The organism is Actinosynnema sp. NPDC002837 (genome assembly GCF_040295345.1).
In the GTDB taxonomy this organism is placed as follows: domain Bacteria; phylum Actinomycetota; class Actinomycetes; order Mycobacteriales; family Pseudonocardiaceae; genus Actinosynnema.
Map to the genome: position 1 here is coordinate 56,757 of NZ_JBEOVG010000008.1, position 57,671 is coordinate 114,427.

The following is a 57,671-nucleotide window of genomic DNA, read 5'->3' on the forward strand; positions in this document are numbered from 1 at the left end:
CGTCGCCGAGCCCGGCGGGACGGGCGGGCAGGGGGGCGCGGCCCGGCTGATCAGGCTCGAGGACGCCGCGTACGCGACGACCAGGGCGGCGTGGTGCGGCGTGAACGACGTGGCGAACTGGTCGCTGAAGGGACGCTCCTCCGCCTCCTCCGCCACCTCGGTGACGTCGCCGGCGACCTTGAGGATGGCCGACAGCAGGGCGCGCTGCGGGTCGCTCAGCTCCAGCGATTCGAGCTTCGCGAAGAGCTCTTCGACTTCTTCTGCGGTGATGAAGGGTTCGGTCATCGTGCTGTGCCTCTCAACTGTCCGATGTGGACTTGGCGAGCTTGGCGCGCGTGTCGTGCCCGGCGGGGTGGCCGAGCTGGTCGACGATGTCGGCGGATCGCTGCCACGCGTCGTGGGCGGCGTCGACGTCGCCCGCGTCGTGGTGCGCGTCGCCCAGCGACGACAGCACGTGCGCTTCGTTGATCCGGTAGCCGGACGCCCGGAACAGCTCCACCGCGGCCTGGTAGCAGGCCACCGCCTGGGCGTGGTCCTCTAGTTGGTGGTAGGTGTAGCCGAGGCTGTGCCAGGTCTGGCCGGCGCCGAGCTGGTCGCCGAGCTCCGTTTGCAGGTCGAGTGCCTTGCGGCAGTGCTCGATGGCCGTCGCGTGGTCACCGAGCAGCGCGTGGAACCACCCGACGGCGTTGAGCACCTTGGCCTGCCCCGCCTGGTGCCCCGCCGCCCGGAACAGCGCCAGCGCCTGCTCCGCGTTCGCCAGCGCCTCGGCGTTGCGCTCCTGCCGTTCGAGCGACCACGAGAGGTAGAACCGGACGTAGGCCTCGCCGACGCGGTCGCCCGCCCCGCGGTAGAGGCGCAGCGCGAGGTCCAGTTCGGCGCACGCGTCCTCGTACTCGCCGAACCACACGTAGGTGCAGCCGAGGTAGCAGTGCGCGAAGGCCTGCTTCAGCGGGTCGCCGAGCCGTCGTGCGGCGGCCAGCGCCACGGTCAGCGCGTCGATCTCGTCCTGCCAGTGGCCCTGGTGCGCGAGGAACCGCCGGGTCGACCGGACCAGCTCCCACACCTCGGCGTCGAACTCGGGCTCCTGGTGGATCGCGGCCAGGAGCACGCGGTGCTCGGCGTCGAACCAGGCCAGCGCCTCGGTGCGGTCGGCGACCGGCTCGGGCGTGACGCCCGGCGGGAGCGCGGTCAGCGGGGCCGGTTCCTCCCGGCGCGGGTCGAGCAGCAGGTCCGCCTGGTCCGCGGTGTGCAGGTAGTGGCCGAGCGTTCGGCGGACGGCGGCCCGCCGGTCGTCCTCCGCGTCGAGGGCCTGCGCCTGCTCGGAGGCGTAGGCGCGCAGCAGGTCGTGGCAGGTGTAGCGGCCCGGGCTGTGCTCGGTGACGAGGTGGGCGTGGGAGAGCTCGGCCAGCAGTCGGCGCACCGTGCGCGGCGGCAGTCCGGCCAGGCTCGACGCGGCACGGGTGCCGAGGTCGGGTCCGGGGTGCAGGCCCGTCAACCGGAAGAGCCGGGCCGCGTCGGGGCTGAGCTGGAGGTACGACCAGGAGAACACGGCCCGGGGGTCGGTCGCCGGGTCGGCGCCGGAGAACTCGTCGAGACGACCCCGCGCCGCGCGCAGCTCACGAGCGAGCGCCGCCAGCCCGAACTTCGGGTGCGTCGTCGCGCGGGCCGCCACCACCGCGAGCGCCAACGGCAGCCGGGCGCACAGCGCGACGATCTCGTCCACCGCCCGGGGTTCGGCCGCGACCCGTCCGGCGCCGAGCCGCCCGGCCAGCAGCCGCCGCGCCTCGTCCGCGCCGAGCAGGTCGACGGTCAGGTACCGGGCCCCGTCGGCCACCAGCCCGGTCAGCTGGTCCCGGCTGGTCACCAGCACGAGGCAGGCCGGTGACCCGGGCAGCAGCGGGCGCACGTGCTCGGCGTCGCGCGCGTTGTCCAGCACCACCAGCACCCGGCGGTTCGCGAGCAGGCTGCGGCACAGGCCGACCTGCGCCTCGAACCCGACCGGGATCCGCTGCGGCGGCACCTCGAACGCGTCCAGGAACCGCCGCACCGCCTCGGCGGGCGTCACCGGGGCCCCGGTCGGGTCGAACCCGCGCAGGTTCACGTACAGCTGCCCGCCGGGGAACCGCTCGCGCACCCGGTGCGCCCAGTGCACCACCAGCGCGGTCTTGCCCACGCCCGCCGTGCCAGACACGGCGACGATCCGGACCGCCGTCGCACTCCCGCCCGCCAGGTCGTCCAGCAGCCGCAGCTCCTCCTCGCGGCCCGCGAAGCCGGGCAGGTCGGGCGGTAGTTGAGCGGGCGTCGCCGGCGAACCGCCCCGGTCGGACGGCGGCAGCTCGCCGCGGAGGATGGCGGCGTGCAGGGCGCGGAGCTCGGCGCCGGGATCGGCGCCCAGCTCGTCGGCGAGCCTGGCCCGGATGAGGGCGAAGCGCTCGATCGCCTCCGCGTCCCGCCCGACGGCGTGCAGCGCCCGCATGAACACCGCTTCCAGGGGCTCGGAGAGGGGGTGCTCCGCCAGGACGTCGGGCAGCGCGGCGATCACCGCGTCAGGACGCCCGAGCCGGAGCTGCACCTCGGCCCACCGGGTCACCGCGTCGAGCCTGCGCCGCCGCCAGCTGTCGCGGACCCGGTCGACCCAGTCGCCGGAGATCCCGGCCAGCGGCGGGCCGCGCCACAGGCCCAGCGCCTCCCCCAACGCCGCCGCGCGGGCCGCGTCCTCGACCTGGCCGCCCGCCGTGAGCCGGCTGAACCGGTGCAGGTCCACGAGGTCGGGCTCGACGTCGAGCACGTACCCGGCGCTGCGGCGCTCCAGCCGGGCCCGGACGCCGGTGCGCTCGGTCGCGGTGGCCAGCAGCCGCCGGATGCGGCTGAGGTGGGAGTACAGGACGTTGCGCGCCTCCACGGGCGGCTGGTCGTCCCAGACCCGGTCGATGAGGGTCTCGATGCCGACCGGACGGCCGGCGTCCACCAGGAGCGCGGCCAGCACGGCCTGCTGCCGCGGGGTTCCGACGTCCAGCGGCCGGTCGCCCGCGAGCAACCTCACCTCACCGAACAACCGGAATTCCACATCGATCGATGGTTGTCCGTCCGCAAGGTCGCCGCAAGGTCTCCGAGCAGGACGACCCGAAATCGTGAACCGACGAACCCGGCACACGAAAAAGGGGGCCTGACATGGGGCACAACACATCGGACTCGCTGCTGCTGGACCACGCCGCGCGCGGTTGGGACTCGGCCTGGCGGGAGATCGTGCGCGGTTACACACCGCTGGTCCGGAGCGTGTGCCTGCGCAGCGGGATCAGGGGCGTGGACGCCGACGACGTCGCGGCCACCGTGTGGCTGCGCCTCGTGCTGAACCTGAGAAGCATTCGCGAGCCCGCGGCGCTGCCCGGCTGGCTCGCCACCACGACCAGGAGGGAGTGCTACCGGTTGATGCGGACCAGGGACCGCCACACGCCGACCGCCGACGAGCCGGTGGACGAGGCCGAGCCCGCCGCGGACGTGTCCCTGCTCGACGCGGAGCGGCACGAAGCCCTGCGCGAGGCGCTCACCCTGCTGCCGGCGCGCGACCGCGAACTCCTCTCGCTGCTCTTCTCCGACCCGCCGACGCCCTACGACACCATCGTGGAGAGCCTCGGCATCCCGCGCGGGTCCATCGGCCCCACCCGCAGGCGGTGCCTGGCCAGGATCCGGCGCATCCCGTCGATCGCCGCGCTGCTGGAGGACTGAGGGCACTCACTGCTCCGGTCGAGATGTGATGGCGCCGGCGCCTGAACGGGACGCCGGCGCCATCGCGCGCGATCACCCGGTCACGATGGTCGCGCCGTACGCGTTGAGCGAGTTGACGACGTCGACGTAGAAGAACCGCCACGCGCACCGGCGGCTCGGGCCCTCCGGGACACCGCGGCACGGCGCCTGCGTGGACAGGTCGATCGCCGTGTTGGTGCCCTTGGCGATCGTCCGGAGGTGGTCCGACGTGAGGTCGAAGACCGGGCCGCCGCTGTCGCCGTTGCCCACCGGCGCGACGTGGTCGACCTGCTCCGCCCACACCGTCTGGTAGACGAGGTAGCCGATGTTGATGGTGACGTTGGTGTACTTCACCTGGATGCCGCACAGCGCGCCGGAGTAGGCGCCGGAGTCGCACACCCAGTTCCCGACGTAGCTGCGCGCCGCGCCGGCCGTGGGCTTGGAGAACTCGTTGACGCCCACGCCGCCGTCGTAGGTCCGGCCCGACGACCAGGTGTTGATCAGCAACCGGTCGTAGGCGTTGTCGTCGCCTTCGATCGGCCCCATGTAGTCGCCACCGCCGTCGTACGCGCCTTGGCCGTTGGCCCCGCAGTGACCGGCGGACAGCATCTTCGTGACGCCGGCGTGCCACACCGCGAACCCGGTGGAACAGCCGTTCCAACGCGCGCCACCCCAGTAGGGCGGCGAGTCGTTGCCGCGCGAGGCCATCGGCTCGGGCGCCGACGCGACCTGGTCGAGCGGGACCGAGGCGGACAGCGCCTGCGCGCCGGCCGGGTCCCGGACGCCGAGCACCAGACCGCTGCCGTCGACCTTCGGCGCGGCGGACGTGACGCCGGGCTGCCGGACGAGCCGGGCCGCCTCCGCCCGCAACGACCGGTGGCTGTGCGCGGCGGGCAGCACCTTGACCGGCACCGCCCGGTTCACGTCGGCCAGCAGGTCCGCGACGGCGGGCGAGGGCTTGCCCGCCCAGTACACCCGCAGTTCGCGGTTCTCCGGCGCGGCGACGACGCCTGCCAGCCCGTCGTCGTCCGCGGCCGTGATGCGGTCCGCGGCGTCGTTCAGCTTCTGCTGCATGGCGCGCAACTCGCCCCAGGACGTGAAGCCGCCCGGCACGGGCCCGCCCTCCGCCGAGGTGCCGGAGGGCGCGGTGCCCGTCGGCTTCGCGTCCAAGGTCTTCCCGTCCGGATCCGGCTCCGCGAGCGCGGTGCCCGCGGTCGCCAGCACCAGGACCACCGCCCCGCCCAGTGCGGCGGTCAAGCGCCGCCGTGTGGATCTGTGCATCAGCTTCTCCCCCTTCAACCGGTGTAACCGACACAGGGGAGATGCGGCCGGGGCGGGCGGGGATACCGCGAATTCGACAGGTGGTGCTCGCGCGCCCGGGGACTCGGGGTTCGGCAACGAACGCCGGACCTGCGGCTTCCGGGAAGAGGCGTGACCGGGGCTGGGACCGGAGTGGGTAGCGCTGTGTGATCGTGAGGCGCGTATTCACCCGAACGAGATGATGCCGATACTCCACCAGTGGTGCGACCATGAGGACGGGCGGTGAGGTGTTCGTCTCGGTGGGGAGCGACGACACCACGGCCGACGTGGGCGGAAGCCCGGGCACGACCGCAGATCCAGGCGCAGCGCCGACCGCCCCCGTCGAACTGGCAACAGGGGGAACGATGACGAAGACGACGAAGGTGGCGGCTGCCCTGACGACCGCCGCCATGACCGCGGCGCTGATCGCCGCCACCACCGCATCCGCATCTGCCGCCGGCGCCGCCGCTCCGTGGTGGAGCGACCCGGCGACGTGCGCGAACCCGCTCACGGCGGTGGAGCGCACGGTCGACAACCGGCTGGTCCAGGTGCGCTACGGCAACTGTGGCGGCGCGCAGTACGGCTGGGGGCGGATCCTCAACTACACCGGCCCGGAGTTCATCCGCTTCGAGGTCGACCTGAACGGGGACCGGGTCGCGGACGACTTCTCGACCTACACCGCGGGCAGCCGCAACTACACGCAGGCCTACCCCACGAGTTCGAGCCCGAACCGCGCCTTCCGGGCGTGCTACGTGGTCGACCCGCACGGCACCTGCACCGCGGGCAACTCCACCGCCTGGTGGTGACCCCGACACCGCGCCGGCGACCGCGATCGTCGGATCGCGTGCAACGCGATGCGCGCCAACGGTGACGCCGATCCCCGAAGGAGGACGACCTCGGCCCGCCCTCCTTCGGGGACGCCCGCCCGGACGTGACCCTCGGCCTCACGGCGTTCCAGGCGTGCAGCGCGGCGGTGGGGCCGAACGTGTGCACTTCACCGATTCCGCCGACACCGGACGGCGCCGGGTGATTCACTCGGCGCCGATCGAGGGCGGAGGTGTCGAACGAGCGTGCGCAAGGAGTTGCGCGCCTATCTCCGGCGCACCGAAGGCAAGCTGACCATGGTCGCCGCGCTGACGTCCGCGTCGGCGCTGCTGCTCGGGCTGATCGGCTGGTTGGTCCTGCAGGACCGGCAGGACATGCTGGACGACGCGGTGGAGAGGCGCGGCGTGCTCACGTCCGCGGCCCTCGACGTCTACCGCGCGTTCGCCGACGCCGACGCCACCTCGCTCGACGCGCTGCTGGTCGACCAGCAGCGCTCGCCGCAGTTGCAGCACAAGGTGCGCGAGAACGTCTTCGACGCACTCGACGCGTTGCGCGCGGCGGCAGAGCGCGATGGCGGTGGGAGCGCGGCCGAGCGCATCCAGCGCATCACCGACCTGGTGCCGCAGTACGTGCAGCTCGTGGAGAGCGGCTGGAGCGCGGGCCGCGAGGGCCACCCGGTCGCCACCTCCTACCTGAACCAGGCGAGCTTCCTGGCGCGCGGCAAGATCCTCGAAGACGCGGCGGCCCTGCACCGCGAGCAGATCGAGAACCTCACCGAGGCCCAGCAGGACGCCACCGGCCAGTCCTGGCTCGTCTGGCTGCTCGGGTTCTCCGTGCTGGGCGTCCTGCACTGGTCGAACAGGTTCCTCTTCCGGCGCACCAAGCGCCGCTACAACACCGGCCTCATCGTCGCCGCGGGGCTCACCGGCGCCGCGCTCCTGGTCACCTCGGTCCCGCTGCTGATCTCCAGCGGCCACGCCGAGGACAGCATCCGGAACCGGGAGGAGGTGGTCGCGCCGCTCGCGGAGGCGCGCAACGTCGGCCGGTCCGCGGACGGCAACGAGGCCCGACTGCTGATCTACCCCTCGGTCGGCGACAAGGAGGCGTTGCGGAAGGACCTCGCCGACATCGCCGGGCTCATCGCGCGGGCGGCGGAATCGGCCACCGACCGGGAGCACATCGACCAGGCGGCCGACGCGACGCGGAAGTGGACCGAGGCGGACGCCACGCTGGTCACCACCGACTCGCGGCTGACCTACCCGGAGACCGTGGCGCTCGTGACGCCGCCCGAGCGGGGCAAGTCGACCGCCGAACTGGTGGACGAGCACCTCACCGCGGCGATCTCCACCTACACCAACGCCTCCGCCCGCTCCACCGCCGAAGCGCGCGCGTGGATCAGCGGACTGGACGTCGTCTTCGCCCTGCTGATGGCGGGAGCGGCCATCGCGGCACTGGCCGGGCTCCGGCCCCGGATCGCGGAGTACTACCGATGAAGCGCTTGCTGCTGGCACTCCTGCTGCTCGCGGGCTGCGCGGCCCAGCCCGCCCAACCGGCCGAGCGGACGGCCGAACCCGTGCTGCCCAACGGCTACCGCGACCCCGGGCAGCCGGCCTCGCTGCCGGCGGAGTGCACGACGCCGGAGGGCAGGGCGAAGTACGACCCGGCGCGCACGCTCAACCCCGCGGGTGGCCTCGGCGACGGCACGAGCGTGCTCGACGGCGGGACGCTCGCGGAGATCCGCGAGCACGGCCTGGACGTCGGCGTCAGCCAGACCACCCCGCTCCTCAGCCGCCGCGACCAGGTGACGGGGGAGATGGAGGGCTTCGAGATCGACCTGATCAACCGGATCGCGACCGAGCTGTTCGGCCGTCCGCTCCAGCGCAACGACCCGATGCTGCGCCTGGTCACCATGCCCACCGGCAGCAGGCTGCTGGCGCTCGACACCGACAAGAACAACGCCGTGAGGGAAGCCGACCAGGCGTTGGAGGAGGTCCCGGTCGTCGACATGGTCGTCGCCGACGTGACGATGACCTGCGACCGCGTCTACAACCACGACGTCGTCTACTCGACGCCCTACCTCACCACGAACGCGGGCCTGCTGACCCGCCGGGGCGCCGAGGCGCGCGACTCGCTGGACGAGCTGCGCGACCGGAAGGTGTGCGCCGCGTCGGCCACCACGAGCATCGTCGACCTGCTCGAGTCGCAGCGGACCACCGGTGTCAAGCCGGTGTCCACCCCCGATTCCAGCGAGTGCCTCATGCTGCTGCAACGCGGCCTCGTGGACGCCGTCTACACCGACTTCCCGATCCTGCAAGGTCTTCAGCTGCAGGATCCCGGCACCGAGCTGACCGACCTGCCGGGCCAGGGCGGCGGCACCGCGGGCGTCGCGATCAGCGCCAAGCACCAGGACCTGGTCCGGTTCGTCAACGGCGTGATCGCCGCGATGCGCGCGGACGGCTCGCTGCGGGCCTCGCACGAGAAGTGGTTCGGCGAGCACGTGCGGGCGGCGGGGCTCGAACCGGGCCCGGTGCTCCCGCTGCCACCGATCGCCTACATCGACTAGCCGACGGTCTGGAGAGCACCCCCCCGGGGTCATCCGGCCAGCGGTTCGCCGCACGCGCCGCAGAACTTGTACCTGCCTTCCCACCGCTGCGCGCACTTCGGGCAGACGAGGTCAGGGAGGGCCGCCGCGGCGGGGTCTTCGGCGACCGCGGCAGGCTCGACCGAAGGGCTCATGCTCGACATCACCGAGCTCATCCCCGTGTACAACAGCTCTTCGGGCCTGAGCCCCGACCGGATCCGCACGTTCTCGTCGGCCGGGTCGCCGACCACGTCGACCAGCCGCAGCAACCGGCCCAGCACCTTCTCGTTGTTCAGCGAGGTCGCCAGCGCCACCGCACGTCCCCAGTGCCGGGCCGCCCCGTCCAGGTCGCCCACGTCGTGCGCGTCGCAGCCCGCCAGCACCGCCTGGCCCAGCTCGGTCTGCCGCGTCACGTGCGCGACCTTCGGGTCGATCACGCTGGACAGCTTCAGGTCGTTGGTCCACTGCGCCACCACGACGGCCGGGTCGCACGCCCGCTCGAACTCCGTCGAACCCGGCTTGCGCACCTCCAGGTCGACCCGCGCCACCCGCACGTCGTGGTTCAGCCTCGCCCCGGCCGACGACACCGAGAGCCGCAGGAAGTACTCGCGGGTCTCGGCGCCCCACGAGCCGGTCAGGAACGCGGTCTTGCGCTCGGCCAGCGGATCGCCCGCCATCGAGGCCTCGGTCGGGAACGTCTGCCGCAGGACGTCGACCGACGAGCGGACCGTCGTCGTCACCACGAGCCGCGCCTCGGGGATCACCTTCTCCATCGCCGTCCTGGTCATCACCTCGAAGTCGGCGACCAGGTCCTCCGGCTGCCGCACGGCGTCCGCGGTGCCGTGCAGCGCCTCGGCGATCCGCAGCAGCTCGCGCTTGTCCCAGTCCGCGCCGACGCCGCGCGCGTCACAGGTGAAGACCCGGGAGCACGCCACGAGCTCCTGGTCGAGCTTCGAGTCGCCGGGGTTGTTCTGCCCGTCGGTGAGCATGATGACGTGCCGCACCGCGGTCGGGTGCCCGGACAGCAGGCCGCGCGCCAGCTCCAGCCACTCGCCCATGCGCGTGCCGCCACCGGCTCTCAGCTGTCGCACGGCGTTCTTGGCGGCACGGCGGGTCTCCGCGGTCGCCGCGACCAGCCGCGGCCCGGCCGGGTACACGACCCGGGCGGCCTGCGTGCCCTCGATCACCGCGAACAGCGCCCCGTCGCGCAACGCGTCGATCGCCGCGCTCGTCGCCCGTTGCGCGGACGCCATCTTCTTCTGCGGGTAGGACATCGAGCCGGAGCAGTCGATGGCGATCACCTGCGCCACCTCCGGCGCGGCCGCGCCACCGACCACGCCCTGACCGGACACGGTCAGCACCGCGTCCATCTCGCCCTCCTCCGTGGCCAGGTAGGGGTTCTGGCTCACCGACAGCGAAAAACCGGGCTCCATGGCTTCCTCTCAGCGGCTGGTGATCGGCCGGTGGTGGTTCGCGCGGTCGACCAGGGACGAGCGGTCCGCGCGGTTGGTGGCCTGCCGGGCCAGCGCGCGGTACGAGTGCTCGACCAGCAGCCGCAACCGCGTGGTGTCGGCCCCGGCGGACAGCGAGACGGCGAGCGCCGCCTCCCGCACCACGGTCTCCAGCCGCACGCGCGACTCGCCCGCGGGCGCACCGCCGTCGAGGTAGAGCTCGCGCAGCCGGGCGGTGGCGGCGGCGAGATCCGCGTCGGTCGGCGCGAGGAGCCCGCCCTCGGTCCGGATGCCGCCGCTGAGCACGCGGACCGCCGCGATGCGCGCCGCGTCGAAGTACCGCGACGCCTGCGGCGTCTCGTCCAGCAACGCCACCGCACCACCCCGGTCGCCGCGCGCGAGCCGCACCCTGGCCAGCCCGAACACCGCGCTCACCACCGACCGGTCGCGCCGCCACACCGCCTCGTACAGGGCCTCGGCGCGGTCGAGGTCGCCTTCGTGCTCCGCGCAGTACGCCAGCGCGAGCTTGGGCGCGTCCTCACCCGGCAGCCACGAGTACACGCCGTCGAACGCCTGCCGCGCCGCGCCGATGTCCTCGCTCGCCAGCTCGATCAGGCCCTCGTGCCACCTCACCCGCCAGTCGTTGCCCAGCAGGCCGCGGGCCGGCACCAGGCTCTCCCGGGCCGCGGCGACGTCGTTCGCGGCCAGCGCCGCCCTGCACCGCACGAGCGCGGTCTCCGGCGAGGTCACGTTGTCGCTGTCCAGCCGCGCGATCAGGCGCCGGGGGTCCTCGGTGTCGGCGGCGGCGAGCACGTCGGCGGCCGGGTCGTCGGCGGTGGCGCGCGGCACCGGCAACCCGACCGCGACCACGTCGGCGGCCGGCCTGCCGTCGGACAGCGCGCTCTCGGTGAGCAGGTCGACCGCGCGCCCGGTCCACGTGGCCAGCGCCGGCACCGCACCGAGCCCGGCGTCCAGCAGCGTCGTCGTGTGCACGAACACCGCGGACGGCTCCGGGCGCGGCGTCCGGTCGCGCAACGACGCCACCTCGCGCAGCACGCCGCGCAGCTGGTCGGCCATCTCCGCCGCCGAGCCGTAGCGCTGGTCCGGGTCGGGGTGCATGGCCCGTTCGTAGGCGCGCTGGAACGAGTTCAGCCCCACCGCGAGGTGCGAGCGCTCGGGCTCGTCGTGGTCGGTGGTCGCGTAGTCGAGCCTGCGCAGCATCACCCCGAGCGTGTGCAGGTCGGACCGCACGGTCAGACCGCGCTCGGCGATCTCCCGCTCGTCCACCTGGTACGGCCGGGTGCCGACGATCTTGCTGCTCCGGTCGCCGATCCGGCGCACCGCGCCGAGGTCGATGAGCTTCACCCGGTTGCCGCGCTCGCCGACCTTGCCGGAGCGGATGATCACGTTGTCCGGCTTGAGGTCGCAGTAGAGGAAACCGCGCTCGTGCAGGTAGTCGAACGCGGCCAGCAGTTGCAGCCCGGCGCTGAGGACGTGCTCGGTGCGCAGCGGCTCGCCCAGCGGCACCAAGCCGCGCGCCGACATCTCGGCGACCTCTTCGAGCACCAGCCCGTCCACGTACTCCATCACGATGTACGCGCGGTCCTCGCCGGTGTGCGCGTCCGGGTGGCTGACGAAGTTGTAGATCCGCACCACGTTCGGGTGGTCCAGCAGCGTCAGCGCTTGGCGTTCCTTGGTCGAGATCTCCAGGTCGGCGACGTCGATGAGCCCCTTGAGCACCACCGGGTTGTCGTCCAGGTGCGTGTCCCTGGCCAGGTAGATCCAGCCGAGGCCGCCGCGCGCGAAGCACCCGACCACGCGGTACTGGTCGGCCACCAGCGCACCGGGCTCCAGGCTGGGCAGGAACGAGAACGGCGTGCCGCAGGCCAGGCAGAACCCCGAGTCGCGCTGGGGCAGCGCGGTCCGGTCGGGGCACTGGTCGTTGGGGCACAGGCGGGTGCGCACCGGCACGCGCGGATCGGTGATGATCCGGCTGGTCGGGTCCTTGAAGTCGAAGACGGGCAACGACATCGGGTCGCCGGTGTGCGAACGGCGGCTGCTCGGCGTGGCGCTCGACGTCCGGCCCGCCGCCCGGGTGGAGCTGCCGCGCACCACCGCGGGTTCGCCGCAGTCGACGCAGAACCCGGTGTCGTCAACGGTCCCACCGCAGTGGGTGCACGCCGTCATGCCTGATCCCCTCTCCCCAACCGCCGCCGCACCGCTTCCTCGCAGGCCTGCACGGCCCGCAGCGCCACCGCCAGGTCGAGGGGTTCGGCCTCCAGCGCCGCGTGCGCCCTGCGGCGGTGCCGGTCGAGGTCGAGGTCCTCGGCGAACCCCGCCGCGGCGGCACGCGCCTGCGCCGACGCGAGCCTCCCACGCAGCACCGACACCTCCGCCCGCACGCGCCGCAGCGCCGCGCGCTCGCGCTCGGCCCGCGTGATCGCCCGGTCGAACCGCGGCAGCTTCCCCTCGACCAGCCGCCAGTCCGCCGCGGCGGCGCGGCGCAACGCGCTCAGCCCGAGCCGCAGCTTGGTGGCCGCGGTGTCGGGGTCCTCCCGCATCAGCGCGGTCACCCGCTCGACCAGCCCGTCCAGCCGCGTCACGACCGCGGCCCGGGCCAGCTCACGTGCGGCGACCACGTCCGCGGCGTCGCCGTCGCGGAAGCCCAGCACCAGCCGCGCCCCGCTCGCCACCATCGGCCCGCCGATGTCCTGCAGCAGCGACCGGGGGTCGCGCGCGGCGTCGACGCCGTCGATCACCACCGTCATCGGCGGGGTGCCCTCCCGCACGCGCTCGGTGCTGGAACCGCGGCTGACCAGGCCGGCCCGGTCGAGGACCCGGCGCGAGACCTCCTCGGTGGTCAGGCCCTCGACGTTGATCGCGAGGTCGGGTGCGGGCGACTCGCCCACCGCGGAGAACGAGACCGCGTCCTGCAGGTGCTCCAGGTCCTCGCCGACGATGATCAGCACCGCGCCGCCGTCCTGCCGGCGCGAGAGCCAGTCCATCAGCTCTCGCACCCTGCCGTTGTAGTGCGCCGCGCGCTTCTTGAACCGCTCGTCGATCCCGTCGTCGCCGAGCACCCAGCGCGACAGCACGGGCAGGTGCGCCTCCACCGCCGCGACCGGGATCATCCACGACAGCCCGGCGCCCTCGGCGTTGTACTCGCTGACCACGATCCCGAGCACGTGCCCGCTCGCGTCGTCGGCCACCCCGGCGCCGCTGAACCCGCGCTGCACCCGGTGCCCGCCGTTGCTGTTCATCTGCTGCCACTCGGCGCCCGCCATACCCGAGAGCGTCATAGTCGCCCAGGCGCCGACCTCCTCCAGGCCACCCGGATAGCCCTGGGCGTGCACGGACCTGTTCCAGGTCATGGCGACCTTGTGCAACGTCGCCGGGCGCACGCCCGGCTGCGGCGTCGCGAGGCGCAGCAGCGCCACGTCGCCGCGCTCGTGCTGCGGCTCGACGTGCTCCACGATGTGAGCGGCGCTCACGGGCATCTCCGGCAGGCCGACCAGCTCGACGGTGAGGTCCTCGGCGGCCAGCGCGACGTGGGCGCACGTCAGCACGTGCTCGCTGTCCAGCAGCACACCCGCGCCCACCACGCCGCGGCGTCCGCGGCACCGAAGCCGCACCCGCCACTCCTCCGTCCCGTGGGGGAATGGCCCGGCACGTCCCTCACCGGTGATCATTGCCGCACACTAGGCGCGGTCCGACCGCGACGATCACCGTTTGCGTGCTAAAACGCCCGATCGGCCTATGCGCGTTCGCGGACCACCAGGTAGACCGCGTCAACCGGGGTGGGGATCAGGTCCTCCGCGCTGCCGGCGGGACCTCACCCGGAGGATCCGGCGCGATGCGGGCTTCCCGTCAGCCGGGCGTAGACCACGATGTTGTCCCGGTAGCTGCCCGCCTGCCGGTCGAACTGGCCGCCGCAGGTGACGAGCCGCAGCTCGGGGCTCTCGACGTGGCCGAACACCGCTTGGGTGGGGAAACGGTCCTTCGGGTGCTGCTCGACCCGTTGGACCGTGAACGACGCGGCCGAGCCGTCGGCCCGTTGCACGGTCACCTGGTCGCCGGGTTCCAGCTTGCGCAGGTCGTGGAAGACCCCCAGCCGCCCCTGCCAATCGACGTGCGCGGCGAGCAGCGCGGGCCCGTTCTCCCCCGGAGTCGGCGAATTGGTGTACCAGCCCACGGTTTCCGCGTCGGCCGGGACTTCCATGGTGTGGTCGGCGCGCAGCCCGAGGTCGATCAGACCGGCGGTGTCGACGCCGATCGCCGGGATGGTCAGCCGCGTCGGTCGGGATGCGCCGAGCGCCCCTGTCGACGGTGGGTCCGGCGGTGTGCCCGGTGCGGGTGCGAAGTCCGTTCCGGCCGGTTGGTGCGCCGCCGCGGCGGGGGTCGTGCCGACCGCGTGGACGTCGTCGGCCGGGTGGTCGATGCCCGTCAGAACACCCAGGCCCACCGCGGCCGCCATCCCCGCCAGTCGAGCTCTCGCGCTCCGGCGGGGATGGCGGCGTGAGCGGTCGCGCATGCTCTAACTGCTCCTGCGCGCACGCCGAGCCACGACAGCGGTGCCGGAGACGGCGCCGAGCCCGGCCAGCCCGAGGAGGAGTGGCACGGTGCCCGAGTCGTCAGCGGTCGGGTCCTTCACGGTGGAGCCGTCACCCGTGTCGATCGGGCCGACGGGCGGCTCGGGCGCTTGGGTCCGACGGGTTGCCGGGACATGGCTGGGCGCCGGGAGCTGTTCGCAAGCGATGCCGTCGTTGTCCGCGTCGAGCCGGTGGTAGTTGGTCGCGGCGGAATCGAAGAACCGCTGTGCTTCGGCCTGGTTGCTGAAGTCCGCGCAGTCGCGGTCGTCCTGCGCGGTCGCGACTCCGACGATCGGCAGCATGGCGCTCGCCGTGAGCACAGCGGCTCCGACGAGCCTGGAAAGCAGCATGTCGCACATCCCTTCCCTGCTGAACGAGATCCTGGTTCGTCGACCGCGCCCGCTGTTCGATGGCTGTGCGGCCGACCTCCTCGCGAAATCGACAACTGCTCCAGAAGGACGCTAACGCCGTCCTCCGCCCGGTTGGAGGGGGGCAACGGCGGGTTCACCCGATCCATCGGCGTCATGGCCCTATCAGGAACCTGACGCCGCGGCACGGTCGCCGACAGTGCACGGCCGGCGTCGCCGATGTGGAGGTGGACGCTGCACCGACTGACCCGCGTGAGCGTGACGGCGTAGTCGACGGTGAAGGCCGGTGGCCGCGGGGTCAGGTCTTGGTGGCGGTGATCCAGCGGTTGGCGGCCAGGGTGTCGTGGGGTTCGGGGAGTGGTCCGCGGCCGTGCCGGTGGGTGAAGTCGAACGGGGTGTGGACGTGGGTGGTCCAGCCGCGGGCGGCGAGGGTGGCGGCCGAGTCGGGGCGGGGGTCGTCGTCGAACAGGGCGAGCAGGTCGATGCCGGTCTGGGCCTTGGTCGAGGTGTAGACGGGGTTGCGGCGGACCGCGGGGTGTTCCCGGACCAGCTTGACCTCGTAGGCCAGGGTGCTGCCGGGTGCGGACAGCCGGTCCACGGTGTCGATCAGGCGGCGTTCAGCGTCGCCGGGCAGGTACAGCAGCAGGCCTTCGGCCAGCCAGGTCGTGGGTTCGTCCGGTCGGAAGCCGGGCAGCAGCCGCGCCCAGTCGTCGCGCAGGTCCGCGACCACCGGCCGGCGGGTGACACGCGGCTGTGCGCCCAGGCTGTCCAGCACTTGTTGTTTGAAGGCCAGCACCGGGGCCTGGTCGAGTTCGAAGACGACGGAGTCCGGCGGCCAGTCGAGGCGGAACGCCCTGGTGTCCAGGCCCGCGCCGAGCAGCACGGCCTGGCGGTTGCCCGCGGCGAGCACGACGTCGTCCAGCACCCTGGTGCGCAGCCCGAAGTAGCGGCCGAGCCTGCCCCACAGGGGGTTCGCCTCGCCGTCCGGCACGTCGCGCGGGCGCACGGGCCAGTTCGCGGACGCCGGTGCGGCCCGCACGAAGTGCTCGGCGTAGTCGTCGCGGGCCAAGGAGTCCGGGCGGTGGGTCTCGATCGCGCGGGCTGCCGCGATCATGAGCGCGGTCAGCGCGACGCCGTCGCCGAGCACCGCCCGTCCTCTCGCCCGAGGGGATCGCACCACGTGTCGGGACGGTCGTGGGTGTTGGTGCGGGCCCCGTACAGGTCGGCCATGAACCGCGCGGTGTCCTCGTCGCGCTGCCGCAGGCTGGTGGTGCAGTCGACCAGGAGCGTGATGTGCCAGCCCTTCTGGAAGGCGGTGCGGGCGGTCGAGTCCACGCACACGTCCGCGTAGACGCCGGCGAACACCAGGTGCTCGATGCCGCGCCGCCGCAGGTGCTGCTCGAAGCCGGGGGTCAGGAACGCGTCGAAGCACGCGTGCTTGGTGACCACGAACTCGCCGGGCGCCGGGGCGACCTTGCAGAACTCCGCACCCCAGGTGCCTTCACGGCAGGTCGGCGTCCGACCGGCGCGTTCATTGCGGCGGCGCCAACTCGGGCCCTGGTGCTCCGCGTCGCCGACGAAGCGGACGAACACCACCTCCGTGCCGCGGTCTCGCGCCAGGTCGACCGCGCGTGCGGCGTTGGTCGTCACGGCGTCCAGGTGTGCGGGATCCCCGGGGTACCTGGCCGTGGCGACCGGTCCGGTGCAGAAGTCGTTCTGCAGGTCCACGACGACCAGTGCCGTCCGGGTCACGAACCCGCCTCCAGCCTCGCCGACCGCCCGACGCGCCGGTCGGGCAGTTCGGCGAGCAGCGCGTCGACCACGGCCGTGGTCGAGTGCCGCCCGCCGAGGTCGGGGGTGAGCACGCCGCGGGCGGTCACGGCGGCGAGGGCCCGTTCCGTCGACTCGATCGCGCCCGCGCCGTCGCAGTGCCGTTCGACGACGGCCGCCGCGGCCCGCACGGTGGCCGTCGGGTTGACGGTGTCGCGACCGGCCAGGTCGTCGGCGGAGCCGTGCACGGTCTGGTACTCCACCAGCCCGTGCAGCTCGGGGTGCAGGTAGACGTTCTCGGTGCAGCGGTTCTCCTGCTTCTGCCCGCCGTAGCGGTCCAGCAGGACGACGTGCATGATGTCGCCCCACTCGTTGCCCGCCACGACGACCGCCCGCCTCGGCAACCCGTCCTGGATCAGGTTGCGGTTCACGGTGTCGGGTTGGCTCAGCTCGATCCGCACCCCGTGGCGTTCGGCCGCGGCGCGCACCCAGTCGTCGAAGGCGCCGTCGAGCAGGTGGTGCTTGTAGGCCATGACGACCCGGTCGGCGCCGCCGTCCGGCCACTGCTGCCGCGCTCGGGCCAAGGCGTGCGCGATGACGTCGTCGGTGACCTCGCGGCTGAACCGCATCGTGCGGGTGAGCACGCCCGGCGCGTGCCGGTTCTCGCCGGTGTAGAAGCCCTGGGCCTCGTCCCGGACGAGCAGCAGCGCCTCGTCGGGCGTGGACCCGGGCGTCGGGATCACGTCGACCTTCACCGCCCGCAGGCGCTGCCTGACCAGGTACAGCGACTGCGCGTTGACGGCCGTGCGGAACACCGCGCCGGCGCCGCGCCTGGCCAGGGTCCGGCAGAACCGCTCGTAGTGCTCGGCGTCGTCCTCGGTGAGCCGGCGCAGGTCCGCGATCCCGCCGGCCTCCGCGCGTAACGAGTGGTAGGAGTGGTAGACCCGGGGTGAGCGGGTGATCGTCGGCGCGCCGCCGTGCGCCCGGCCGAGCCGGTCCACCACCCGTTCGAAGACGTCCGCGAGTTCAGGCCCCGTGCCTCGACCCACGGCGAGTCCGACCTCCGCCGTCATCCGGCGCTCGGCACCAGGCGGTCGCCCGGGATGCCGGCCGCTTCCGGTCGGTAGAAGTCCTTGATGCTGTCCACCCAGTCCGACACGGAGATCCGGTCGTCCCGGTCCGGCTCCAGGGCGGCGAAGAGCGCGTCGATGTTCTGGCGCTCGAACCCGATGGCGGTCATCAGCGCGGTGAACACCTCCCGCTCGATCAGGCCGTCGCCGTCCGGGTCGCCCAACCGGGCCAACGAGCGGGCGAACTCGTCGACGGTGGGTTCGAACTGCTCGGGCGACAGCACGATGTCCTCGAACTCGTCCCGGTTGACGCGGCCGTTGCGGTCGTCGTCCAGCTCCTCGGCGAGGGTCTTCCAGTAGCGGTGGAACGCCGCGGTCATCGCGTCCTTCGCGGCCGCGTCGGACTGCGGCGCCGCCTCGACCACCCGGCGGGCCATGGCCTCGAAGTCGCTCGCGTCGATCTCACCGGAGCCGTTGGCGTCGAACAGCGCGAAGACGACGTCGACCCGGCTCAGTGCCGCCTGAGGATGGTTCATGTTTCCTTCTCTTCGTCCGGAAATATGCGACAGCGGAGGGAATCGCGCGGTCGTCCGCCGCCGTGCCGGTGGCGGTGTCCCCATGATGTCGGAGGCTCCGCCTGCCCGGCCGAACGATTCGTATCTTCACTGGAAAGTGTGAATTGTCAGACGTCACCTGGAATTGTCCGAGCGTGAGTCGGCGTGCCGATCGTCCTGGCGGCCCGGTTGCTCCTTCCGATTGCCCTCACCCGATGCGGTCCCGTGGGCAAGTCCTCGACGCTACTGTGTCGCCAAGTCCTCGACCGCCTCGCCTGCACGGGAGGATGCCGGGGGGCGAGTTCGGTCAGGACGTCGACTGTCGCGGCTGTTCGACGAGTGGGGGACCATGCACCACAGCGCCGGCGCAGGCTCGTCCCGGGGAGAAGGGGCGTTACCGATCACCTTGCTCTGCCTCGTTCTCGGGCAGGCCGCTTGGGCGATGTACATCACGGTCACCGAATTCGAGGTCGACATCGACCACGGGCGCTCGTCGTCACCTTGGGATCCGGTGCTGGGAGTGGTGTCCGCCATCGAGGTGGTCGGTGTCCTGCTCATTTTCGCCCGGCGCGGTCCCGGGTTCGCCGTAGCGGTCTCCGCCGAGGCGTTGCGAGTGGTCATCGCCTTGCTGGTCGAGACGTCGTTGGACGGCTGGCTCGTGGTGTCGGCGGCCGTCAGCCCGATCGTCCTGGGCTACCTCCGCACTCGCTTCCACGACGGCCTCGACGACATGGGCGCGGGCGATGTGCCGCCGGATTCCGATGTCGGGCGAGGTGCGGGGCGGGAAGACCAGGTGGGAGATCCCGACGTGTTCCTCAGTTATTCGCGGAGGCAGTTCTACTTCGCCGAGTCGTTGATGCTGCGCTTGACGGGTGGTTCGGTGTCCGTGTGGTTCGACACGCACCGGATCCAGGCGGGTGCCGACTGGCGGGAGAGCATCGATCGGGGTCTCGCGGCGTGCGACTCCCTGGTGCTCGTGGCGTCACGTGACGCCTTGGCGTCGAAGAACGTCGACTACGAATGGCGCACGGCCCTGGAGAACGGCAAGCGGATATACGTCGTCCTCTTCGAAGCGGTCGATCTTCCACCCGAGTTGAGCCGTGCGGCCGTGGCGGTCGTCGACCTGCGCAGCCGGTTCGAACCGAAGGTGCGGACACTGGTCGAACTGCTGGCCGAGCCCCGGCACCATCGCGATCGGGTCCCGAGGGCAAACCCGCTGGGCCTTCCGCTGCGCCTGCCGCCGGACGTCTTCCTGACGACGGCCACCCTGGTCCTGGTGCTCGCGACGAGTGTGTTCTTCGACGTCCTCAACCTCCGAACCCTGGTGGCGATCACCACGCCGCACGAGAAGAACATTCCCGAAGAGGCCGACGTGGGCTTCACGACCCACCTGCTCGGGTTGACCTTCCACGGGCTCTCCAGCAAGGTCTACGCATTCCTGGGAGTCGCCGTGATCACCTTGACGCTCACGGGTCTGGTGGCGTTCCTCCTGGTGGCGATCCTCTACCGGCGGAGGTTCTCCTTCCCCCTGGTCCCGCTCGCGCTGCTCGGCTCCTGCTGGCTCTACCTGAACACCAGCTTCATCGACCACTCGACCAGTCACGTCATCGTCAGCATCGGCGGCGGCTTCATGTCGACGCCGGCCAACCTGCACTCCTCGGCCTGGCGAGACCTCGACGACATGCTCCTCGCGCAGTACGTGGAGTACAGCTCGTCATCTTCTTTCGAGTACGGATCCGCCTTTCTCTCCGCAGGTGACGCGGCGCCGTACCTGACGGCCACGAGCGCGCAGTGGCGCTGGCCGACACTGCTGCTCCTCGGGCTCGCGGTGGTCGCGTACGTGAGGTCACGGCGCTCCGCCTCCCTGTACCGCTGGCTGGCCACCGGCGTCGCGCCCGAGAGGTCACGACTCCAGCACAACGAGCACCGGGGCGCGCTCGCGGTGGACCCGCCCCGGTCCGCCGAACGATCGCAGCGCGGGGGGACACCGCCGGAGCCGCCGCGGACCGCATCCGAACGGCCGTGGCGACTGCTGCACCAGCCCGCCGATGGTCACGTCGCAACGGAGATCGAGGCCGCACTGGCCGAGAGCGCGGCTGCCGACGGTGGCGGCTCGCAACAGCGCGACGTCGCCGTCGTCCTGCTGTCCAACCGCACCCCGCTGGATTGGCTGGAGCGCGTCGAGCGAGAGAACCCCGACCTGATCTACGTGGTGTGCACGACCATTCGGCACGTCGAGACCCTGGAACTGCTCAACCGCCACCAGTGGTTCGACTACCGCGAGCGATCGCCCGACAAGCTCGCCCTGCTCGCGCGCTCCATCCGACAGGGTCCGGCGACGAATACCGCCTACTCCTTCCCGGCCCTCCCGGAGAGGTTGACGAGAATGGTCGTGCCCGGACCCGTGTGGTACAAGAGCCACGCGATGAGGCTGTGCGCGACCTGGCTGCTGGCCGTCACCCTGTTCGGAGAGGGCCGGGTGTACAGCAGCTTCATCCAGGACGAGGGTGTGGGCCGCCTCGTCCCGGAGGTGGCCAAGCTGATGTTCTGGATCTGCGTGCCGTGCTGCCTCTACCTCTTCTGGCTGGCCATGGAACTCGCGTCGTCCCGCACCACGTATGCGCGGTTCCGGGTACGCCTGAACGCCGTCGTGGTCGTCCTGTACGTCACCCAGCTCCAGTTCCTGCTGTCGTTCGACAGCCAGTTCGGCATCATCCTGCTCGGCGCGCTCGTCAACGTCTTCCTGGCCCTGGCCTGGCTCACCCCGCACGCCGACGAAGTGCGACGGTGGTTGCCGACGGTCCCGGGCCAGGGTGGCGACACGCTGGCCGTGCCGTTGCGCCACCAGTTCGCGCAGTCGTCGGTGATCTACCTGGCGCTGTTCGCGTTCTGCTACTGGTCGGCGGTGACCTTCTTCGCCGACGTCGCGGGGTGAACGGGCGTCGCGCGGTGATCGGTTGGGCCGTCACGTCGACTTGACGGACAAGGCGTGGTGGAAGACGTCGCGGGGGTCCCAGCGGGCCTTGACCCGTTGCAGTCGGGGGTAGTTCGCCTTGTAGTACAACGTGTGCCACGGCACGCCGGAGGTGTTCCAGCGCGGGTCGGCGAGGTCCACGTCCGGGAAGTTGACGCCCACGCCGTCGGTCGCGGTGTCGGGCACGGGGACGCCGCCGGTCGCGGCGTAGAGGTCGCGGTAGAACTCGCGGACCCACGCCACCTGGTCGGCGTCCTGCTCCCGTGCCGCCCAGAACGAGGTGACCCAGGCCCGAAGGACCGAGTCGCGCTGCGGCACGGCGGTCTCCGACGACGGCACCGCGTTGATCCTCCCCCCGTACGAGTAGAGGAACACCGCACCGATGCCCGCCTGCCGCCCGTCCCCCAGGTACCGGTAGCAGGTCGCGATCTGCTGCTCGGTCCAGGCCCGGCGGAGGAAGGCGTCCGCGGACTTGGTGCGGTTCATGCCGGTGGTGTCGAAGCCGTTGCCCATGGTGGCCTTCAACCACGGCGTGAACGACATCCGCACCTCGTGCGGCACACCGACGCCGTCGGCCAGCGCCGCGAGGTAGCCGTCCATCAACGGCCGGACGCCGGGCAGCGCCCCGTCGAGTTGGGCGATCAGGCCGATCCGGCCGAGCGCGCGGTGGGTGAGGGTGAGCTGGCTCCACAGGCTCGACCACGGCGCCTGGTCGGTGGCGTGCCGCTCGTGCCACGCGCCGTGGTTGCGCACCAGCCGCGCGAACGCCTGCTCGGTCATCCGGCTCCACGGCCAGGTCACCTCGGCCTTGAGCAGCGTTCCCGGCGCCTCGGGCAACGCGGTCGCCGGATCGTCGCCGGTGCGCCCCGGTGACCGCAGCCAGTACCTGGTCACGATGCCGAAGTTGCCGCCACCACCACCCGTGTGCGCCCACCACAGCTCCCGGTTCGGGTCGTCGGCGTCACGGGTCGCCACCACCGCGCGGGCACGCCCCCAGCGGTCCACCACGACCACCTCCACCGCGTACAGGTGGTCCACGATCAACCCGTCCCGGCGCGACAGCGGGCCGAACCCGCCACCGACGACGTGCCCGCCGACGCCAACCTGGTGGCACTCGCCACCGGGGACCGTGACGCCCCAACCCAGGTACAGCGTCCGGTACACCTGGCCGAGCGTGGCGCCGACCTCGACGGCGAACGCCCTGCGCTCGGGGTCGTAGTACACCTCGTTCATCTCGCAGGTGTCGACGATCACCTGCACCGACGGGTCGTCGACGAAGCCCTCGAAGCAGTGCCCGCCGCTGCGCACGGAGATCCGCTTGCCGGCGCGCACGGCCTCGTCCACCACCCGCACGACCTGCCCGGTCGTGTGGACCAGGCGGATCCACTCGGGCCGCGCCGCGAACCGGGCGTTGAAACCGCGGTTGACCAGGTCCTGGTAGCGCAGGTCGTCCGGTCCCACCGCGACCGCTCCCTGCGGTGGGAAGCGCAGCTGAGGGCTCGCGGACGCCCTGGCGCCGATGAGCCCGAGGGCGGCGCCTCCCGTCACGGTGGTCGTGCCCAGGAACGCACGGCGGGTCAACTCGGTCAACGTCAGCACCGGCCTCTCACGGTTGTCGATCTCGACGGTGTCGCGCCCGTCGACCTCATCCGTAGTGCCGCGGAATTGATCGCTGTCGGTGGCCGGACGGTGTACAACAAGGTCTGATGAATGGCCACCGATGCCTGGGGGACGGCATTGCCACGTCGGGAGCGCCCGCTCGAGGCAGGGGACGACGCGCTGGTGGAGTTCGCGGCCGACCTGCGCCGGCTGAGGGAGAAGGCGGGCAGCCCGACCTACCGGGAGCTGAGCGGGCGGGCGCACTTCTCCGCCACGGCGCTGTCGAGCGCCGCGGCGGGGCGGAAGCTGCCGAGCCTGCCGGTCACGCTGGCCTACGTCCGCGCGTGCGACGGCGACCAGGCCGAGTGGGAGCAGCGGTGGCACGACCTCGCCGCCGCGACGGCCGCCGCGCGGGAGCGCGACCGGCCCGCGGAGACGACCGGGTCGCCGTACGTGGGGTTGGCGCCCTTCCGGTCGGAGGACGCGCACCGGTTCTTCGGCCGCGACCGGCTCGTCGCCGAGGTGACCTCGCGGGTGGCGGGCGGCCGGTTCCTGGTCGTGTCCGGCGTCTCCGGGGCGGGCAAGTCCTCCCTGCTGCGCGCCGGGGTGCTGCCGCGGCTGCGCGCCGACGGGTGGCAGGCGGTCCTGTTCACGCCGGGGGCCCGGCCGCTGGAGGAGTGCGCGATCCACCTCGGTCGGCTCGACGGGCGCACCGCCGGGCAGCTGCGGGCGGAGTTCGCCGCGGACCCGCGCAACCTGCACCTGTTCGTCCGGCAGGCGCTGGCGGAGCAGCCGCCGGAGGTGGAGCTGCTGCTCGTGGTCGACCAGTTCGAGGAGGTGTTCACGCTCTGCCACGACGAGGACGAGCGGAACCACTTCGTCGACGCGCTGCTGGTCGCCGCCCAGGCGGAGAACAGCCGCTGCCGCGTCGTGCTCGGGGTGCGCGCGGACTTCTACGGGCACTGCGCGGCCCACCCGGGGCTCGCCGCGTTCCTGGCGGACGCGCACGTGCCCGTCGACCCGATGACGGCCGAAGAGCTGCGCCAGGCCATCACCAGCCCGGCGGTCCAGGCGGGGTACGCGGTGGAGGGCGCGCTGCTCGCCCGGATCGTCGCCGACGTGACCGGCCAGGTCGGGACGCTGCCGCTGGTCTCGCACGCCCTGCTGGAGACGTGGCGGCGCCGCCGCGGCAACACGCTCGACGTGCACGGGTACGAGATGGCGGGCGGTATCCGCGGCGCCGTCGCGCAGACGGCCGAGCACGCCTACACCGCGCTGGGTGACCGCGGTCGGGAACTGGCGCGGCAGATCCTGCTGCGGTTGATCGCGCTCGGCGACGGCACCGAGGACACCAAGCGCCGCGTCCGGCGCGGCGAGCTCGACGACGACCCCGACACCACCGCCGTGCTCGCGTCGTTGGTCGACGCGAGGCTGGTGACCGTCGACCACGACGGCGTGGAGCTGGCGCACGAAGCGCTGGTCCGCTCCTGGCCGCGACTGCGCGGCTGGCTGGCCGAGGACCGCAACGGCCTGCGCGTGCACCGCCAGCTCACCGAAGCCACCCAGACGTGGTTGTCCCTCGACCGCGACCCGGGCGCGCTGTACCGCGGCTCACGGCTGGTGGCGGCCCGCGACTGGGCGCAGCGCCACAGCGGCAACCTCACCACCGACGAGGCGTCGTTCCTGCGCACCAGCCTCACCACCGACGAACGCGAGCAGGCCTCCCGCCGACGCCGCACCCGGCAGCTGCGGTGGTCGTCCCGAGCGCTCGCGGTGCTGCTGGTGGCCGCGATCACGATGACCGCCGTGGCCGTGCGCCAACGCCAGGACGCGATCGCCCAGGGGCTGATCACGGCGTCGCGCCAGCTGGCCGCCGAGGCCATGACCGAAGCCGACCAGGACGTGGGGGCGGCGATGCGGCGCGCCCTGGACGCCTACCGGAGCCACCCGACCGTCGAAGCGCGCAGCGCCGTGCTCAGCCTCGCGTCCCGGCGCCACTACGCCGCCGAGCTGTCCCCTTCGGCCGGGATGCCCGCGGAGACCGCCTTCTCCCCGGACGGCCGCCTGTTGGCCGCTCCCGGCGCCGCCGGCGAGGTCGACCTGTGGGACGTGGGCAGCCGCACGAAGTCGGGCGTCCTGAGCGGACGGCCCGGGCAGGCGCTGACGGTCGACTTCAGCGCCGACGGCCGCCGCCTGGCGCACGGCACGGCGGACGGCGGCTTCGTCGTCTGGGAGGTGGCCGACCGGTCGGTCGCCCTGGAAGGCAGGGCCCCCGGCTCGATCACCAAGATCAGGTTCAGCCCGGACGGGCGGTTGCTCGCCTCCGCCGGCGACGCGGGGGTGCGCCTCTGGGACGCCGCGACCGGCCGGCCGCTCGTCACGCTGGTGGACCGCGGTTCCTCCGACCTGGCGTTCAGCCAGGACGGGAAGCTGCTCGCGTTCACCGACGGGGGCGGTGGGATCACGTTGTGGGACGTGGCGACGTCCCGGGCGGTGGACCGCATCCCCGTCGACGACACCAGGCGGTCGTTGTCGGTGGCGTTCAGCCCCGACGGCGCCACCATCGCGACCGCCGGTCCCGGTCGCGTGGTCCGGCTGTGGGACACCGCGACCCGGCGGCACGTCGCCGATCTCGACCACGTCGACAGCGTGCGCCGGGTGGAGTTCAGCCGGCAGGGCGACCGGCTCGTCGCCGTCGACATCGGCGGGGACGCGCTGCTGTGGGACGTCCCGCGCCGCACGCGGATCGGGCAGCTCGTCAAGTCGAAGAGCCGCGGGGTGGCCAGCGCGACGTTCAGCCCCGACGGGCGGTTCATCGCGGGCAGCGGTGGCCGGATCCTGTTGTGGGACCGCGCCGGGTTCCCGTTCGTGGGTCACGTCGACACGGTCAGCGGCGTGGCGTTCAACCCCGAGGGCGCCACCCTGGCCAGCAGCAGCGCGGACGGCACGCTCGTGGTCTGGGACCGGGAGCACCGCACGCCGCGCGCGACCGTCGCGGGCTCGGGCAACACCTCCCTGGACACCATCGGCCCGGTCCAGAGCCCGGACGGGCGACTGCTCGCCGCCGGCCACCAGGGCGAGGTCACGATCCGCGACGCGGAGACGCTGCGGACCGTGGCCGTGGTGACCGGTCGCGATGACGGCGTCGTGGCGCGGCGCGCGGCGTTCAGCCCGGACTCGCGCACCCTCGCGCTGCTGACCAACGGCCGGACCGTCGCGTTGTGGGACGTGGACGGGCGGCCGCGGGTGAGCCGCACGGTGGAGGGGGAATCCGCGCTGCACATGGAGTACAGCCCCGACGGGAGCGTGCTGGCGGTCGCGACCTCGCGCGGGCGCGTCCTGCTCTGGGACGCGACCACCCTGGAGCCGCGCGGGACCCTGGACGTCGGCGACGGGCCGGTGCCGATGGTCGCGTTCAGCCCGGACGGGGGACAGGCGGCCACGATCGACGGCGAGGGCGAGGTCGTGGTCTGGGACGTCGCCACGCGGGAGCGGAAGGGCGAGCTGGTCAGCCGCACGAGTCCGATCGAGTGGTTGGCGTTCAGCCCCGACGGGCGCCTGATCGCCACGTTCGGCGAAGAGCACGCGGTGACGCTGTGGGAGACGGACGGCTACACCCGTTGGGCGGAGCTGAGCGGGCACACGGGGTCCGTGACCGACCTGTCCTGGAGCCCGGACGGCGCGACGGTCGCCAGCAGCAGCCGGGACCGGACGATCACTCCGTGGACCACCGGGGTGGAGCAGGCGATCGACCGGCTCTGCCACGTGATCGCCCACGACTTCCCCGTGCTCGAACCGCCGCCCGCGACCTGCGCGGAGCGCGAGTGACGCCGTGCGGCGGTCCACGGCTTCGGTCGTCCCGAAGCGATCTGCCGATCGGTGGTGCTGCGGTTTCCGGTCCCGCTGCCATCCTGGACGGCGTCCCCGCACCGCGCGTCCCGGGACCCGTTCCCGGAGCAAGGAGGTCCACCGTGATCCGTCGGCTGCTGGTCGCCGTCGTGGCGGCACTCGGCGTCGTGGCCCTCGCGCCCGCCTCCGCCCAGGCCATCCCGGTGTGCAAGAGCGGCTACGCGTGCCTGTACCAGTGGTACGCCGACCCGGAGCACACCCAGTTCAACGGCTACCGGGCGATCGACTGCGACGGCAACGTCGACAGCTCCGGTGTGCAGCGCGGCTACCTGGTGTTCGGCCAGGCACGCTGCAACACCGCCGCCTGAGCCCGATCGGGAACTGGGACCTGGACCGCCACTCACACCACCACCGCCGTCGTGTTGCTAGGCCGGACGAGTGACGGACGGGCGCTCGCGTAACGACCGGGACGCCGCTCCCCGAACAGGCTAGGGAAGACCGCCGCCTGATGAGGGGGACGCCGCATGTTCGCTCGCGCCGGATTACGCCGCAGACCGAGGTCCAGGGGACGTGCCGCGACCGCCCTCCTCGCGCTCCTGGCGCTGGTCGGCATCGGGTTGACGCCGCCCGAGCTGTACGACCGGGTCAGCCCGACCTCGGCGGGCAGCGGCTCGGTGACCGCGCCGGACCACCCCGAGGGCGCCGCGTTCAACCCCAACCAGCTCAAGGGCATCAAGGCCGCGGACCCGAGCAGCGGGGTCAACCTCGTCTCCGCGCCCAGTGCGAACAACCTGGGCGACGCCCGGCTGTCGTACCCGCTGGAGGTGCCGCCGGGCCGGGCGGGCATGCAGCCGCAGCTCGTCGTCCAGTACAACTCCGCCGGCGGCAACGGCTGGACCGGCGTCGGCTGGGACCTCGCCCAGGCCGCGATCACCCTGGACACCCGCTGGGGCGTGCCCCGCTACCACGCCGGCCTGGAAACCGAGACCTACCTGCTCAACGGCGAGCAGCTCACCCCCGTCGCGCACCGCGGCGAGCTCCAGGCGCGCACCGCCGAGAAGGTGTTCCACACCCGCGTCGAGGGGCGGTTCGACAAGATCGTCCGGCACGGCGACCACCCCACCAACTACTGGTGGGAGGTCGTGGACCGGGAAGGCACGCGGTCGGTCTTCGGCGGCGAGGAGACCGCCACGCTGGCCGACGCGTCCGGCAACATCGCCACCTGGGCGCTGCGCGAAACCCGTGACACCAACGACAACTTCGTGCGCTACCACAACGTCCGCGTCGAGGACGCCGGTGTCGCGGGCGGATCGGTGCCGGGCGCCAACCTGTACCCCGCGAAGATCACCTACACCGGCCACGGCGACACCGAGGGCCGCTACTCGGTCACCTTCACCCGCGACCGCGACCGGGGCGAGCCGCGCCGCGGCGACGTCCAGATCGAGGCGCGCTCCGGGTTCAAGCGGGTCACCGCGGACCTGCTGCGGCGGGTCGAGGTGAAGGTGGACGACACCCTGATCCGCGCCTACGAGCTGGACTACCGCCAGGGCGCGTTCGCCAAGACGCTGCTCGGCTCGGTCAGCCAGTTCGACGCGGGCAACACCCGCTTCAACACCCACACGTTCGACTACTTCGACGACATCCGCGACGCCTCCGGCGGGTACGACGCGTTCGACGCGGCGGGCAACTGGGCCGTCGCCGACGACGACCTGGGCGTGAACATCCGCGACGGCGAGGCCAGCGCCCTCTCGGCGACCACGTCGACCAGCGCCGGCGGGCACCTGTACGTCGGCTACAACCCGACCTCGGTGAGCAAGTCGAACTCCGCGGGGCTCAAGGTCGGCTACAACTCCGGCTCCTCCGACGGCCTGCTCGCGCTCGCCGACGTCAACGGCGACAACCTGCCGGACAAGGTGTTCCGCTCCGACGGCGGCGTGTTCTACCGCCCCAACGAGTCGGGACCGGACGGCCAGGCCAGGTTCGGCGACACCCCGATCCGCCTGACGAACCTGCCGGGCATCTCGTCGGAGAAGACGCGGTCCGGCACGGTCGGCATCGAGTCCTACTTCGGCGTGGCGGCACAGCTGGACTACGTCTCCACCACCACGACCTCCGACCGCTACTTCACCGACGTCAACGGCGACGGCATCACCGACCTGGTGAACAACGGCGGCGTCCTGTTCGGCCACCTGGACGCCGACGGCCGGCCCGCCTACAGCGCCGACAGCGGCGACACCGGCGTCCCCGTCGGCGACGGCACCGCGTCCGGCACGATCGTCGGCGACCAGACCGCCGAGTTCGAGCGCCAGGTCGACGCGTTCCCGCTGCTGGACGGCGTCCGCCGCTGGGTGGCGCCGTTCGACGGCACGGTCCGCGTGGACGGCCGCGTGAAGCTGGTGCAGGACACGAGCCCCGAACGGCAGGCGTACCGCTCGGCCGACGGCGTCCGGGTCGCCGTCCAGCACCAGGACACCGAGCTGTGGTCGCAGCGCATCGGCCCGGACGACCACATCGAGTTCGCGCCGACGGGCACCGACGACATCGCCGTGCGCAAGGGCGAAGCGCTGTTCTTCCGCGTCCAGTCCGTGCTCGACGGCCGCTTCGACGCGGTCGCGTGGGACCCGCGGGTCACCTACACCGGCGTCCCCGCGAGCACCGACGTCAACGGCCTGGCCAACGACACCTACCTCGCCTCCCGCGACTTCACCCTCGGCGGCCGGCCCTCGGTCGTCGTCGCGCCGCTGACCGGCACGCTGCACCTGTCCGGTGACGTCGCCAAGTCCGGTCCCACGACCGACGACGTGACGGTCGTGGTGACCCGCAACGGCTCCGACGTCTACAGCCACACGCTGGCCCGCGGCGCTGCCGGCACCGCGTCGATCGACCTGGACGTCCCGGTCACCGCCGACGACACGCTGTCGTGGCGGCTGAAGGTCGACTCGCCGGTCGACGCCGGGACGCTGCGCTGGGTGCCGCGCGCCCACTACACGGCGGCGCAGGGCGTCGACTCGGTGGTGGACGACAACGGCAACCCGACGCTGGTCATCCACCCGCCGTACGACCTGGACATGTACCCGGTCTCCACGCTGACCGCGCCGCAGGCGTCGTACACGGCGACGCACGGCGGCACCGTCACCGTGGAGCCCGCGCTGGCCTTCGACTTCGCGGGCCAGACCCCGGACACCCGGGTCGTCTTCACGGTCAAGAAGCGCGGCGGGCTGCTCGCCAAGCGGGTGATCGACGTCGTGGACGGCCAGGTGCCCGACCCGGCCTCGCTGCGCGTCACCGCCGAGGTCGCCCAGGGCGACGAGCTGTTCTTCGACTTCGCCACCCTCGACACCGCCCTGCCCTCGCGGTTGACGGGCCAGTCGGCGTCGCTCTCCCACGACGGCACGAACTTCACCGCCGTGCCCAGCGCCCTGCACGCCTCCGCCGAGCAGGGCGCGTTCGCGCAGCCGTACCGGGGCTGGGGCGCCGTGGGCTACCAGGGCAACCGCGACCGGGCGACCAAGCCGATCAGCCGCGGCGACCTCGTCCTGGACGAGAGCTACCGCGACGAGCTGCCCGACGGGCCGACCGAGGACGACGTGCCGGGCTTCACGGAGAACCCGCAGGTCAAGCAGCCCAGGGTGGTGGTGTTCGCACCGCTTCCCGCGCAGGACCGCTGGGCCGGCGCGGACGACAACACGTGGGTCTCGCGGGACGCCTCGGCCAGTTCGCGCCTCGGTCTGGACACCATCGACGTCCTCACCGACGGCGACGTCGCGGGTGCGGCGGCCGTGTCCCGGCGCGGGCGCACGCAGCAGATCTCGACCACGTTCGGCGCGAGCATCCCCGGCGTCCCGATCGGCGGTGGCGCGAGCGTCGCGAAGGGCCGCTCCACCGGGCAGCTCGACTTCCTCGACCTCAACGGCGACCGGTTCCCGGACGTCGTCGGGTCGGCGGGCGTGCAGTACTCCGACATGACCGGCGGCCTGGGCGACACCAGGGGCAGCGTCGGCGGCGCGGTGCGCGAGTCCGACTCGCTGGCCTACGGCGTGAACGCCAACGCGGGCAGCCCGGCCCGCACCAGCGGCAACGGTCGCGGCGAGGCGGCGCCCTCGGGCAGCCGCAACGCCAACAGCGCCAAGTCCGGCCCGGAGATGCCCGCGCTCGGCGTGGGCGGCAACGTCGGCGGCGGCGAGTCCGACACCGGGCACGACCTGATCGACATCAACGGCGACGGCCTGCCGGACAAGGTGTTCGACAACGGCGACGCCGCGCTGAACCTCGGCTACTCGTTCGCCGCGCGCGAGCCGTGGCCGGGCGGCCCGGTCAACGACGGCAAGACCACCAGCGCCGGGGTGAACCTGGGCTTCAACACCAACTACTACGGCTTCGCGGGCGGTGTGTCGGCGGCGCTCGGCTCGTCGGTCACCAGCGCCACGCTGCTGGACGTCAACGGCGACGGCCTGGCCGACCGCGTGTTCGCCAACGGCGACAACCCCGTCGGCGTCGCCGTCAACACCGGCAACGGGTTCGGCGCGCCGACCCCGTTCCGCGGCAGCGCGGGCGACGTCGGCAAGGACGAGAACGCCACCCTCGGCGGCGGCGTGTACTTCACGTTCGGGTTCTGCTTCTTCTTCGGCTGCCTGGTCTTCAACCCCGGCGCCGACGTCTCCACCGGCATCGGCCGCGCCGAGGTGGCGCTGCGCGACGTCAACGGCGACGGCTACGCCGACCACGTCCGCTCCACCCGCGACGACGAGCTCGTGGTGGCGGCCAACAAGACCGGGCGCACGAACCTGCTGCGCACCGTGTCCCGGCCGCTGGGCGCCCGGATCGACCTGGACTACACCCGGTCCGGCAACACGCAGGACCAGCCCGACTCGAAGTGGGTGCTCTCCCGCTCCGCCGTGCACGACGGGCACCCCGGTGACGGCCAGGACGTGCAGCTGTCCACGTTCCGCTACGAGGCGGGCCGGTACGACCGGCTGGAGCGCGAGTTCCTCGGCTACGGCAAGGTGGTCTCCGAGCAGCGCGACGCGGGCTCGGGCGACGCCCTCCTGCGGGCGCTGACCAGCGAGTACCGCACCGACAGCTACTACCTGCGCGGCCTGGTGACCCGGTCGGCGACCGCGGACGCGTCGGGCGGGCTGTTCCAGGAGACGGTCAACACCTACCGGCTGCGCGACGTCGCCACCGGCGCGGACGCGAACCCGAAGGCGACGACGGCGCGGGTCTTCCCGCTGCTGGCCCGCGTGGACAAGCACTACCACGAGGGCCAGGCGAACCCCGGCAAGTCCACCTACACCGAGATGGCCTACGACGAGCACGGCAACCTCGTGCGGTCGTTCGACGCCGCCGACACCGGCCCGGGTGACGACGTGGAGGCCGAGTTCGGCTACACGTCCTCGATCCCGGCGTGCCGCGACCGCAACATCATCGGCGTCGCGAACCTCGTCCGCGAGCACGGCGCCACCCCGCGCACCTTGATGCGCCACCGGGAGTCCACACTGGACTGCACGACCGGCGACGTGCTGGCGGTGCTCGAGATCCTGCCCGACGGGTCGGCCGCGGTCAGCGACCTGACCTACCACGACAACGGCAACCTGCGCGCCATCGCGGGGCCCGCCAACAAGAACGGGCAGCGCTACCGGCAGGAGTACGGCTACGACGGCGTCGTCGGCGTGCACGTCGAGTCCATCAAGGACAGCTTCGGCTACGAGTCCTCGGCGACGCACGACCTGCGGTTCGGCCTGCCGGACCTCACCGTCGACGAGAACCACCAGTCGCTGCGCATGTCCTACGACAGCGTCGGCCGGGTGGACGAGGTGGTCGGGCCGTACGAGATCGGCTCCGGCCGGGCCACGATCGACTTCGAGTACCACCCGGAGGCGGCCGTCCCGTACGCCGTCACCCGGCACCTCGACCGCACCGCCACCGGCGTCCGCGAGGACACGATCGACACCGTCCAGTTCGCCGACGGCCTGGCCCGACCGGTGCAGAGCAAGCAGGACGGCTCCGTGGCCGACACCGCGGGCAGCGCGCCGGCCGACGTGATGGTGGTGTCCGGCCGGGTCACGTTCGACCCGCTGGGCCGCGTCGTCGAGCAGTACTACCCGGTGACCGAGCCGAAGGGCGCGGGCAACACGGCGTTCAACGCGGCCTACGACGCGGTCGCACCGACCAGGCTGAGCTACGACGTGGTGGACCGCAGCGTGAAGTCCGTGCTGCCGGACGGCACGTCCAACGAGCTGGCCTACGGCTTCGGCGCCGACCGCTCCGGCGAGACCCGGTTCCGGACGGTCGCCACCGACGCCAACGGCAAGCAGCGCAGCACCTACACCGACGTGCGGGTGCTGACCACCGCCGTGCAGGAGTTCAACGCCGGCACGGCGATCTGGACCAGCTACGGCTACGACCCGATGGGTCAGCTCACCACCGTCGTGGACGACAAGGGCAACACGACCAGGGCCGAGTACGACAACTTCGGCCGCCGCACCGTCGTCGACAGCCCCGATTCCGGCCGCACCGAGACCCGGTACGACCTGGCGGGCAACAAGACGGCGAAGGTCACGGCGAAGCTGCGGGCGGCCGGCAAGGCCGTCGAGTACGACTACGAGTACAACCGGCTCGCCGGCATCCGGTACCCGGTGTTCTCCGGCAACGACGTCACCTACACCTACGGCGGGCCGGGCGCGCCGGACAACGGTGCGGACCGCGTGGTGGCCGTCCGCGACGCGGCGGGCACCGTGACCCGCAAGTACGGCGCGCTGGGCGAGAAGACGAGCGAGACCCGCGAGGTCACCGCGCTCACCACCCCCGCGCGGAGCTACACCACCGGGTACCGGTACGACTCGTTCAACCGGGTGCTGGACCTGACCTACCCCGACGGCGAGGTGCTCACCTACGAGTACGACTCCGGAGGCCAGGTCACCCGCGCCACCGGGCACAAGGCCGGGTTCGACTACCCGTACCTGACGCGGCTCGACTACGACAAGTTCGGCCAGCGCCTGCTCCAGGAGACCGGGACGGGTGTGCGCACCACGTTCGCCTACGACCCGGCCGACCGGCAGCTGAGCAACCTGAAGTCGCGGCTGGCCGACGGTCACCAGTTCCAGGACATCAGCTACGAGTACGACAACGTGGGCAACGTCCTGTCGCTGACCAACACCGTGCCGCTGCCGCACGGCAAGCCGATCGGCGGTCCGAGCAGGCAGACCTACGGCTACGACGACCTGTACCGGCTCACCTCGGCCACCGGCGAGTACCGGAACAAGGACAACAAGCTCGACCGGTACTCCATGGCCCTGGGCTACGACTCCATCCACAACCTGACGGCCAAGAGCCAGCGGCACGAGATCCTGGTGCAGTCCGGCTCCACGTCCGCCCTGTCGCAGGACACGACGACGTTGGCGGACGAGCCGGTCACCGACCCGGCGACCGGCGAGGCCCTGCCGCCGCTGGGGCCGATCGAGCCCGAGGACGAGCAGGTCTCGCAGACCGAGCCCGCGCCGACCACGCAGCCCGCGTACGAGCCGGTCGCCTACTCGGTGCAGGCCGCGACGACGGCGCAGGAGCAGAAGAAGACCACCTACGACTACGCCTACGCCTACCACAGCGGGAAGCCGCACGCGCCCAGCGCGGTCGGTCCCGTCAACGAGTCCTACGACGCCAACGGCAACCTGGTCGACTCCGTCAACACCCTGCCGCCCGCGCCGGGCAAGCGGCGGCAGCTCGTGTGGGACGAGGAGAACCGGCTCGCCTGCAACCAGGACCACAGCCGCAACAAGACCGTGGCCCAGCACCCGGACGCGTGCACCAGCCCGCAGCAGCCGGCGACCGTCAGGTACGTCTACGACGACGAGGGCAACCGGGTCGTCAAGAACGCCGGACCGCAGCACATCTACCCCAACCGGGCGTTCAGCGAGCGCAACGGCACGTCGTTCAAGCACGTGTTCGTCGGTGACACCCGGATCGCGACGAAGACCGTCAAGACCGACTCCACCTACGAGAACCACCACTTCTACTTCCACGCCGACCACCTCGGCTCGTCGGGGTACGTCACCGACGAGCACGGCAACCTGACCGAGCACACCGAGTACTTCGCGTTCGGCGAGCCGTGGGTGCAGGAGCACCCGGCGCAGCCGACACCGGTCCCGTACCTGTACGGGTCGAAGGAGCTGGACGAGGAGACCGGCTTCTACTACTACGGGGCCCGCTACTACAACCCGCGCACGCAGGTCTGGCAGAGCCCGGACCCGATCATCGAGTCCTACCTCGACGGCGGGCCCGCGGGCGGCGTGCACCGGCCGGCCAACCTCGCGGCCTACACCTACGCCCACAACAACCCGGTGAAGTTCACCGACCCCGACGGTCGGTACGTGGAGAGCGCGTGGGACGCCATCAGCCTGGGGATCGGCGTGGCGAGCTTCGTGCAGAACGTCCGCGAGGGCAACGGGTGGGGCGCGGCGCTGGACGCGGTCGGCATCGTCGCGGACGGCGCGGCGCTGGTGCTGCCCGTCGTGCCGGGCGGTGCGGGCGCCTTGATCAAGGCCGGTCGCGCGGCGGAGAAGGGCGTGGAGGTGGTCCGGGCCGCCGACCGGGCACGGGACGCGGAGCGGGTCGTCGAAGGCGTCCAGGCCACGGCCCGTGCCGCGGACAAGGGCGGTGACGCGGCCAAGGCGGCGCGCACCACGTCGGTGCCCTGCGCGGTGCCCAACAGCTTCACCCCGGAGACGCCGGTGCTGATGGCCGACGGCACGCGCAAGCCGATCGGCGAGGTGGAGGTCGGCGACCTGGTCGTGGCCACCGACCCGGAGACGGGCGTGACCGAGGTCCGACCGGTGACCGACCTCATCGTCGGCGACGGCTCGAAGGACCTGGTCGAGATCACCGTCGACACCGGTGCCGGCAAGGGCGCCGTCATCGCCACCGACGGCCACCCGTTCTGGGCGGCCGACCTCGGGTCGTGGGTCGACGCGAAGGACCTCCGGGTCGGGACGCTGCTGCGGACCGGCAGCGGCACCTACGTCCAGGTGGTCGCGGTCAGGGCGTGGACGCAGCAGCAGCGGGTGCACAACCTGACCGTCGACGGACTGCACACCTACCACGTGGCGGCGGGTGCGGTCGACGTCCTGGTGCACAACTGCGGTGGTCCCGTCATCCGCAACAAGCACCTGGCCGGCGGCAAGCACCCGAAGACCGGGGTCCCGTTCGACAAGAACGGCTTCCCGGACTTCTCGAAGTGGCGCCACCCGAAGGTCCCGGACGTGCGGATCAAGCTGACCGGCAACCGGAAGGTGGACGAGCGGCTGGCCAACGAGGCGGCCGGGCTGAAGAACACGCCGTCCGACTACACCTGGCACCACCACCAGGACAGTGGTCTGATGCAGTTGATCCGCCGTGACGTCCACGCCGCCACGGGCCACACGGGAGGGCACGCGGTCAAGCTGCATGAGTGAGCCGTTCTTCGAGGAGGACCCGTACTACACGGGTCCTCCTCTGACCGACGGGATGGTCCGCGCGGCTGAGGCCCACCTGGGCGTCCGGCTCCCGCGGGCCTATCTCGCGTTGTTGGCGCGGCGCAACGGCGGCACCCCACGCCGCCGTTGCCTGCCCACCCCGTTCCCGACGTCGTGGGCCCCGGACCACTTCGAGATCCGCGGTCTGCGGGGCCTCGGCGGCGCCTGGGGTGTGGATTCGGCGGAGTTGGGCAGCCGGTACCTGGTGGGGGAGTGGGGCTACCCGGACATCGGGGTGGTCATCTGCGACACCCCGTCGGCGGGCCACGACACCGTGATGCTCGACTACTCGGAGTGCGGCCCGACCGGCGAGCCGTCCGTGGCCTACATCGACGAGGACCGGGTGCCTCGCCGCGTCGCCGCGTCGTTCGACGAATTCGTCGCGGCGCTCGAGAGCTGCCCGGACTGACCGTGGGTGAACCGGTGTTTTTCTGGCGGCCCGGCGGCCCGGCGGCCCGCGATGAATCACCTGCAGCCAGCCGCGACCCCGTACGCCGCGCTGCGCGCCGTGCCCGGCAGCTCCGGTGATCCCACCGCGTCCGGCAGTGGCGGTCTTGACCGCGGTCAGGTGTCGCGCTGCCGGAGCAGCCGACTTGCCCGGACGGAGATCGGGCAGAGCGGTCGTGGTGCCATGCCTCGCGATCGTGCCCTACAGCTCATGGCGCACGATCAGCGGGCTTCGCGCCGCAGTGCGGAATTCCGGCCTGCAAAGCATGAGCGGGTTCGGCGAATGTGGCCGGTTTCAGTCCTCCGACGCCGACTGGGCCGTTGAATGCGAGGAAGCTTCGTAAGTCGTGCGTTATCGTCGGAATTTGGAAATCGTTAGCGGCACTGCAGCCGATGGTCTGAACTTCACTCGTGTGGCCCAATTCCACCTCACCTCGTAGCTCTCGGTAACAAGCGGGATGGCAAGGTCGATAAGGGGATCAATAGTCAGGAGACGATCTCGTCATCCCGTGCCGAGAAGGCGTCGGGATGTTGACCAGTGCTTGTCCCGTCCGTGTTCCATTCCTTCAAGGAGTGCTTTGTCATGGATTCCTTGCGCGACGCTTTCAATAATCCGGCCCGGGTGCCGATCGTCGTGGTGCACGTCGACCTGTCCGATGCCGCGAAGCTCAAGACCGAAACCGGCGAGGTCAGCTGGCTGCCGACGTTCGGCTGGTTCTTCGACCAGGTTCACGAAGCGGTGAGCACCAACGGGGGTGCCATCATCAAGTTCCTGACGTCAGGTGTAGTGGCCACCTTTCCGGTGGAGCACGCGGCGCAGGCGATCAACGCGGCGATCCTCGTGCAGGAGAAGTTGCGCGGTGCCCGTCAGGACAACACCTACCGGTGCAACTGCTCGATAGGTATCTCCACCGGGAAGGTCGTGCCCTTCCACAACCAGCAGCAACAGGATTACATCGGTACGAGCGTGGACCGGGCTGAGCGGCTGGCGCGCGATGCGGGTGCCGGCGCGATCTTCGTCGACGACAGCACTGTGGGCGCGGCGAACATGATGGACGTGTTCTCCACTTACGGCAACGCCACGAATCGGGAAGCTGCCGATTACCTCGGCCGGAAGGAGAAGCTGCCTTCGAGCGACACCGCGCACACGACCACCTACCAGGAGGTGCTCTGGGACGCGCAGTCCTACGGCATCAAGTCGAGCACGTTGACCGAAATCGTCGCACAGCCGGCATCTCCTCCAGCGGTCGTGCCCGCGGCGGTTCCCGTCAGGGCACAGGTGTCGTGGAGGGACGGCACGGTTACGCGATGGGATGCGGTCAAGGGCAGCGGATTCGCCACAACGACCGACGGCACGTCGTACTACCTGCACCGGGATGGCCTGGTGGTCGGTGCGCAGGACTTGTACGAGGGCGCCACCGTGTTCTTCCAGGCAACCCCTTCGCAGTCGGCCGGCCGGGCGGGGCGCGCCGACCTGATCCTGCCCGCCGGCATCACCATGGGGGTGTGTTTGACGAAGATCAAGGAGAAGTTCGGTTTCGCGGACATCCGGGACGGTCGGGGATTGCACCGAGACCTGTTCATCGACCTCGGGCCGGACGCTCATCAGCGGTTCATCGTCGAACAGGACCTGACCGTCCGGATCGCGCGCAATCTGAAGGGGCCCGTGGGTCAGATCGTCGCGGCAGAAGGGCAAGTGGCGTAGTGGTTCGGCCGCGCCTGCTCGCAGCGTTACTCGCCGTCATCGGTGGTGGTGCACTGGTTGCCGGGGCGCTTGTGGACGGCTACGCGCAGGCCGTCTCCGTGGAGGTCGGTTCGGCCGTACTCCTGCTCGTACCGTTCGTGCTGATCGAACGCACCTTCGGGCGGATGATCGATCGGCGCGTCGAGGACGGGGTGGCCCGGGCACTGCGCGAGCCCGGGCCGGTTCCTGCCGACCGTCCCGACGTCGTGATCGCGGCCATCGGCACTGTGGTGCCGGACGTGGTAGCGGTCCGCGCCGACCGGACAGGCCTCGACTACGTGATAGAGGGAAGTCGGTCGACGATTGCCGTCGCCGTCCAGGAGAACCGCCACCCCCTCGACCAGTCCACAGTGGAACGGTTGTGGATCATCGCTCGTCGCGCCGGCTTGTCCGGGCTGTTGGTCGTCTCACATCAGCCCATGACCGACCTGGCGCGGCGTTGGGTGGAGCGGCACCGGCAGGTCAGGGTGGCTGTGTGGGAGGGAGCAGTGTCCGGGACTGTCGTCACGGAGTCCTTGCGCGATCTGCTCGAGCAGAGCCGCTAGGCGCTGCACTTGGTCAGGAGCTCCGTCGGGCTCAGCCGGCGCAAGCCGGTGGCCAGCACCAGCAGACCCGACAGCAGGACGGCCCACGCCCACCACGGGGCGGTCGCGGACCACAAGCCGCCCACGACGGCGGTGCCGGTGACCAGTTGCACGCCTCGGCGACGGCTCGCGGTGACGGCTCCGGAGGTGGTGGCGGGTCGCATGCCTCGATCGTCCCAGGTCCTCGCCGACCGGGCCACTGCTCCCGGCCGTCTGGCGGCACGGGCAGCGGGTCTGCCCGTGGCTTGCCCTTGCGACCGTTGCCGAGGACCCCCGTGCTCCCGGAGCGTGGGACAACGGCTGACCCGCTGTCGGTGCGCCGCTGCCGGCCCTGACGAAACGAGGTGATGTGGATGCGCAAGCACGTTCGGCCTCCGGAACGGGAGGACGCGCACGCCGGGCACGTGCACCCGCCGAGCACTGCCGACGCCCCGCCTGCCTGGGGGCGGCCGATGACGCCGAACGCGGTACTCGCCCTGCAGCGCACCGTCGGGAACGCGGCCGTCGCGGCGGCGCTCGAGCCGGTGGCCGTCCAGCGCACGTCCGAGGGCGGCACGGGGCAGGGCCCGCTGGAGGACAAGCCGATGGACGGGTTGAGCCGGTTGCGGAGGGCGAACCAGCGGGAGGTGGAGCGCGGGCAGGCGTCGCGCGTCGAGCCCGGCCAGGGGACCAGCCCGTTCGGGAACTACACGGTGCAATCGGGGTACGGGCACCAGGGGTACATCACGTCCAACAACCGGCAGCACCCGCGGTCCTCGTCCGTCGGGACGTTCTACGTCGAGGTGTTCGCCCAGCTCCAGCAGCAGCACCTGCCGCTCGTCGCGGAAGCCCTGCGCGGCCGGGCGCTGGACCAGGCCGTCCTCGCCGCGATGACCGCGACGGAGAAGCGCGCCGCCGCCGTGCTCTACGGGCTCATCCGCGAATCCGAGAACGCCAGGACGCCGGGTGCTGTCAAGGCCGCGTGCAGCGCCCTGGACGAGGTGGGGGCGACCGGTGGCGGGTGGCAGCGGTTCAGGGAGTTGTTCCCGCTGGCCCAGGAGCACGGGGCGCAGGTCTACAACACGGCGTTGGCCGGGCAGAACCAGCTCTCCGCCGCCGCACTGGGGAACCTGGAGGACATGTCGTCCTCTTCGGACGAGCAGAGCTCCTGACGAGGCGGCGTCCGGTCACGTAGCGCGGTCGAGGGGGAACGTGACCCGGACGGTGGTGCCCTGCCCGGGCGCCGAGGTGACGCCGACCGTGCCGCCGTGCGCGGTCACGATCGCCTCGACGATGGCCAGGCCCAGGCCCGACGAGGCGCCGCCGGCCCGGCTGCGGCCGGGGTCGGCGCGGTAGAAGCGCTCGAAGACGTGCGCCAGGTGCTCCGGCCCGATCCCGTCGCCCTCGTCATGTACCGCGATCACGACGTCCGCGTCGTGCGAGCTGACGGTGACCGTGACCGGTGTGCCGGGCGGGGTGTGCTGCACCGCGTTGCCGACGAGGTTGTGCAGCACCTGCTGGATGCGCGCGCCGTCCCCGCGCACGACCGCCTCCGCCGCCCCGCGCAGGGTGATGACCCGGTCGGGGCAGACGACCCGCGCGTCACCCACCACCTCGCCCGCCAGGGCCACCACCTCCACCGGCTCGCGGTCGAGCGGAAGGGCCGCGTCGAGGTGGGCCAGCAGCGCCAGTTCGTCGACCAGCAGCCGCATCCGGCCCACCTCCGCCTGCATCCGCGCCATGGCGTGGTCGAGCTGGTCGGGGTCGGTCAGCGCGCCCTGGACGTACAGGTCGATCCAGCCCTGCACGGTCGCCAGCGGCGTGCGCAGCTCGTGGCCCGCGTCGTCGACGAAGCTGCGCAGCCGGTCCTGGGCGCGCCGCTGGGCGTCGAACGCCTGCTTGACCGCCACGGCGACCGCGGCTTCCGGGCCGGCGAGCAGCAGGACGAGGGCGCGCCGCCACCGGGACGGCCGCTTCACGGCCGCACCGGCCGCAGGCTGTACCCGAACCCCCGCACGCTGCGGATCAGCGACGGCCCGCCGAAGTCGATCTTGCGGCGCAGGTTGGAGATGAACCGCTCGACCACGCTCGCGTTGCCGCCGAAGTCGTACTGCCAGACGTGGTCCAGGATGTCCGCCTTGGAGACCACCCGCCCGGAGTTGATCAACAGGTAGCGCAGCAGCCGGAACTCGGTGGGGGAGAGCTCGACCGGCTGCCCGCCCCTGGTCACCACGTGCCGCACCTCGTCCAGCTCCAGGTCGTCGCAGCGCCACACGCCCTCCGGCACCACCGGCGGCACGCGGCGGGCACGCCGCAGCAGCGCCTCCAGCCGTGCGGCGACCTCCACCACGTGGAACGGCTTGGTGAGGTAGTCGTCGCCGCCGAGGCGCAGCCCGCGCACCCGGTCGTCCACCTCGTCGCGCGCGGTCAGGAACATCACCGGCACGTGGACCTCCCGCGAGCGCAGCAGGTGCAGCAGGTCGAAGCCGTTCGTGCCCGGCAGCATCACGTCCAGCACGATCGCGTCGGGCGTGCGCGCCCCGATCGCGGCCAGCGCGGCTGGCACGTCGCCGACCGCCTCGACCTCGAACCCCGAGAACCGCAGCGCCGACAGCAACAGCTCCCGCAGGCCCGGGTCGTCGTCCACCACCAGGATGCGATCCACGTCCTCCATCACACCATCCTGCCGGGTCCGCGCGGCGCACCGCCGGTGCGCGAACCTGACGGTTTCCTGCTGGTTCCCTGACAGTCGGCCTCTGCAGGTGGTCTCGCCGACCGGCCGCTCCTAGCGTTTTCCCCGGCACACCAACGAACAGATTGGACGAGGATGTCTGGTCCTACCCGTCGTGGGTTCATCACCGGCACCGCGGTTCTGGGAGGTGCGGCGCTGATCGGGAGTCCGGCGACCGCGGACGTGGCGGCGGAGGGGAGCGGGCTCGAGTCGGCCGCGATCCTGCCGGGTGACCCCCGCTACGAGGACCTCGTGCTGCGCCGGACGAGCGAGCGGTTCTTCCCCCGGCCGCGGTACTTCCGGCTGCCCACCACGACCGAGCAGGTCGTGCGCGCGGTGGACGACGCCGTGCGCGCGGGCAAGCGGGTCACCGTCCGCAGTGGCGGGCACTGCTACGAGAACTTCGTGGGCGACGGCGCGGAGGTGGTCATCGACCTGTCCGCGATGCGGCAGGTCGGGTTCGACCGGCGCCGCAACGCGTTCGCGATCGAGCCGGGCGCGAGCCTCTGGGAGGTGTTCGAGCGGCTCTACCTCGGCTGGGGCGTCACGATCCCCGGCGGCCAGTGCGGCGGTGTGGCCGCCGGCGGGCACATCCAGGGCGGCGGGTACGGCGCGCTGTCCCGGCAGTTCGGTTCGGTGGTGGACTACCTGCACGCCGTGGAAGTCGTCGTGGTGGACCGTTCCGGACGGGCGCGGGCGGTGGTCGCGACCCGCGAGCCGGGCGACGCGAACCGGGACCTGTGGTGGGCGCACACCGGGGGCGGTGGCGGGAACTTCGGCGTGGTCACCCGGTACTGGATGCGCACGCCCGGCGCCACCGGCGACGATCCCACCCGCCTGCTGCCGAAGCCACCCGCCGTGACGCTCGGCGCGACGATCGGGTGGAGCTGGCGGGACGTCACCGAGGAGTCGTTCCACCGGCTGCTGCGCAACTACGGCGAGTGGCACGAGCGCAACAGCGCGCCCGGCTCCCGCTACGCCAGTCTGTTCAGCCCGATGCTGGTCAGCCGGCGCAACACCGGCGCCGACCCCGGTGCGATCGCCCTGGTGGCCACAGTGGACGGAAGCCGGCCCGACGCCGACCAGCTGCTGGACGACTACCTGGCGGAGGTCACCGAGGGCGTCCCGGGCACGATCACGTTGCAGCCACCCCACCGGCTGCCGTGGTTGGCGGCGGTGGAGGCCGGGTCGCTGAGCCAGGCCGACGAGTCCGGGATGTTCAAGGCGAAAGCGGCCTACCTGCGCAAGCGGTTCACCGACCAGCAGATCAGGACCGCGTACACCTACCTCACCAGCACCGACCACGACAACGAGCGCGCGTTGCTGCTGTTGGTGTCCTACGGCGGCCAGGTCAACACCGTGGCGCCGGACGCGACCGCCGTGCCCCAGCGGGACAGCATCATGAAAGCGGTCTACATCGCCACCTGGACCGACCCGGACCGCGAGCGGGCGAGCATGGACTGGATCCGGCGCTGGTACCGCGAGATGTACCAGGACACCGGAGGCGTGCCGGTGCCGAACGGCGTGAACGACGGCTCGTACGTCAACTACCCGGACATCGACACCGCCGACCCGACGTGGAACACGTCCGGCGTCCCGTGGCACGCCTTGTACTACAAGGACAACTACCGCAGGCTCCAAGAGGTCAAGGCGCGCTGGGACCCGCGTGACGTGTTCCACCACGCCCTGTCGATCAAGCTGCCCGACAGCTGACGGCCGGACCCGCTCGGGCGACGTCACGCCGGACGCCGGCTCGCTCACCACGCCCGGCCGCGCCACCTCGGCTCACGTGGCGTCCTCGATGGTCAGCGTCACGCGATCGGCGTCGGCGGTGCGGCGCTGGTGCAGGAACAGGGTCAGCGCCTTGAGCCGGTGCTCGCGGGCCTCGTCCCGGCGACCTCCGGCCGCGTGGGCGTCGGCCAGCCGTTCGACGGTGTCGGCGTAGTCGTAGGTCGCGCCCACGTCCTCGAAGCGCGCGAGGGCCAGCTCGTAGTGCGCCACGGCCTCGTCGTGGTGACCGGCGCGGTGCGCGATGTAGCCCAGGCTGTCCAACGTCCGCGCCTCCGCGTCGCGGTCGGCGTGCGCGCGGGCCAGGGCCAGGGCGGCCTCGCAGTAGCGGCGGGCCCGGTCGAGGTCGTCCAGCCGGGCCGCGTACCAGCCCGCCTGGTTGAGGGCGTGGGCCTGGCGGATCGGGCGGTCCAGGGTGCTCAGGATGTCGAGGGCGCTCACCGCGTGGCGCAGGGCTCGGCGGTCGTCGCCCTGGGTCTCCCGGACCCACGCCAGCGACTGGTGCACGGCGGCCTCGCCGGACAGATCGCCCGCTTCCCGGCTGAGGAGCAGGGCGCGGTCCAGGTGCGCGGACGCCTCGTCGCCGCCGCCGGCACGGGCGAGCGCGGCTCCCAGCCGCCACGACGCCAGCGCGCGGGCGTCGAGGTCGGCGGCGGCGTCCGCGGCGGCCAGCCCGGCCCGCCACACGGTGATCTGGTCGTGGTGGAGGTGACCCTGGCGGCGCTGGAAGGTGTCCAGGGCCCAGGCCAGCCGCCACACCGCGGGGTGGTCGCCGACCCGTGCCGCGGCCTCCTGAGCGGCGGTCACGCACACGTACTCGGTGGCCAGCCAGGCCAGGGCGGCGCCGTCGTCGACCGGTCCGGGCTGGTCGGAGGACACGGCGGCCGGTGTGTCGTGCGGGTAGAGGACCCGCTCGGCGGCCAGGCCCGACCCGACGTAGTAGGCGATCACCCGCGCGAGCGCCGCCTCCTCGCCGTGCGCCCGTTCGGCGGCGTACAGCCGCACCAGGTCGTGCATCCGGTAGCGCCCCGGCACGTGCTGCCGCACCAGGTGACCGGTTTCGAGCTTCTCCAGCGACGACCGAACGCGCGTCACCGGCGCGTCGGCGAGCGCGGCCACCGCCGGCAGGCCGATGTCCGAGCCGGGCGCGATGCCGAGCAGCGCGAACAGCCTCACCGCGTCCGCCGGCAGCGCCCGCAACGACGCGGCGAACACCGCCCGCAGGCTGGTGCTCAACTCCGCGGTGTCCAGCCCGTCGAGCCCGTCGGCCCGGCCCAGCTCGTCGGCGAGCGCGGCGAGCGGGAAGTCGGGGTGCGCGGCGGCACGCGCGGCCACGATGCCGACGGCCAGCGGAAGTCCCGCGCAGTGCCGCAACAGGGTCGCGACGGCCTCCGGCTCGGCCGACATCCGTTGCGGCGACAGGTAGCCCGCCAACAACGCGTGCGCGACATCGTCGGGCAGGACGTCGAGCGCGAGCGTCGGCACAGCCCGCGAGGCGGCGAGGGCGCTCAGGCGGTGCCGGCTGGTGATCAGCGTCGTGCACGTGGTGCCGCCGGGCAGCAGGGGGAGCACCTGGTCGCTGTCACGCGCGTTGTCCAGCACCACCAGCAGGCGCCGGCCCGCGACCAGGCTCCGGTACAGCGCGGCCTGGGCGTCCACGTCGGCGGGAGGCGAATCGGCGCCGAGCGCGTCCAGGAAGCCGAGCAGGATCGCGGAGGTCGACGCCGGCGGGCCCGTCGGGTCGAACCCGCGCAGGTCGGCGTACAGCTGCCCGTCGGGGAAGCGGTCCAGCTCCCGGTGCGCCCAGTGCAACGCCAACGCGGTCTTCCCGGAGCCGCCCGGCCCGACGACCGCGAGTGGTTCTCCCGGTTGCGCCAACGCCTTGTCCATCGACGTCAACTCGTCGTCGCGGCCCACGAACAGCCGTGGCGGGGCCGGCAGCTGCCGCGGCACGGGCGGTCGTCCGGTCACGGGTGCGGCCACCTCGCCGACCAGCATCTGCTGGTACAGCTCGCGCAGCCGGACACCGGGGTCGGTGCCGAGCTCGTCGGACAGCGCCCGTCGGACGACCTGGTAGTGCGCCATCGCCTCGGCCTGCCTGCCGGACTGGTGCAGCGCCAGGATGAACTGCGCGGCCAGCCGTTCGTCGAGCGGGTCGCGGGTCACCAGCGTGGACAGCTCGGCCACCAGCGACTCGTGCCGTCCCAGCCGCAGCGCGAGGTCGTTGCGGTGGGCCGTCGCCGACCACCGCTCCCGGTCGAGGCCCTGCCGCACCGCGTCGGCCCAGCTGCCGTCGAGCCCGCCGAGCGCCTCGCCCCGCCACAGCCCGAGCGCCTCCTCGACCAGGGCGAACGCCTCGGCGTCAGCGCCGGAGCGCGACCGCTCGACCAGCCTTCGGAACCGGTGGAGGTCGACGCTGTCCGGGTCGACGGGGAGCACGTAGCCGGCGGACGTCCGGTCGATCACCAGGCCGGGAACACCGCCCAGCGCCTGCCGCAACCGGTACACGTAGCCGTGGAGCGTGGTGCGCGCCTGCCGGGGAGCGCGGTCGGCCCAGACCTTCGCCGCGATCGACTCGGGTGACTGGACCCGGTTGGGATCCACCAGTAGGGCCGCCAGCACGCACCGCTGGCGGGCGTGCCCGAGGCCGACCGCGACTCCGTCGACGAGCATCCGCACTTCGCCGAGCAACTCGAACGACACCGCCACCCGAAGTCCCCCCTCCTGACACCGGCCTACCGACTCCGACCGCCGTCGACAAGGCGGATCCCAGAACTTCCCCAGATCGCCACGTCACAATGCGCCGCTCGCGCCGCGTTCCCGCCGAATTGCGGTCAGGTCGAGTGTTGCCGAACGCGTCCGCCGCCGTCCGCCCGTTCGAAACAGACCCGAACAGGGCGAACGGGCCGCGGGCCCGCATCGAGGGCCTAACGTCGGGCTGTCGGAACTCGAACAGGGGGGATCCTGTGGGTGGTCGAAGGGAATGGGCGGCCGTCGCGGCCGTATTGCTCAGCGGGGTGACGCCGAAGGGCGCACGCGGCCGGCGTGAACCAGTGCCGCATCCCGGGAGCGCGACCCCGGTAATCGGCTGACGGGGTTCGGGTCGGCCCGGATCGGTCGGGCCGGGGTGGGCCCGGCGCGGTTGCGCGGGCGACCGTGGTCCTAATTCATATTCGCTGGTCAGGGAGTTTTCGGCGGCCGGACGTCGAATCGGTACGACAATCGGGTCAATGCCCGGAGGTGCGTGGCCGAAGGTTGCCACGTGAGGTGACGGCCGGTTAGGCTGAAGTCATCCACCATGGCGATGGGCCGAAAGGGCGGTTGATTGTGCTCTGCGCAGCCGAAGCTTTTTCACCCGGCCGCACCGCGCGGTGAACGTGAATTCGACGCCCATTCTCCTCGATGTGACCTTGCGTGACGGCGGCTATTTCAACGACCACGGTTGGACCACCCGCGAAGCCGAGTCGATCGTGCGCGCCGTCGGGGCCGCCGGCGTGCCGTACGCGGAAATCGGCTACCTGCGGCAGGCGCACGACCCGGGACGGCCGACGGCCAGCTGCCCGCCCGCCTACCTGGACGCGCTCGCGGCCGTGGCCGGGCGACCGGAGCTCGTCGTGATGGTGCGCCCCGGCGAAGCGCCGCTCGAACGCATCGCCGAGCTGCCCGACCGGGGCGTCGCCATGGTCCGGGTGCTCGTCACGGGCGGTTCGGTCGAGGCGGCCGAGCCGTACGTGGCCGCCGCCCGCGCGGCGGGTCTGGACGTGGCGATGAACCTGACGCGGGTCAGCGAGCGCGACCCCCAGCGGCTCGCCGTGGCGGTCGAGGACTGCGCGAACGCGGGCGCGCAGGTCGTCTACCTCGCCGACTCCAACGGCAGCCTCGAACCCGGCTCGGTGGCCGAGCGGGTGGGCGCGGCGGTCGGCGCGAGCCCCGTGCCGGTGGGCTTCCACGCGCACGACAACCTCGGGCTGGCGTTCGTCAACACGACCACCGCGATGGCGGCGGGCGCGACCGCGGTGGACGCGTCGATCGCGGGCATCGGCAAGGGCGGCGGCAACCTGCGGCTGGAGGTCATCGTCGCGCACCTGATCGTGCGGCACGGCGCGGAGCTGCGGCTCGACCCGATCGCCGCGGACCGCACCACGCTGGCCACCCAGTTGCGGATGATCGCCGACGGCGGCTCGAAGACCGTGGTCAGCGGGCTGCTCGACGTGAACCTGGACGGCGCGGCCCACTTCTCCGACCTGGTCGCGGCCCACGGGCTCGACGCGACGATCCTGACGCTGACCGGTCGGGGGCGACCGCCGGCCGAACCCGCCAACGACCACGGAGGTGCCGATGAGTGACTTCGTCCTCGAGCTCGACCGGATGATCGACGAGCGCAAGAAGATGACCAGCGGGCTCTACCAGACGATCCTCGCCGGCAAGGCCACCCGGCGGTTGCTGCACGACTTCGTGCTGCACCGCTGGCCGATCAAGAGCTTCTGGACCCGCAACATCCTGGGCATCGCCTCGCGGATCGAGGACCACCGGCTGCGCGTCCTGCTCGTGGAGAACATCTACGAGGAGGAGACCGGCAGGCTGTCGGGCTCCGGCCGCCACCTGGACACGTTCGCCGACTTCGGCGCGGCCGTCGGGGTCACCGCCGACGAGCTCGCCGACGCGCCGGTCGTGCCGGAGACCGCGGCGGTCGTCGAGCACAACGTGCGGGTCTGCAACACCGAGACCCACTTCACCCAGGGCGTCGCGTCGGTGCTGCTGCTGATGGAGGGCCAGCCGCCGATCGTGGACCAGGGCGGCAAGAGCATGCTCTCGGTGATGCGCGACGTCTACGGCCTGCCGGCGAAGGGGTACGAGTTCTTCGTGCACCACGCCTCGGCCGACGAGGGCGACGACGCGGTCAGCGAGCTGGAGGACGAGCACGCCGCCGCCGCGCGCGAGCTGCTCCGCCGCTACTGCGACACCCCCGAGCTGCGGCGCGACGCGATCGCCGCGCTGGCCGCCGCGCTCGAACTGCGGCACCGCCACTTCGACATGATCCTGCGGACGGCGTACGACCCGGCGGAGCCGGTGTTCCGCTACACCGCATGACGTCCCTCGCCGCCGACGGCCACGCGGTCTGGCCGCTGGCCCACCACCGGGGCCGGCTCGTGCCGCGCGACGAGGCGACCCTGCCGGTCGGCAGCATCGCGCTGCGCTACGGCATCTCGGTGTTCGAGGGGATCCGGCTCTACCGGCAGGACTCCGGTGGCGTCGCGCCCTGGCTGCCCGGGCCGCACCTCGACCGGCTGCGCAACTCGTGCCGGCTCATGGGCCTCGACGAGGGTTGCGCGGCCGACGTGCCCGCGATCGTCGACGAGCTCGTCGCCGCGCAGCGGATCGACGCGGACGGCTACGTCCGGGTCGCGGCGAGCGCGGCCAACGCCGGCGACATCGCCCAGGCCGCCGTGACCGCGTTGACGGTCACGATCACGCCGTCGGGCCGCAAGCGCTGGCTGGCCGAGCACGAGGGCATCCGGCTGGGGATCAGCGCGTGGCAGCGGCCCTCGGACGCGGTGTTCCCCAGCGCCGCCAAGAACATCTCGGCCTACGCCGGGCCGCGCCTCGCGCTCGCGCAGGCCAAGCGCGACGGCTACGACTCGTGCGTGCTGCGCACCGCCGACGGGTTGATCAGCGAGGCGCCGACGGCCACGGTGTTCCTCGTCGAGGGCGACCGCGTCGTCACACCCAGGCTCTCCGACCACGTCCTGCCCGGTGTCACGCGGGCGTGGGTGCTGGCGACCGCGGCCGCGCTCGGCCACGAGGCCGTCGAGGACGCGGTCACCGAGGAGCGGCTCACCGCGGCCGACGAGGTCTTCCTGTGCGGGACGGGCATCGAGTTCGGCCCGGTGCGCGAGGTCGCGGGCGTGCCCCTGCGCGGCTGGCCGTCCGGCCCGGTCACGAAGGCGTTGGTGGACGCGTACTTCGCGCAGGCGCGTGGCGCCGCCGTGCCGACCGGGGTCGACCTCGGCCTGCCGGGTCGGCCGTCGTGAGCGTCACCGGTCTGATCGACTGGCCGGCCGCCCTGCTCGCCACCCACGACGCGGTGGCGCGCCCGGCGGACACCCGCACGGCCACCGAGCGCGCGGTGGCCGCCGGACCGGTGTTCCGGAACAAGGAGTTCCCGCTCTCGCCGGTGCCGGTGCTGGTCCGCGCCGATCGGGCCGAACGGCTCGCGCCGCTGCTGACCCGCTACGTCGACCTGCTCGGCAAGGTCGTCGCGCTGTACCGGGCACGGCCGGACGTGCGCGACTTCTACCGGCTCGGCCCGGCCGCCGACCTCCTGGTCGACGCCGACCGCGCGGTGGGCGACGCGCCGTGGGTGTGCCGGCTCGACGGCTACCTGGAGGCGGGCTCGGAACGGCTGCGGGTGTTGGAGAACAACGCCGACTCGCCCGCGGGCACCCTGTTCACCGCGCGGATCAACGACGTGGTCGCCCGGATCCGGTCGAGCTCGCCGAGCGCGATGACGTACACCGGCGAGCACCGCTTCCTCGACGCGCTGCGAGCCGCCGCGCGTGCCGCCGCCGAACGGGACGCGGGCCGCTGCGCCGACCCGTCGCACATCGCGGTCCTCCAGCGCGCGGGCGCCCCGAGCGCGGAGAGCGTCGAGCTGGTGGAGTGCCTGCGGGCCGCCGGCGTGGACGCGTTCCTCGCCGACCCGCGCGCGATCGAGGTCGACGGTGACCGGGTGCGGTTCGACGGCAAGGCCGCCGACCTGTGCTGGAACAAGGTCAACACGGTGTCGTGGCTGCCGCACTGCCCCGACCCGGCCTTCGTCGACCGGTGGGCGCACGCCGTGCGGGACACCGCGATGGTGCACGTGAACCCGTTCGGCGCGCGGTACGTCGCGGAGAACAAGCTGACGCTGGCGTTCGTGCAGCAGCCCGAGTTCGCCGACCTGTTCACCGCCGACGAACGAGCACTGGTCGCCGAGCTGCTGCCGTGGTCGCGCAAGCTCACCCCGGCCGCGGTCGACGACGACGGCGGCCCGCTGGTCGACCGGCTGCTCGCCGACCCGCGCGAGTTCGTGCTCAAGCAGCCGTACGACATCAGGGGCGACGGCGTGACCATCGGCCACGACTGCGCTCCGGACGCGTGGCGCGACGCCGTCGCGGCCGGGCTGCGCGCGGGGCACCTCGTGCAGCGGCGGGTGGCGCCCACCGGCTACCCCGTGGTGGAGGCCGGCTCGGATCACGTGCAGGCCATGCCGATCAGCTTGGACACGTACCTGTTCGGCGGCCAGGTGGCCGGCTTCGGGTCGAAGGCGAGCCGCCACGCCAAGGTCAACATCTTCCAGGGAGGCCGGAAGTTGGCCGTGCACGTGATCGGCGACGGCTCATGACGGACGTCGGCCGTGGGCTCGCGGCGTTCGGCACGTCGGCGGTCAGCGACGCGCTGGACGTCCTGGGCGTGTCGGGCGCGCTGTGGGGCCCCACGCGCCAGTCCGGCTCCGGCGTGGTCGTCGGCCCCGCGTTCACCGTCACCTTCGAGCCGGTGGCCGAGGGCGAGCGCGCCGCCGCCGCGGACTACGTCGACGACGTGCCACCGGGCTCGGTCGTCGTGCTCGCCAACCACGGCCCGCGCTGCACGGTGTGGGGCGACATCCTCACCGAGGTCGCGGTGGCCCGGGGCGTCGCCGGGACCGTGATCGACGGCTACTGCCGCGACGTCGACGGCATCCGCGCGCTCGACTACTCGGTGTGGGCGCACGGCGCGTTCATGCGCTCCGGCAAGAACCGCGTGCGCATGGCGGCCACCCAGGAGCCGGTGACCATCGGCGCCGAGGGGGAGCGGATCACCGTGCGCCCCGGCGATCTCGTCACCGCCGACGGCAGCGGTGTCGTCGTCGTGCCGGCCGACCTCGTGGCCGAGGTGGTCGACACCGTGACGCGGGTGGCCGCCATGGAGGCCGGGGTGCTCGCCGACGTGCGGGCGGGCGTGCCGTTGCGGGTCGCCCGTGCCGACCACGGGTACAACGACGTCGCGCGGGCCACGTCGGCGAGGCCGTGAGGCTCGGGTTCAGTACGGGTTCCCGGGCACGTTGAGGTAGGTCTGGTAGAGGCCGAACCCGCCGGGGACACCGGAGGTGATGTACAGCGTCCGCCCGTCCGGCCCGCCGAACGCCGCGTTGGTGCTGTTGCGGCCGGCGGAGATGGCCCCGAGCCGTTCTCCCGACGGGGAGAAGACGTGGACGAGGCCCTCGTCGTAGGACGCCCAGTACAGGTTGCCCGCGCAGTCGACGGTCGCGCCGTCGGGCGTGCGGATGCTCGCGAACGTCGTGCGGCCGCCGGTGGTGCCGTCGGGGTTGACGGTGTACTTCACGATCGTGTTGTCGGCGGTGGCCCCGACGTAGAGCGTCTTGCCGTCGGGTGACAGGACGATGCCGTTGGGCTGTCGCAGCGTGTCGTCGACGAGGCCGACCACGCCGTCGCGGACGCGGAAGACGGCGGTTCGACCGCCTTGCTCGTCGGCGCGGTTGGCGCGCTGGTAGTTCGGGTCGGTGAAGTACGTGGTGCCGTCCGGGCCGGTGGTCAGGTCGTTGGGGGAGTTGAAGGCGCGGCCGAGGTGGTTGGCCGCGACGGTCGTGCGGCTGCGGTCGGTCAGGCTGTAGGAGGAGAGCGTGCGGTTGTCGTGGGTGGCGGCGAACAACCGCGTGCCGTCGGGCGAGACCGCGAGGCCGTTGCTGCCGGACTCGGCGATGAACGTCTCGAAGGTGGCCGGTGGCGTGTGCCGGAGCACCGACGACGGCTGCACGCCCTGCGGGCCGGTGGGGCGCTGCATGTGCGACAGCAGCAAGGTGCCCGTCCGCCGGTCCCACGTCGGGCCTTCGAGGAAGTTGAACCCTCCCCGGATGAGCTGGGCCGTCACCGCACGGGTCGGTAACGGCGGGCCGTAGGACGCGCCCGGGGTGCACGGCGAGGTCGTCGCGGCGTCGGCGGAGGTGGCGGGCACGACGGCGCCGGCGAGGGCGATCGCCACCGCCGTGAGCGTCCGCGTGCGCCGGTGGCGTGGTGCCGTGCGGTGCGTCATGGCGACTCCTTCGTCTCCTGGACGGGGCTGGTCCCGGTCGATCGCGGGATCGAGGAGGCGCCGGGTCGGGACGGTCGCCCCGACCCGGCGGCCGGTTCACCGTCCGAGTTGGACCTTGAGGATGCTCTCGTTGCTGTTGCCGGCGATGCTGTCCTTGTCGCCGCGGTTGCTGGTGGTCAGCCAGAGCCCACCGTCGGCGGACGGTTCCACGGTGCGCAGCCGTCCGTAGGTGCCGTTGAGGTACTGCTGGACGTTGGTCAGGTCGTCACCGGAGATCTCGGCTCGGTACAGCCGCGCTCCGCGCAGGCAGGCGATGTAGAGGGCGTCGCGGACCACGGCGATGCCGCTGCACGAGGCCTCGGCGACGGGGTAGGTGTGCTTGGGCGCGATGAAGCCGGGTTCGTCGCAGTCGCCCGTGGTGCCCTCGCACGTGGGCCAGCCGTAGTTGCCGCCGCGGACGATCAGGTTGGTCTCGTCCATGACGGAGTTGCCGAACTCCTGTTCCCACAGCCTGCCCTGGGAGTCGAAGGCCAGGCCTTGGGGGTTGCGGTGGCCGTAGCTCCACACGGGGGTGCCGAAGGGGTTGTCCGAGGGGACGGTGCCGTCGGGGTCGATCCGCAGGACCTTGCCGGCGAGGTTGGCGCGGTCCTGGGCCCAGTCGCCGTTCTGGCCGTCGCCGGTGGCGATGTAGAGCTTGCCGTCCGGCCCGAACCGCAGCCTGCCGCCGTTGTGGTACTTGTTGCGCGGGATGCCGGTGAGCAGCACCTGCGGGGTGCCCGTGAGCGCGCCGTCGGTGTAGCGGATGCGCACCACCCGGTTGTCGGTCGAGGTGGTGTGCATGACGTAGAGCCACGGGTCGGCCGTGAAGTCGGCGGCCACGGCCAGGCCCAGGACCCCGCCCTCGCCGTCGGTGCCCGCCGCGCCCGGCACGCGCCCGAGGCTGGTCTTCGTGCCGGTGGCGGGGTCGAGCCGGACGATCTCGAAGGCGTCCCGGCGGCCGAAGACCACCTGCCCGTCGGGCAGCGTGGTCAGGCCCCAGGGCAGGTCGGTCTCGGTGGTGACCCGGGTGACCGAGCACAGCGCCGTGGCGCACGCGCTGCCCGTGGTGACCGCGACCGCCGTGCTCGCCGCCGAGCGGTTGGCCTGCGCGTCCCGTGCCCGCACCTGGTACTGGTAGCGGGTCTCCGCGGCCAGGCCGCTGTCGGTGAAGGAGGTCGTGGACGCGCCGCTGACCGAGCCGACCTGCGTGCCGTCGCGCAGGACCTCGTAGCCGGTGACGCCGATGTTGTCGGTGGCCGGGGTCCACCGCACGGTGACCGTGGTGCCCGCGGCGGTCGCCGTCACGTCGGTGGGGGTGCTCGGTGGCTCGGTGTCGGCCTGGCACTGCGGCACGGTGATGGTGACCGTGGAACTGGCCTGGGACACGTTGCCCGCGGCGTCGCGGGCGTTGACGTACAGGCCCCAGGTGGCGCCCGGTGCGACGGTGAGGTCGGCCGACAGCGCCGTGCCCGGCACCGAGGTCATGAGCTGTCCGTCGTGGTAGACGTCGTAGAACGCCACGGCGGTGTCGTCCGCGGACGCCGACCACGAGAACGTCACCCCGGTGCACGTCAGGTTCGAGGTGCGGGGGTCGGCCGGCGCGGTCGGCGGCGTGGTGTCGACGCCGAGCTTGACCAGTTGCCACTGCTGGCCGGCGCCACCGGTGTCGGGGAGCTGGACGACCCGGGCGCCGTCGGCGGTGGAGGAGTCCAGCACGCTCACGGCCTTGCCACTGGCCCGGTTGAGCAGGCGCACGTGGCCGCCGGCGGAGTCGGCCAACCGGAACCGCTGGCCGGAGCGGTCGAGGTCGGTGCTCTGCACCAGTCCGGCGCGGTCGGCGGTGGACAGGAAGGTCAGGACCTTGTTGCTGTGCTTCGACCGGATGCGGTAGTAGCCACCGCCGGAGTCGACGAACTGCCACTGCTGCCAGGCGCCGTCGCTGCGGGTGGCCTGGGAGATCCTGGCCCCGTCGGCGGTGGCGCGTCCGTACACCTCCAGCGCCTTGCCGCTGTTGCGGTTGACCAGCACGTACGAGGCGGTGGTGTCGACCGTGGCGGCCGACGCGACGGGCGTCAGGGCCACGGTGCCGAGCACCGACAGCACCGCCACCCACACCGGTGGCCGTCGCCGGCGGCGGACCGCGCCCCTTGTCGTCGCAAGGTGATCTCGCATGGTCTTCCTCTCGCGGATTGCCAGGCAAAACGCCTTGTTATCGCTAACAAACCGAGGCGGAACAATGCTGAGTCGATGGCGGTCGACAAGCGCCGAAGTGGTCGAGCGGAGGTGTTCCTAGATGCGCTGATCGGCGGTCGCGAAGGGCGCCGGGCCGAGTCCGCGGTGGAACGAGAGCGACCTGGATCTCCATTGCGCACGTAGAGCCATGCTTCGTCTCCTTGCGAGCAGGGTGCGTGGTGGTCGTCGCCAGGTGCCGGGGGAGGGCGTTTGGGAGCGCTCCCAGATGCACCGTAGCGCACCCGGTTCGTGCCCGACAAGGCTGCAGGGTCGGCGGTTCGGTAATTGTTAGCGATAACAGCGTGCCCTCACGTGAGCGGGACCGAACCGAAGGGCGGTCGGCGACGAATGCCTGTCGTGGACCGGTCGATCGGGAAGGACGCGATGGCAGGGCGTGAGCACGAGCTCCGAGCGGTGGCGGGTGTCGGTGAGGCGGGTGACGCCTCGGCCGAGGAGTTGCTGTGCCTGGTGGCGCGCGGTGACGAGAGGGCGTTCGAGCGGTTGTACGACGTGCTGGCGGGCAAGGTGCTGAGCCTCGTCCGGCGGATCCTGCGCGACCACGCGCAGTCCGAGGAGGTCACCCAGGAGGTGCTGGTGGAGGTGTGGCGCACCGCCGCCCGGTACGACCCGGCGCGGGGCAGCGCGTCGGCGTGGGTGATGACGATGGCGCACCGCCGTGCGGTGGACCGGGTCCGCTCCGCGCAGGCCGCGACCCGGCGGGAGGACGTGGCCGCCCGCCGTGACGTCGAGACGCCGTTCGACGCGGTCAGCGAGCAGGTGGCCGCGCGCATCGAGCAGCGGCAGGTGCGGAGGTGCCTGGCGACGTTGACCGACTTGCAGCGGGAGTCCATCCTGCTCGGCTACTTCCGGGGCTACACCTACCCGGAGACGGCCTCCGTGCTCGGCATCCCGCTGGGCACGGTCAAGACGAGGATGCGTGACGGCCTGATCAGGCTGCGCGACTGCCTGGGGGTGAACCGGTGACCGACGACACCCACGCGCTGATCGGCGCCTACGTGCTCGACGCCGTCTCCGACACCGAGCGCCGCGCCTTCGACGACCACCTCGCGCACTGCACGGCCTGCGTGCGGGAGACCGCCGAACTGCGCGAGACCACCGCGCTGCTGGCCGGTGCGGCCACCGTCGAACCTCCTCGGCACCTGCGCGACCGGGTGATGACCGCCATCGCCGACACCCGCCAACTCCCGCCGGAGGCCGACGTCCGGGCGAAGACCGTCCCCATCGGACCGGAGCCGCCGGGGGCCGCGGGCGTGTGGTGGCGCCGGACCGCCGCGCTCGCCGCCGCGGCGGGCATCGCGGTCGCCGTCACGCTGGGGATCCAGGGCGCGGACGCCAACCGTCGCCTGGAACGGGACCTGCAAGCGCTGCAACAGGTCGACGGCTACCACAGCCGGATGGCCGACCTGCTGGCCGCGCCGGACGCCAAGCTCGTCCGCGGTGAGGTGACGGGCGGCGGCACGGGCACCGTGGTGGCGTCCTCCGCCCACGGCGAAGTGCTCTTCCTCGCCCACGGCCTGCCGCGACTGCCCGAGGACCGCACCTACCAGCTGTGGTTGATCGGCGCCGACGGGCCGCGGCCGGCCGGGCTGCTCACGTCGTCCGACGGGCAGGCCGACCCCCTGCTGGCGAGCGGCTTCACCGGCCGGGAGGCCGTGGGGCTGACCGTGGAGCCGAGGGGCGGATCCCCCCGGCCCACGACGCCGACCGTGGTGGTCCTTCCACTCGTCTGAGGAAGTCCGGCCGCGAAGGCCAATCCGCGACGTCGTCGGCGTCGAACACCTGGTGTGAACACAACCACGCGCAGGCACGCGGATCCCGGCACGTCGCGGCTGCCGCTGTGGGCGGCGGTCGCGACGGGCCTGATCGCGGTGGCGGCGGCCTCGGCCGCCGGGCACCTCGTCGCCGCGGTCGTCGACCCGCTCGCCTCGCCGTTCCTGGCCGTGGGCAACACGGCGATCGACCTGACACCGCACCCGGTGAAGGACTTCGCGATCCGCACGTTCGGCGAGGACGACAAAGCCGTCCTGCTGGCGGGCATGGCGTTCGTCATCGCCGTCGCCGCGGCGCTCGCCGGGCTGCTGTCCCGCCGGAGCCCGCTGCCGGGGACGATCCTGGCGGTCGGGCTCGGCGTGGTCGGCCTCGCGGCGGTGCTGGCCCGGCCCACCCTGGGCACGGCGGCCGCACTGGCCCCGTTGGTCAGTCTGCTCGTCGGCGTCCTGGTCTTCCGGTGGCTGCACCGGCTCGCGCCCCGTTCGGCGGAAGCCGCTGTGGACGGTGAGGGGACGCGTCCGGTGGACTGGCAGGTGCCCGGCCTGGGCCGCCGCCGCTTCCTGCTCACCTCCACCGCCGTCGCGGCCGCGGCCGGGGCGACCGCCGCCGCGGGCCAGCTCATCGGTGGTCGGGTCGACGTGGAGGCGTCCCGCCGTTCGATCCGCCTCACCCCCGACGTGAGCGCACCGCCCATCCCGGCGGGCGCGGACTTCGCCCGGGACGGGACGCCCGCGTTCATCACGCCCAACGCGGACTTCTACCGGGTGGACACCGCGTTGTCGGTGCCCAGGGTCCGGGCGCGGGACTGGCGCGTGCGCGTGCACGGCATGGTCGACCGCGAGCTCGTGCTCACCTACGACGACCTGCTGGACCGGCCGTTGGTGGAGAAGACGATCAGCCTCTGCTGCGTGTCCAACGAGGTCGGTGGGCCCTACATCTCCACCGCCGACTTCATCGGCGTGTCCCTGAGCGACATCCTCGCCGAGGCGGGCGTGCGGCCGGGCTCCGATCAGCTCGCGACGCGCAGCGTGGACGGCTGGACCTGCGGCACCCCTGTCGAGGACATCATGAGGCCCGGCAGCAAC

At 72.3% G+C, this 57,671-nt stretch carries 40 protein-coding genes (2 of these 40 cut by a window edge); 21 read left to right on the plus strand and 19 right to left on the minus strand.

Annotated elements, in window-relative coordinates:
* Positions 1 to 285: the 5' portion of a hypothetical protein gene (locus ABTZ99_RS08360; RefSeq protein ID WP_498783068.1), read on the minus strand. The gene continues 48 nt to the left of window position 1, outside the view; only the first 285 of its 333 coding nucleotides appear in the window; its start codon is at positions 283 to 285; its stop codon lies off the left edge, out of view.
* 13 nt (positions 286 to 298) lie between these two features.
* On the minus strand, positions 299 to 3,067 hold the full coding sequence (locus tag ABTZ99_RS08365) for an AfsR/SARP family transcriptional regulator (RefSeq protein WP_499609483.1): 2,769 nt from the start codon (positions 3,065 to 3,067) through the stop codon (positions 299 to 301).
* A 104-nt stretch (positions 3,068 to 3,171) separates the two neighbouring features.
* On the opposite strand from ABTZ99_RS08365, the gene ABTZ99_RS08370 reads away from it, so the two are divergent.
* Positions 3,172 to 3,726: an RNA polymerase sigma factor gene (locus ABTZ99_RS08370; protein WP_499609485.1), complete on the plus strand. Its 555-nt coding sequence runs from the start codon at positions 3,172 to 3,174 to the stop codon at positions 3,724 to 3,726.
* Positions 3,727 to 3,798: 72 nt separating this feature from the next.
* Here ABTZ99_RS08370 and ABTZ99_RS08375 read toward each other — a convergent pair whose 3' ends face one another.
* Entirely contained in the window at positions 3,799 to 5,025 is a 1,227-nt protein-coding gene (locus tag ABTZ99_RS08375; protein WP_498783062.1) for a chymotrypsin family serine protease, read from the minus strand.
* Between the two features lie 383 nt (positions 5,026 to 5,408).
* On the opposite strand from ABTZ99_RS08375, the gene ABTZ99_RS08380 reads away from it, so the two are divergent.
* The 3 genes from ABTZ99_RS08380 to ABTZ99_RS08390 all read left to right on the plus strand — a co-directional run bounded on the left by ABTZ99_RS08380 (position 5,409) and on the right by ABTZ99_RS08390 (position 8,431).
* Complete coding sequence (locus ABTZ99_RS08380) at positions 5,409 to 5,849, plus strand: hypothetical protein (RefSeq protein ID WP_499609488.1); 441 nt, start codon at positions 5,409 to 5,411, stop codon at positions 5,847 to 5,849.
* Between the two features lie 264 nt (positions 5,850 to 6,113).
* On the plus strand, positions 6,114 to 7,361 hold the full coding sequence (locus ABTZ99_RS08385) for a GlnX family signal transduction membrane protein (protein ID WP_499609491.1): 1,248 nt from the start codon (positions 6,114 to 6,116) through the stop codon (positions 7,359 to 7,361).
* Positions 7,358 to 8,431: a transporter substrate-binding domain-containing protein gene (locus ABTZ99_RS08390; RefSeq protein WP_499609494.1), complete on the plus strand. Its 1,074-nt coding sequence runs from the start codon at positions 7,358 to 7,360 to the stop codon at positions 8,429 to 8,431. The genes ABTZ99_RS08385 and ABTZ99_RS08390 overlap by 4 nt, the downstream gene beginning before the upstream one ends.
* 29 nt (positions 8,432 to 8,460) lie before the next feature.
* On the opposite strand, the gene ABTZ99_RS08395 is transcribed toward ABTZ99_RS08390, so the two are convergent.
* The 9 genes from ABTZ99_RS08395 to ABTZ99_RS08435 form a co-directional block, all read right to left on the minus strand.
* The gene (locus tag ABTZ99_RS08395) at positions 8,461 to 9,882 is read right to left on the minus strand and encodes a vWA domain-containing protein (RefSeq protein ID WP_498782665.1); all 1,422 of its coding nucleotides are present in this window, start codon (positions 9,880 to 9,882) and stop codon (positions 8,461 to 8,463) included.
* A gap of 9 nt (positions 9,883 to 9,891) precedes the next feature.
* The gene (locus ABTZ99_RS08400) at positions 9,892 to 12,087 is read right to left on the minus strand and encodes a serine/threonine-protein kinase (protein WP_499609498.1); all 2,196 of its coding nucleotides are present in this window, start codon (positions 12,085 to 12,087) and stop codon (positions 9,892 to 9,894) included.
* Positions 12,084 to 13,589 carry a S1 family peptidase gene (locus ABTZ99_RS08405; RefSeq protein WP_499609500.1) on the minus strand — a complete coding sequence of 502 codons (1,506 nt, stop codon included), beginning with the start codon at positions 13,587 to 13,589 and terminating at the stop codon, positions 12,084 to 12,086. The genes ABTZ99_RS08400 and ABTZ99_RS08405 overlap by 4 nt, the downstream gene beginning before the upstream one ends.
* 143 nt (positions 13,590 to 13,732) lie before the next feature.
* The gene (locus tag ABTZ99_RS08410; protein ID WP_499609503.1) at positions 13,733 to 14,431 is read right to left on the minus strand and encodes a class F sortase; all 699 of its coding nucleotides are present in this window, start codon (positions 14,429 to 14,431) and stop codon (positions 13,733 to 13,735) included.
* 3 nt (positions 14,432 to 14,434) lie between these two features.
* Entirely contained in the window at positions 14,435 to 14,839 is a 405-nt protein-coding gene (locus tag ABTZ99_RS08415; RefSeq protein WP_499609506.1) for an excalibur calcium-binding domain-containing protein, read from the minus strand.
* Between the two features lie 316 nt (positions 14,840 to 15,155).
* A complete protein-coding gene (locus tag ABTZ99_RS08420; RefSeq protein ID WP_499609509.1) occupies positions 15,156 to 16,004 on the minus strand; it encodes an SAM-dependent methyltransferase in 849 nt (282 codons plus the stop codon).
* Positions 15,980 to 16,609 carry a cysteine hydrolase family protein gene (locus ABTZ99_RS08425; RefSeq protein ID WP_499609512.1) on the minus strand — a complete coding sequence of 210 codons (630 nt, stop codon included), beginning with the start codon at positions 16,607 to 16,609 and terminating at the stop codon, positions 15,980 to 15,982. Before ABTZ99_RS08425 ends, ABTZ99_RS08420 begins: the two co-directional genes overlap by 25 nt.
* Positions 16,606 to 17,700: an isocitrate/isopropylmalate family dehydrogenase gene (locus tag ABTZ99_RS08430; RefSeq protein WP_499609515.1), complete on the minus strand. Its 1,095-nt coding sequence runs from the start codon at positions 17,698 to 17,700 to the stop codon at positions 16,606 to 16,608. The genes ABTZ99_RS08425 and ABTZ99_RS08430 overlap by 4 nt, the downstream gene beginning before the upstream one ends.
* On the minus strand, positions 17,697 to 18,233 hold the full coding sequence (locus tag ABTZ99_RS08435; RefSeq protein ID WP_499609517.1) for an EF-hand domain-containing protein: 537 nt from the start codon (positions 18,231 to 18,233) through the stop codon (positions 17,697 to 17,699). The genes ABTZ99_RS08430 and ABTZ99_RS08435 overlap by 4 nt, the downstream gene beginning before the upstream one ends.
* 460 nt (positions 18,234 to 18,693) lie before the next feature.
* Here ABTZ99_RS08435 and ABTZ99_RS08440 point away from each other — a divergent pair, with 460 nt between their 5' ends.
* Positions 18,694 to 21,186, plus strand: coding sequence for a toll/interleukin-1 receptor domain-containing protein (locus tag ABTZ99_RS08440; RefSeq protein ID WP_499609521.1), 2,493 nt, complete (start codon positions 18,694 to 18,696; stop codon positions 21,184 to 21,186).
* A gap of 30 nt (positions 21,187 to 21,216) precedes the next feature.
* Here ABTZ99_RS08440 and ABTZ99_RS08445 read toward each other — a convergent pair whose 3' ends face one another.
* Positions 21,217 to 22,824, minus strand: a complete 1,608-nt coding sequence (locus ABTZ99_RS08445) for an FAD-binding oxidoreductase (RefSeq protein WP_499609524.1) — start codon at positions 22,822 to 22,824, stop codon at positions 21,217 to 21,219.
* Positions 22,825 to 22,935: 111 nt separating this feature from the next.
* Here ABTZ99_RS08445 and ABTZ99_RS08450 point away from each other — a divergent pair, with 111 nt between their 5' ends.
* The 6 genes from ABTZ99_RS08450 to ABTZ99_RS08475 all read left to right on the plus strand — a co-directional run bounded on the left by ABTZ99_RS08450 (position 22,936) and on the right by ABTZ99_RS08475 (position 38,915).
* Positions 22,936 to 26,652: an nSTAND1 domain-containing NTPase gene (locus ABTZ99_RS08450; protein ID WP_499609527.1), complete on the plus strand. Its 3,717-nt coding sequence runs from the start codon at positions 22,936 to 22,938 to the stop codon at positions 26,650 to 26,652.
* Between the two features lie 143 nt (positions 26,653 to 26,795).
* Positions 26,796 to 27,041 carry a DUF6289 family protein gene (locus tag ABTZ99_RS08455; RefSeq protein ID WP_498782639.1) on the plus strand — a complete coding sequence of 82 codons (246 nt, stop codon included), beginning with the start codon at positions 26,796 to 26,798 and terminating at the stop codon, positions 27,039 to 27,041.
* Between the two features lie 156 nt (positions 27,042 to 27,197).
* A complete protein-coding gene (locus tag ABTZ99_RS08460; RefSeq protein ID WP_499609530.1) occupies positions 27,198 to 36,119 on the plus strand; it encodes a SpvB/TcaC N-terminal domain-containing protein in 8,922 nt (2,973 codons plus the stop codon).
* The gene (locus tag ABTZ99_RS08465; protein WP_498782635.1) at positions 36,112 to 36,588 is read left to right on the plus strand and encodes an SMI1/KNR4 family protein; all 477 of its coding nucleotides are present in this window, start codon (positions 36,112 to 36,114) and stop codon (positions 36,586 to 36,588) included. The genes ABTZ99_RS08460 and ABTZ99_RS08465 overlap by 8 nt, the downstream gene beginning before the upstream one ends.
* Before the next feature lie 621 nt (positions 36,589 to 37,209).
* Positions 37,210 to 38,331 carry a nucleotidyl cyclase domain-containing protein gene (locus ABTZ99_RS08470; RefSeq protein ID WP_499609532.1) on the plus strand — a complete coding sequence of 374 codons (1,122 nt, stop codon included), beginning with the start codon at positions 37,210 to 37,212 and terminating at the stop codon, positions 38,329 to 38,331.
* Positions 38,331 to 38,915: a hypothetical protein gene (locus tag ABTZ99_RS08475; protein ID WP_499609534.1), complete on the plus strand. Its 585-nt coding sequence runs from the start codon at positions 38,331 to 38,333 to the stop codon at positions 38,913 to 38,915. Before ABTZ99_RS08470 ends, ABTZ99_RS08475 begins: the two co-directional genes overlap by 1 nt.
* Here the strand turns inward: ABTZ99_RS08475 and ABTZ99_RS08480 are convergent.
* Entirely contained in the window at positions 38,912 to 39,118 is a 207-nt protein-coding gene (locus tag ABTZ99_RS08480; RefSeq protein WP_499609537.1) for a hypothetical protein, read from the minus strand. The genes ABTZ99_RS08475 and ABTZ99_RS08480 overlap by 4 nt on opposite strands.
* 189 nt (positions 39,119 to 39,307) lie before the next feature.
* Here ABTZ99_RS08480 and ABTZ99_RS08485 point away from each other — a divergent pair, with 189 nt between their 5' ends.
* Positions 39,308 to 40,105, plus strand: coding sequence for a hypothetical protein (locus ABTZ99_RS08485; protein WP_499609540.1), 798 nt, complete (start codon positions 39,308 to 39,310; stop codon positions 40,103 to 40,105).
* Positions 40,106 to 40,120: 15 nt separating this feature from the next.
* Here ABTZ99_RS08485 and ABTZ99_RS08490 read toward each other — a convergent pair whose 3' ends face one another.
* Both ABTZ99_RS08490 and ABTZ99_RS08495 read right to left on the minus strand, forming a co-directional pair.
* Entirely contained in the window at positions 40,121 to 40,912 is a 792-nt protein-coding gene (locus ABTZ99_RS08490) for a sensor histidine kinase (RefSeq protein WP_499609542.1), read from the minus strand.
* Entirely contained in the window at positions 40,909 to 41,607 is a 699-nt protein-coding gene (locus tag ABTZ99_RS08495) for a response regulator transcription factor (RefSeq protein ID WP_498782625.1), read from the minus strand. The genes ABTZ99_RS08490 and ABTZ99_RS08495 overlap by 4 nt, the downstream gene beginning before the upstream one ends.
* A 153-nt stretch (positions 41,608 to 41,760) precedes the next feature.
* Here ABTZ99_RS08495 and ABTZ99_RS08500 point away from each other — a divergent pair, with 153 nt between their 5' ends.
* Positions 41,761 to 43,377, plus strand: coding sequence for an FAD-binding oxidoreductase (locus ABTZ99_RS08500; protein WP_499609546.1), 1,617 nt, complete (start codon positions 41,761 to 41,763; stop codon positions 43,375 to 43,377).
* Positions 43,378 to 43,449: 72 nt separating this feature from the next.
* Here the strand turns inward: ABTZ99_RS08500 and ABTZ99_RS08505 are convergent, their stop codons facing one another.
* Positions 43,450 to 46,161: an AfsR/SARP family transcriptional regulator gene (locus tag ABTZ99_RS08505; protein WP_499609548.1), complete on the minus strand. Its 2,712-nt coding sequence runs from the start codon at positions 46,159 to 46,161 to the stop codon at positions 43,450 to 43,452.
* 695 nt (positions 46,162 to 46,856) lie between these two features.
* Here ABTZ99_RS08505 and ABTZ99_RS08510 point away from each other — a divergent pair.
* From ABTZ99_RS08510 to ABTZ99_RS08530, 5 genes are read left to right on the plus strand one after another with little or no spacing between them, the layout of a single operon-like run.
* Positions 46,857 to 47,798, plus strand: a complete 942-nt coding sequence (locus ABTZ99_RS08510) for a hydroxymethylglutaryl-CoA lyase-like TIM-barrel protein (RefSeq protein WP_498782619.1) — start codon at positions 46,857 to 46,859, stop codon at positions 47,796 to 47,798.
* On the plus strand, positions 47,791 to 48,543 hold the full coding sequence (locus ABTZ99_RS08515) for an iron-containing redox enzyme family protein (protein WP_498782617.1): 753 nt from the start codon (positions 47,791 to 47,793) through the stop codon (positions 48,541 to 48,543). Before ABTZ99_RS08510 ends, ABTZ99_RS08515 begins: the two co-directional genes overlap by 8 nt.
* Positions 48,540 to 49,484 (plus strand): aminotransferase class IV, encoded by a 945-nt coding sequence (locus tag ABTZ99_RS08520; RefSeq protein ID WP_499609552.1) that lies wholly within the window; start codon positions 48,540 to 48,542, stop codon positions 49,482 to 49,484. Before ABTZ99_RS08515 ends, ABTZ99_RS08520 begins: the two co-directional genes overlap by 4 nt.
* Complete coding sequence (locus tag ABTZ99_RS08525; RefSeq protein WP_499609554.1) at positions 49,481 to 50,836, plus strand: hypothetical protein; 1,356 nt, start codon at positions 49,481 to 49,483, stop codon at positions 50,834 to 50,836. Before ABTZ99_RS08520 ends, ABTZ99_RS08525 begins: the two co-directional genes overlap by 4 nt.
* The gene (locus ABTZ99_RS08530; protein ID WP_498782611.1) at positions 50,833 to 51,504 is read left to right on the plus strand and encodes an RraA family protein; all 672 of its coding nucleotides are present in this window, start codon (positions 50,833 to 50,835) and stop codon (positions 51,502 to 51,504) included. The genes ABTZ99_RS08525 and ABTZ99_RS08530 overlap by 4 nt, the downstream gene beginning before the upstream one ends.
* A gap of 9 nt (positions 51,505 to 51,513) precedes the next feature.
* Here the strand turns inward: ABTZ99_RS08530 and ABTZ99_RS08535 are convergent, their stop codons facing one another.
* Together ABTZ99_RS08535 and ABTZ99_RS08540 are read right to left on the minus strand one after the other, a co-directional pair.
* Complete coding sequence (locus ABTZ99_RS08535; protein WP_499609557.1) at positions 51,514 to 52,524, minus strand: SMP-30/gluconolactonase/LRE family protein; 1,011 nt, start codon at positions 52,522 to 52,524, stop codon at positions 51,514 to 51,516.
* 96 nt (positions 52,525 to 52,620) lie between these two features.
* Positions 52,621 to 54,735, minus strand: a complete 2,115-nt coding sequence (locus tag ABTZ99_RS08540) for a PQQ-dependent sugar dehydrogenase (protein ID WP_499609560.1) — start codon at positions 54,733 to 54,735, stop codon at positions 52,621 to 52,623.
* 444 nt (positions 54,736 to 55,179) lie between these two features.
* On the opposite strand from ABTZ99_RS08540, the gene sigK reads away from it, so the two are divergent.
* The 3 genes in view from sigK to ABTZ99_RS08555 are tightly spaced (at most 54 nt apart) and all read left to right on the plus strand, a layout consistent with a single transcriptional unit that may run on beyond the window.
* A complete protein-coding gene (sigK, locus tag ABTZ99_RS08545) occupies positions 55,180 to 55,779 on the plus strand; it encodes an ECF RNA polymerase sigma factor SigK (RefSeq protein ID WP_498782605.1) in 600 nt (199 codons plus the stop codon).
* The gene (locus ABTZ99_RS08550; protein ID WP_498782603.1) at positions 55,776 to 56,546 is read left to right on the plus strand and encodes an anti-sigma factor; all 771 of its coding nucleotides are present in this window, start codon (positions 55,776 to 55,778) and stop codon (positions 56,544 to 56,546) included. Before sigK ends, ABTZ99_RS08550 begins: the two co-directional genes overlap by 4 nt.
* Positions 56,547 to 56,600: 54 nt before the next feature.
* Positions 56,601 to 57,671, plus strand: the 5' portion of a protein-coding gene (locus tag ABTZ99_RS08555; protein WP_499609563.1) for a molybdopterin-dependent oxidoreductase. 525 nt of this gene lie beyond the right edge of the window; 1,071 of the gene's 1,596 nt are visible here — the first part of the coding sequence; the start codon lies at positions 56,601 to 56,603; its stop codon lies beyond the right edge, outside the window.

Bases quoted from the DNA above. Each gene is read 5' to 3' on its own strand.
- ABTZ99_RS08370 (WP_499609485.1), top strand. From the start codon at position 3,172: ATGGGGCACAACACATCGGACTCGCTGCTGCTGGACCACGCCGCGCGC.
- ABTZ99_RS08375 (WP_498783062.1), bottom strand. From the start codon at position 5,025: ATGCACAGATCCACACGGCGGCGCTTGACCGCCGCACTGGGCGGGGCG.
- ABTZ99_RS08380 (WP_499609488.1), top strand. From the start codon at position 5,409: ATGACGAAGACGACGAAGGTGGCGGCTGCCCTGACGACCGCCGCCATG.
- ABTZ99_RS08390 (WP_499609494.1), top strand. From the start codon at position 7,358: ATGAAGCGCTTGCTGCTGGCACTCCTGCTGCTCGCGGGCTGCGCGGCC.
- ABTZ99_RS08395 (WP_498782665.1), bottom strand. From the start codon at position 9,882: ATGGAGCCCGGTTTTTCGCTGTCGGTGAGCCAGAACCCCTACCTGGCC.
- ABTZ99_RS08400 (WP_499609498.1), bottom strand. From the start codon at position 12,087: ATGACGGCGTGCACCCACTGCGGTGGGACCGTTGACGACACCGGGTTC.
- ABTZ99_RS08405 (WP_499609500.1), bottom strand. From the start codon at position 13,589: ATGATCACCGGTGAGGGACGTGCCGGGCCATTCCCCCACGGGACGGAG.
- ABTZ99_RS08410 (WP_499609503.1), bottom strand. From the start codon at position 14,431: ATGCGCGACCGCTCACGCCGCCATCCCCGCCGGAGCGCGAGAGCTCGA.
- ABTZ99_RS08415 (WP_499609506.1), bottom strand. From the start codon at position 14,839: ATGCTGCTTTCCAGGCTCGTCGGAGCCGCTGTGCTCACGGCGAGCGCC.
- ABTZ99_RS08430 (WP_499609515.1), bottom strand. From the start codon at position 17,700: ATGACGGCGGAGGTCGGACTCGCCGTGGGTCGAGGCACGGGGCCTGAA.
- ABTZ99_RS08435 (WP_499609517.1), bottom strand. From the start codon at position 18,233: ATGAACCATCCTCAGGCGGCACTGAGCCGGGTCGACGTCGTCTTCGCG.
- ABTZ99_RS08440 (WP_499609521.1), top strand. From the start codon at position 18,694: ATGTACATCACGGTCACCGAATTCGAGGTCGACATCGACCACGGGCGC.
- ABTZ99_RS08450 (WP_499609527.1), top strand. From the start codon at position 22,936: ATGGCCACCGATGCCTGGGGGACGGCATTGCCACGTCGGGAGCGCCCG.
- ABTZ99_RS08460 (WP_499609530.1), top strand. From the start codon at position 27,198: ATGTTCGCTCGCGCCGGATTACGCCGCAGACCGAGGTCCAGGGGACGT.
- ABTZ99_RS08465 (WP_498782635.1), top strand. From the start codon at position 36,112: ATGAGTGAGCCGTTCTTCGAGGAGGACCCGTACTACACGGGTCCTCCT.
- ABTZ99_RS08470 (WP_499609532.1), top strand. From the start codon at position 37,210: ATGGATTCCTTGCGCGACGCTTTCAATAATCCGGCCCGGGTGCCGATC.
- ABTZ99_RS08480 (WP_499609537.1), bottom strand. From the start codon at position 39,118: ATGCGACCCGCCACCACCTCCGGAGCCGTCACCGCGAGCCGTCGCCGA.
- ABTZ99_RS08485 (WP_499609540.1), top strand. From the start codon at position 39,308: ATGCGCAAGCACGTTCGGCCTCCGGAACGGGAGGACGCGCACGCCGGG.
- ABTZ99_RS08495 (WP_498782625.1), bottom strand. From the start codon at position 41,607: ATGGAGGACGTGGATCGCATCCTGGTGGTGGACGACGACCCGGGCCTG.
- ABTZ99_RS08500 (WP_499609546.1), top strand. From the start codon at position 41,761: ATGTCTGGTCCTACCCGTCGTGGGTTCATCACCGGCACCGCGGTTCTG.
- ABTZ99_RS08515 (WP_498782617.1), top strand. From the start codon at position 47,791: ATGAGTGACTTCGTCCTCGAGCTCGACCGGATGATCGACGAGCGCAAG.
- ABTZ99_RS08520 (WP_499609552.1), top strand. From the start codon at position 48,540: ATGACGTCCCTCGCCGCCGACGGCCACGCGGTCTGGCCGCTGGCCCAC.
- ABTZ99_RS08530 (WP_498782611.1), top strand. From the start codon at position 50,833: ATGACGGACGTCGGCCGTGGGCTCGCGGCGTTCGGCACGTCGGCGGTC.
- ABTZ99_RS08535 (WP_499609557.1), bottom strand. From the start codon at position 52,524: ATGACGCACCGCACGGCACCACGCCACCGGCGCACGCGGACGCTCACG.
- ABTZ99_RS08540 (WP_499609560.1), bottom strand. From the start codon at position 54,735: ATGCGAGATCACCTTGCGACGACAAGGGGCGCGGTCCGCCGCCGGCGA.
- sigK (WP_498782605.1), top strand. From the start codon at position 55,180: ATGGCAGGGCGTGAGCACGAGCTCCGAGCGGTGGCGGGTGTCGGTGAG.